This window comes from Halomonas sp. CSM-2 (assembly GCF_002119345.1).
GTDB classification, from domain to species: domain Bacteria; phylum Pseudomonadota; class Gammaproteobacteria; order Pseudomonadales; family Halomonadaceae; genus Vreelandella; species Vreelandella janggokensis.
Map to the genome: position 1 here is coordinate 113765 of NZ_NBYR01000013.1, position 56528 is coordinate 170292.

The following is a 56528-nucleotide window of genomic DNA, read 5'->3' on the forward strand; positions in this document are numbered from 1 at the left end:
GTGGCAAGGCTCGCATCGGCTCGCGTATGACGTTAACAAAAGCAGGCGGTTTTTCTTTATATCCGGCATAGTAGGCTATCGTGACAGTGGCCATCAAAGGAGTTATATGCGCAATTCATGGTGGGGGATCCTGCTATTAGTCCTGGTGTTCGGGCTGTTGTATTTACTGGATGCCGTATTAATGCCGTTTATTGCCGGTATCATCCTGGCGTATCTGGCGGACCCGCTGGCCAATCACTTCCAGCGTTGGGGAATGAACCGTGCGGTGGCGGTCAGCAGTGTTTTCTGTGTGCTGCTGCTGGTGATGGTTGTCAGCCTGCTGATCATCATCCCGCTCGTGATTCAGCAGTTGAAACAGTTAAGTGACGCCGTGCCGGGTATCTTTGCCTGGGGGGAAAACACCCTGGCGCCGAAGGTGTTCGAGTGGACCGGTTATGATCTGCGTTCTGAACTGGTCAATGTACGCGAGACGCTGGTCGAGAATTGGCGCGATGCCGGTGGCTACCTGGCCCAGGCACTCGGCCAGATAGGTCGCTCCGGGATGGCCTTCATATCCTGGGTCACTTACGTGGCGCTGATCCCTGTCGTGACGTTTTACCTGCTACTGGACTGGGATCGTCTTATCACCAATATTGCCAATCTGATTCCTCGTCAATGGGCGGATGATGTTAGCCGTCTGGTTGGCCGCTGTGATGAAGTATTGGCGTCGTTCTTGCGTGGACAGCTGCTGGTCATGCTTTGCCTGGGCATCATCTATGCGAGCGGGTTGACCCTGATCGGGCTGGACTTTGGCTTGTTGATCGGTGTGGTTTCCGGCCTGGTGAGCATCGTGCCGTTTCTTGGCTTTATCCTGGGGTTGTGTGTGGCGCTGATTGTCGCGCTATTCCAGTTTGGCACCTGGTGGGGGCTTTTGGGTGTTGTCGCCGTGTTTACGATTGGCCAGGTGGCGGAAAGCGTGGTGTTACAACCTAAGCTGTTAGGCGACAAGATAGGCCTTCACCCGGTCGCGGTTATTTTTGCAGTGCTGGCGGGAGGTAACTTATTCGGCCTGACGGGGGTGCTGCTGGCCTTGCCGGCGGCGGCGGTCATCATGGTGCTGCTACGCGAGGCCAGGGACCGTTACATAAACAGTGATCTGTATAACGATGACGATCAAAACGCCCAAGAGGTGCCCGCGATCGGCGATGAGAGGGAGTCTTCATGAGCCAGGTGCCGGCGCAGCTGCCCCTCGGGGTGGGTTTGCGCGACGACGCTACGTTTCATAACTATTACGCTGGCGAGGTCAATGCGGCATTGCTTGATCGCCTTCAGCAGCAGTGGGCGCAAGCCGGCGAGGATTTTATTTATCTCTGGGGCCTGCCGGGGTCAGGGCGCAGCCATTTATTGCAGGCTGCCTGCCATGCCGCTTCCGATCGAGACAAGCGGGCCCTTTACCTGCCGTTGGCCGAGTTAGGTCATTTTCCACCATTGATGCTGGAAGATATTGAGCGGCTCGACCTGGTCTGTATAGATGATCTGGAGCAGGTGATAGGCCGGAAGCGCTGGGAGGAAGCGCTTTTTCATGCCTTCAATCGCCTGCGCGATGCCGGCAAGCATCTCGTGATTGCCGCCAATGCGCCGCCCCGCCAGTTGCAGGTGGTGTTACCTGACCTGGCATCGCGGTTGACGTGGGGCACGGTGTTCCACCTGCATCCTTTGAATGACGATGACCGTCTGGCCGCGCTGAAGCTGAGGGCCCATGCCCGCGGGATGCAATTGCCCGACGACGTAGGCCGCTATATTCTTCATCGCGGGCCACGCGAACTTGGCGCGCTTTGTCGAGCGCTGGAAACGCTGGATCAAGCGTCGCTGTCCGCCCAGCGTAAATTGACCATCCCGTTTGTGAAGTCCGCACTGGGCTGGTAATGCTGGTCGGCTAATAAGGCCACGGCCATAAAAAAAGCCACCAGCGGTGGCTGGCGGCTCATCAATCATCGTCTACTTACTGCGCATGACATTCGGTCATGCGAGTGACCCGTTATTCCAATCAGGCCGTTTTACCCATCTTGCTGGCCGCTGTCTGTGCCTGCTTGATGTTGTCTTCAGTAATCTTCTGGCTTTTCTGAACGAAGTCCTGCTGTAGAGAAACCACGTTATCAGCATCGCTTTTGAGGCGCTCTGCCACTTCTTTGGCGACTTTCTGCTGGTTTTCCATGTAGCTGCGTAGTTCCTCGGCGTCTTTCACGCTCATCAGCTTGCGTGCCTGGGCAAGACTGGTATCTACGTAGGCTTTCTGCGCATCAAGTTGCGCATTGAAAAGCTTTTCTGTCATGTCGACACTCAGCGCAGCGTAAGCGCGTGCTGGGGCCATGAAGAAATTATCGAACTGCTGTGTCCATTCGTTGGTGTTGAAAGTACTCATAATCAAAAATCTCCTGTTTAGCGGTGCTAACGCGTTTCGATGAAATGGGTAGCAGCGCCAGACGAAGTGTCGTCCTGTGGTGCTTTCCCTGATGTTCTGCGTTGCAGCATAGCAGGCGTTTTTGTGCAGTGCAACATGGTTGGATAATAAAGCTGATGCCAGATCGCTTGAGTTTTATACTGCGGCCACTAGGCTAGAAATGACGCCGTTTCACGATTGCCCGTCGGTAAATTATCGTACCGACGTTTATCCGCCGATATCGACAAGGAGGACTACCATGAAAACGCGCATTGAACGCGACAGTATGGGGGAACTGGATGTTCCTGCCGAGGCGTTGTACGGCGCCCAGACGCAACGCGCAGTGAATAATTTTCCGGTCTCTCACACCCCGATGCCGGTTGCGTTTATTCATGCGATTGCACGCATCAAGCTTGCCGCCGCTCAGACTAACCAAGCGCTGGGTGAACTTGATGCTGATCGCGCCGACGCGATCATGCAGGCCGCCAGGGAAGTGATCAGTGGCGAGCACGACGAGCACTTTCCGGTGGATGTGTTTCAGACCGGGTCGGGCACTTCCAGCAACATGAACGTAAATGAAGTCATCGCCACCCTGGCCAGCCGTCGTGGTGTTGAGGTCCTGCCCAATGATCACGTCAATATGGGGCAGTCGAGTAACGATGTGATTCCGACAGCGATACATGTGTCGGCCGCATTGGCTGTACATGAGTCGCTTCGTCCGGCGCTGGTGCATCTTCGCAGTACGATTGATTCACGAGCTGCCGAGCTTTCGGATGTGGTCAAGACCGGCCGTACGCATCTTATGGATGCCATGCCGCTGCGCATGGATCAGGAACTGGGCGCCTGGTCGAGCCAACTGGGTCAGGCCATCGAGCGGCTGGACAGCTGCCTGACGCGGCTATGTCGGCTGGCGCAGGGCGGAACAGCTGTCGGGACAGGCATTAACGCACCCCAAGGGTTTGCCGACCAGGTGGCCTCCCAGCTAAGTGAGCAAACGGGACTGTCGTTTAAGCCCAACGATAGCTTTTTCGCCAGCATTGCCTCCCAGGACGCGGCCGTGGAGCTTTCCGGCCATCTCAAAGGCCTGGCGTGCATTGTCATGAAGATCGCCAATGACCTGCGCTGGATGAACTCAGGCCCGCTTGCCGGACTGGGTGAAATCGAGCTCGAGGCGCTGCAACCGGGCAGTTCGATCATGCCCGGTAAAGTGAATCCGGTGATTCCGGAGTCGGCTGCACAGGCCGCCGCGCAGGTTATTGGTCTGGATGCCGCGATAACGGTGGCCGGGCAGAGCGGGAATTTTCAGTTGAATGTCATGCTTCCCCTGGTGGCCTATAACTTGCTGACGGGCATCACACTGATGACCAGTACCACGCGGCTGTTAGCCGACCGTGCCATTGCGACCTTCACGGTACGGCGGGACAGCATTGAAACACCGCTCGCTCGTAATCCCATTCTGGTCACGGCGCTTAACAGCGCGATTGGTTACAATGCGGCAGCGGCCATCGCCAAGGAAGCTTATCAAACAGGGCGGCCGATCATTGATGTCGCTGAAGAGCACACCGACCTTGGGCGTGACCGCCTTGAGCGCTTGCTTGACCCAGAGGCGCTTACGCGAGGTGGCGTGCCTGATAACGACAAGGGCTAGGTCTGTTGCTCTTCGCGCTGACCCTGGCGGATGGTCTGACTTGCCTCGCTTTCCTCCTCCGCGCTTGCATCGGGTGTTTCATGCTCGTGCTTGCGGGTGGGGCGGTAGCAAAGCGTGGCAAGCATTGGAAAGTGATCCGAGCCAAAGTCTTTCAAGCGATGCATACGGCCAAGTGTGAAGTGCTCGCTGACGAAAATGTGGTCGAGAGGCCAGCGCAGAATCGGGTAGTGAGCGTGAAATGTACTGTACATCCCCCGCCCCCGACGAGGATCCAGCATGCCGGCAACGCGGCAGAAGCGCCGAGTAGTGCGTGACCAGGCAACATCGTTAAGATCGCCGGCGACCAGTGTCGGCTGCGGCGTCTTCTGGATCTTCTTACCCACCCATAACAGCTCGGCATCCCGCCAGAGCGACTTTTCGCTTTCACCCGGCGCTGGAGGGCGGGGATGCACCGCAAACAGTCGTATTGCCTCACCACCCGTCAGCCTGATGTGGGTATGGATAGAGGGAATGTCGTCCTGGATAAGCCACTCGACGGATGTGTTCTCAAGCGGCAGCCGTGAGTAAAGATGCATGCCGTAGAGGTTGTCGAGGGGAATCTTGACGCTATATGGCCACTGCGCGTCCAGCGCCGGGTCCAGTTGGTCCTGCCACCACTGATCAGATTCCAGTGTGAGAATGATGTCGGGCTGATGTGCGTGGATCTGATCGATAAGGTCAGAAGACCGGCGGTTAGGGGTCAGGACATTGGCGACGAGCAGCGTAATGTCCCGGGCTTCATTGCAAACGTTGGCTGAGCGGACCTGTTTGGGCCAGAGCCGCGTCCAGGGCAGGATATAGCACGCCTGGATGATAATGACGGCCAGGCAAATGACGAGCGTGATCATTTGCCATGTAGGTGATACAGGCATGAGCAGCGCTGCTATAAAGCAGGCAATGGCGAGGCTCGCAATCTGTAAGCGTGGAAATTCACAGCTACGAATCCACCACCAGCGCAGTCGTATGCGGGCAACCAGTGTTGTGAGTAATAAGACGATCGCGATGCTTCCCAGCAATAGGCCTGGCATGGCCGGTCTCCCGTGTTGTCTTGCGTTCGTCGATGGGCGCTGTTCCAGTGTAGCACCCGGTTTGTTCGGGCAGCGTGATAAGTTCCCGGCGGCGAAGTGACCGTCAGTGACTGCCGATGCTTTGCTAAGTCGATAAATAGCTTGCAATTCAGTGGCGGAAACGTAAAATACGCATCCGTTGCTCGGCAGGACCATAGCTCAGTTGGTTAGAGCGCCACGTTGACATCGTGGAGGTCGGCGGTTCAAATCCGCCTGGTCCTACCATCTTGGTTGTCGTTAAACGGCCAGGCAGCAATGACACTTTTTCAGGACCATAGCTCAGTTGGTTAGAGCGCCACGTTGACATCGTGGAGGTCGGCGGTTCAAATCCGCCTGGTCCTACCAGATTCTCGATTACGCCCCGTCATTCTCGTCATGACGGGGCGTTTTTGTTTTTGTGCGATTTGTCTGGCGTGAGGAAGTATCGCGTTGCTTTGTCAGTGGGGTCAGTCCGTCAGTGATCCCAGACAGGCAGGTCGGTTTGGCGTTTAAAAGTATTCAGTAATGCTTCAATGCCGGCTTGGTCCTCTTGGCTAAAGCGTGCTTCCTGCGGGCTGTCGATATCCAGCACCCCCCATAGCTGATCATTGCTGACAATCGGCACGACCAGCTCCGCCCGGGAGTCGATGTCGCAGGCAATATGGTCGGCAACGCTGTGAACATCATCAACGCGCTGGGTGGAACGCTTTCGCGCGGCAGCACCGCAAACCCCCTTGCTGAACGGAATGGGGTGGCAGGCAGGCTTGCCCTGAAAAGGCCCTAGCGCAAGCATCTCAGGTGAGCGTTGCAAATAAAAGCCGACCCAATTCAAGTGGGGTAGTGACTGCATGATGAAGGCGCAGGTTTGCGCACTATTGGTTAGCCAGTCGCGGGTATCCAGCAACGCGGCGAGCTGGCGATCGAGAAGGTCATAGTTGACGCTATCAAGTGACATGACGGCTCCCTGGTTATGCATATCCATAACGACACCGGGCCGACAGTTGTCGGCCCGGTGTGGTTGGTCTCTTGTCTGACAATGGTGAGGATTATTTCCAGCCGGGTACGGCGGCACCATCGAAGAGTTCTTCGGCTTTCTCGATCACTTCTTCGCTCTGGTAAGCGCTGACCAGCTGCTGGATCTCTTCACGGTCTTCATCACCGCCGCGGACGGCAATCAGGTTGACGTAGGGCGATTCGGGACCTTCTTTGATCAGCGCGTCGTCAAGGCTCAGGCCCGCGGGCTGCGCGAAGGTGTTGTTGATGAAGGCCATGTCGACATCCGGCAAAACGCGCGGTAGCTGGGCGGCTTCGATTTCGCGAAAACGGAAGTCTTTCGGGTTCTCGGCGATATCGATAGGTGTCGCTTCCAGGTTTTCGGGGTCATTCAGCGTGATGAGGCCTTCATTATGCATCAGGATCAGCGCGCGACCTTCATTGGACGGGTCATTGGGTAGCGCGATCTGGGCACCTTCAGGCAGTTCGTCAACGCTGTCGTACTTCTCTGAGTAAGCGCCGATGGGGTAGACAAATGTGTAGCCTGCAATGGCGAAATCATAGCCACGATCATTCACCATGGACCGCATGTAGGGCTCGTGCTGATAAGCGTTAGCGTCCAGGCTGCCGTCTGCCAGTGCTGCATTGGGCGTTACGTAATCAGTGAATTCGATAATTTCGACGTCAAGGTTGTATTCTTCCTTGGCAATTCGGGCAGCAACTTCCATGACTTCGGTTTCAGGGCCGGCAACGGTGCCCATCTTGATGCTGGCGGCTTGAGCACTGGCGCTAACGGCCAGTGCGAGTGCAGTAATGGTGCCGAGGGCTAATGTCTTCATGGCAACTCCTCTTGGATGTCAATTTTGGTGAATGGTGATAATGAGGGTAATTTTAATGCTTTTTCGTTATATGTCCACTGGAAAGCAATGCGGTTATTTGCGGTCGGTTTTGCGCACCAGGTAATCCCCCAGGCTCTGGAAGCCCTGTACCATGACAACGAGTACCACTACGGTGATCAGCATGATGGTTGGGTTGAATCGGTTGTAGCCATAGCGGATACCCAGATCACCGAGTCCGCCGCCGCCGACAGCGCCTGCCATGGCGGAGTAGCTGACCAGCGTTACCAGCGTAATGGTAAGGCCGGTGATAATACCGCCACGCGCTTCGGGGATTAGCACCTTGGTGATGATTTGCCATGGTGTAGCGCCCATGGCCTGGGCAGCCTCAATTAAACCCGGTGAGATTTCATTGAGGGCGCCTTCGATCAGCCGGGCGACGAAGGGAATCGCGGCAATGGTCAGCGGCACTGAAGCCGCATTGATGCCGATGGACGTGCCCACCAGCATCCGCGTAAACGGAATAATCGCCACCATCAAGATAATAAACGGAATGGAGCGGCCAACGTTGGTTACAATGCCCAGGGCGTGGTTCAGTAATGGCTTTGCCAGAATCTGCCTGGGTCGCGTTGCATAGAGCATCACGCCCAACGGTAGCCCGAGTAATGTCGAGATCAATCCCGATATGCCGACCATGTAGAGGGTATCGAGCGTTGCCTGAATAATAAGCTCAATCATTGCGCTGGACATAGCCTAATACCTCTACCTGTAATTGATGGTCTGCCAAGTAGTCCATAGCGGCTTGCGTCTGCTCAGACGTGCCCAGCAGTTCGGCAATCATCAAGCCAAGTGTTCTTTCCTGAATCGATTCCACCTTGGCCTGCAGAATGCTCACATCGACGCCGCAATCCCGTGCCAGGCGGGAAATAAGCGGTGTGGAGACCGCATCCCCCGAGAAAGTAAGCCGCACGACCGGGTGTGCGTTGGTGTCGGGGTTGTCGCTGAGGCGTTCGAGCAGCTCCTTGGGAGGAGACAGTTGCAGAAAATCGTTGAGAAAATCGCGCCCCAATTGGGTTCGAGGTGCGGTAAAGAAATCGCCTACTACGGCGTCCTCAACCAGCTCGCCATTGGATATCAGGCCGACACGATGGCAGATCGATTTAACCACTTCCATTTCATGGGTAATCAATAAAATGGTGATGCCGAGCTTATGGTTGATATCGCGCAGCAGTTCCAGGATTGAGCTGGTTGTCTGGGGGTCCAGTGCGGAGGTGGCCTCATCGCAGAGCAGGACGCGAGGGTTGCTGGCCAGCGCCCGGGCAATCGCAACGCGCTGTTTCTGCCCGCCGGATAGCTGCGCCGGAAATTGATCCGCCTTGTCGGACAGGCCGACCATTTCAAGCAGTGGGCTCACGCGATCACGAATATCTCGCCTGGGTTGGCCCATCAACTCCAGTGGCAGTGCTACGTTGTCAAACACGTTGCGTGTGGTGAGCAGATTAAAGTGCTGGAAGATCATGCCGATGCGGTGGCGTGCTTGGTTCAGCGCCGTGTTGCTCAATCGTGTGATCTCTTGTCCATCGACGGTCACCGTGCCCTGGGTGGGTCGCTCAAGCAGGTTGACGCAGCGAATGAGCGTCGACTTGCCCGCGCCGGACAGGCCGATAACACCGTGAATGGCCCCTTTGGGGATCGCCAGATTCACGCCCTTGAGGGCGTGAACGGCGTCGCGGCCGGTACCGTAGGTTTTGCTGACATTATTCAGTTCGATCATGGCGTCTGCCTTTTCTATAGGCCGAAGACGAAGGTGAGCGCGCAAGCGTAGGGGAGGGAACAAAAAAAGGCCACCCTTTCGGGTGGCCATCAACGCTGGACACACCCTTTTAGCTGCACTTCACCAAGCATTCACTCGGCGGACGCCCGCAATCTGGGTACAAATCGGCGCCTTTACATTTGCGGCGGGAGTCTAGAGAGCTAGCCAGGCGATGTCAAACCAAAAGAATAACATCTTATATTGCTGTTCAATTTAATAATTTTTTTAACTGATTTTTGTTTCTTTAAAAGTGTTAATTTCTCTTTTCTGGAGGCCTGGGTTTTCTGCAGGCATGAATACTGAGTTACGTTGATTGATCGCGCATGCCTTTGGGGTGCACAAATAGGTTTGTGCAGTAGTAAGCTTGCGCACGGATCAAATTAGAGCGAGGGCGCTATGTTTACTGGCATCGTGCAAGGCAAGGTAGAAGTCGTAGAAGTGCATGAGCTTGATAAGTTTCGTACGCATGTTGTGCAAATGCCCGATGCATTGCGCGAGGGATTGGCGACCGGCGCTTCGGTGGCGCACAACGGTGTGTGTTTGACGGTCACGGACATTTCAGGTGATCGGGTGAGCTTCGATTTGATGCGTGAAACGCTCCGGCTGACCAATCTTGGTGCAGTCGAGGTCGGGCAGTGCGTCAATATCGAGCGAGCGGCACGCTTTGGCGATGAAATTGGCGGGCATTCGATGTCGGGCCATGTGATTTGCATGGCGGAGGTGATCGCCATTGATGAGGCGCCCAATAACCGTCGGCTGTGGTTTGCGTTACCGGCTTCAGTGGGGCGGTTTGTATTTGAGAAAGGCTATATTGGTGTCGATGGTATCAGTCTGACGATTGGCGATGTGCGACCTTCGGCCGAGGGCGAAGGGGTCGAGTTCAGCGTTAATCTGATCCCTGAGACGCTGGACCGCACCATCCTGGGTGAGCGGATGCCAGGTGACCAGGTCAACATTGAAATCGATCCCCAGACCCAGGTGATTGTTGAAACGGTTGAGCGCGTTCTGGCCAGCCAAATGCGCTGATGGTCGGTATTGCCCAGGGGGTGCGTTTCTGACCGATTGGTTAGAAAGTGGCCTGAAGTTTGCTTATGTGAAGTTTGATTATATTAAGCGATGGGAAGTAACAGGCGGGCATCAGCCCGCGTTCGACAGCTGCACAAGGTGTTCGCATCAGGCGTGACCTTTCGGTAATATGTGCGGCTTTTCGCGCTGCCAGGGTGCATTCAGCGTTTACGCGAAGGATAAAAATACCTATGAAGTTTCTGGATAAGCAGTTCGGGCTCACTGAGCACAAAACCAACGTTAAAACAGAAGTCATCGCCGGGATAACCACTTTCCTGACAATGGCCTACATCATTTTTGTCAATCCCAGTATCCTTTCCGAGGCCGGGATGGACTATGGTGCGGTGTTTGTTGCTACCTGCGTTGCTGCCGCCATCGGCTGTCTGATCATGGGGTTGTGGGCGAACTATCCCATCGCTCAGGCCCCCGGTATGGGGCTCAACGCCTTCTTCACTTACGGTGTCGTGCTCGGGATGGGGTATACCTGGGAAGCAGCGTTAGGCGCTGTCTTCTTCTCCGGGTTGTGTTTTTTCCTGCTGAGTGTTTTCAAGATCCGTGAATGGATTATCAACTCTATTCCGCTTTCACTGCGACTGGGCATTGCCGCGGGTATTGGCCTGTTCCTGGCCATGATCGCGCTCAAAAATGCCGGTATCGTGGTCGCCAATGACGCTACCTTTGTTGCGCTGGGAGATCTCTCCGAGCCTGCTGCCCTGTATGCGCTCCTGGGCTTTTTCGTGATAACCGCGATGTCCTATTTAAGGATCACCGGTGCCGTCATGATCGGTATTCTTGGCATTACCATTGCGTCGACGCTGCTTGGTCACAATGAATATGGCGGTCTCATGTCCATGCCGCCCTCTATTGCACCGACCTTCATGGCAATGGATCTGATGGGGGCGTTGGATGTCGCCATGCTCAGCGTTATCTTTGCTTTCCTGTTTGTCGACCTGTTCGATACATCAGGTACGCTGGTGGGGGTTGCGCATCGCGGCAAGCTGCTGGACAAAGACGGCAAACTGCCGCGTCTTGGTCGTGCCATGATGGCCGACAGTACGGCATCAATGGCCGGCGCTGCCCTGGGTACCTCCACCACGACCAGCTATATTGAGTCGACGGCAGGCATTGCCTCGGGTGGACGGACTGGTTTGACGGCGGTCGTCGTGGCCGTACTCTTCCTGGTCAGCCTGTTCTTTGCGCCGTTGGCAGGCTCCATTCCTGCTTTCGCCACCGCCGGCGCGCTGCTCTACGTGGCTGTGCTGATGGCTGGCAGCCTGGCCCATGCCAACTGGGAAGATCCCACTGACGCCGCGCCGGTATTGATTGCCGCTCTGGCAATGCCGCTGACCTTTTCGATTGCCGAGGGCATCGCTCTCGGGTTTATCAGCTATGCAGCGATCAAAACCCTGTCGGGCCGTTTCAAAGACCTCAATCCAGCAGTGATTATTCTGGCGCTGCTGTTTGCGGTGAAATTTCTGTTTCTAGACTAACGTGGTTTTATTAATCCAATGAGAGACGCGATGAGCATCTACGGCGATTACATCAAGTCCGTGATTCGCACAGTGCCTGACTGGCCTGAGCAGGGGGTCAACTTTCGTGACATTACCCCGCTGCTGCAAAACAGCGCGGCATTTCGCAAGCTGATCGACAGCTTTGTACACCGCTACCAGGAAATGAACCTAGATGCCATCGCGTCGATTGATGCGCGGGGGTTTATCATCGGGGCACCTCTAGCCTATGAGTTGGGCTGCAGCTTTGTCCCGGTCCGCAAAAAAGGCAAGCTTCCGTTCAAGACCATCAGCGAAACCTACACGCTCGAGTACGGTCATTCGGAGGTCGAGCTTCATTCGGATGCGTTTCAAAAAGGTGACCGCATTTTGCTGATGGATGACCTGATTGCCACCGGCGGGACCATGTTGGCGGCGGCCAATCTTATACAGCGCAGCGGCGGGCATGTGGTCGAAACAGCGACCATTATTGATCTACCCGAACTGGGTGGTTCGCAAAAAATTCGCGATGCGGGCTATAGCGTCTTCGCGGTTTGTTCTTTTACAGAAGACGAGTAACGACCCTATGAGCAGTGAACGCTATCATCAGCACTTTACCGTCTCCTGGGATCAGCTCCACCGTGATGTTCGCCAGTTGTGCCATCAGTTGGTCGAGCGTGATTTTAAAGGGATTGTTGCGATTACCCGGGGAGGACTCATTCCTGCCGCCTTGATCGCGCGCGAACTTAACGTTCGGTTGATCGATACCGTGTGCATCAAAAGCTATGACCACATGGACCAGGGCGGGCTGGATATCCTGAAAGGCGTTGATCATGACGGCGAGGGTTGGCTGTTGGTCGATGACCTGGTGGATACCGGCAAGACGGCGCGGGCGGTAAGCGAGATGTTGCCCAAGGCGCATTTTGTCACTATCTACGCCAAGCCGGAAGGGCGCCCGCTGGTTGACCAGTACCTAACCGAAGTGGCTCAGCACTGCTGGATCCAGTTTCCCTGGGATATGGGCGTTGCCTACGTTGAACCTCTGGTGGACCAAGTGAAGAAATAATCATGTCGACCCCGCTTCCTGAAGACTGGAATCAGTGGCTTGGCGATGAGTTTCAGGCCGACTACATGCAGTCACTGAAACGTTTTCTGGCCGAGGAAAAAGCGGCCAAGAAGATCATTTATCCCCACTCGTCGCAGTGGTTTCGCGCCTTCGAGCTGACGCCGCTCAATGACGTCAAGGTGGTGATCCTGGGGCAGGACCCTTATCACGGACCCAATCAAGCGCACGGGCTATGTTTTTCCGTTCAGGCAGGGGTCCCGGTTCCGCCGTCGCTGGTCAATATCTACAAGGAGCTGGCTAGCGATGTAGGCGCTGAACCCGTCAAGCACGGGCATCTGGAAGCCTGGGCGAAGCAAGGCGTCTTGCTGCTCAATACCTCGCTGACGGTCGAGAAGGGCAACGCTGCCTCGCACCGGGGTAAAGGTTGGGAGTCTTTCACGGATAGCGCGATCAAGACGGTAAGCGCGCATGCGCTGCCCAGCGTCTTTCTGCTCTGGGGTAGCCACGCCCGGCAGAAAAAAGCCCTGATAGATACCCAGCGTCACTTAGTCCTGGAAGCGCCGCACCCCTCGCCGCTGTCTGCCCACCGAGGCTTTTTTGGCACCCGCCATTTTTCCCGGGCGAATCAATTCCTTGTTGAGCAGGGGCGCGAACCTGTTGAATGGCAATTACCCGCCACCCCTTAACCTGGTGACGGCTTAGGGGTAGAATACCGCCCGATTTTGCATGTTTGTGATCACCCGCGTTGCCCATAACCACCTGCTGTGAGGAAGTCCCATGAGTGTCCATGCCATTAACCATCCGCTTGTTCAGCATAAGTTGGGACTGATGCGCGAAATGGATTTAAGTACCAAGAGCTTTCGCGAGTTGGCGGGGGAAGTGGCCAAGCTGTTGACGTATGAAGCAACAAAGGGACTTGAACTCGAAGATCATACGATTGAAGGATGGAATGGGGAGCCGATCGGGACACGTCGCCTGAAAGGCAAGAAAGTAACGGTGGTGCCGATTCTGCGTGCCGGGCTTGGCATGCTCGAGGGCGTTACTGACCTGATCCCCAGCGCACGCGTCAGCGTTGTCGGGTTGTACCGTGATGAAGAGACGCTGCAGCCGGTCCCTTACTTTGCCAAATTCGCCAACGATATCGAAGAGCGTATGGCCATCGTCATTGACCCGATGCTGGCCACCGGCGGCTCAATGGTCGCGACATTGGACATGCTTCGTGAACGTGGCTGCGAGCATATGAAGGTGATCGTATTGGTGGCAGCACCCGAAGGGATCAAGCGAGTCCAGGAAGCCTATCCGGATATCGAGATTTATACGGCGTCGGTGGATGATCGGTTGGACGATAACGGCTATATCGTTCCTGGTCTGGGCGATGCGGGTGACAAGATTTTCGGCACCCGATAAGCATTGATGATTCAGCAGCCCCTGGCGTTTTACGTTAGGGGCATTTTTTTGCCCATCATTACCCCAAAGACCTGTGAGGAGTTTGCATAATGAATGATACGCCTAGCCAGCCTGAATCCTGGCCTCGCGTGTTGCTAACCGGAGCACAAATGCTGTTTGTGGCGTTTGGTGCTTTGGTCCTGGTGCCGCTATTGACCGGGCTTGATCCAAGCGTTGCGTTATTTACCGCTGGGATAGGCACGCTGCTGTTTCATACCGTAACCCGCCTGACGGTCCCCGTCTTTCTGGCCTCATCATTTGCTTTTATTGCGCCGATCCAGGGGTCGATCGCCAACTTTGGCGTGTCGGCCACGCTGGGCGGACTGATGGTGGCCGGTTTGGTGTACGTCGCGATTTCCATGGCGGTACGCGTCAAAGGCACCGGCTGGCTTCATCGCCTGTTGCCACCGGTGGTGGTGGGGCCGGTTATCATGGTAATCGGGCTGGCCCTGGCCCCGGTGGCGGTAGAGATGGCGACCGGTGAAACCAGCGATAACATCGGTTATGGCGCGGCGCTGTTCCTGTCCATGGCGAGCTTGCTGGTGACCCTGATCCTGGCTGTATTTGGTCGCGGGCTGCTGCGCTTGATTCCGATCATGGGCGGTATTGTTGTGGGTTATTGCCTGGCGTTGCTGATGGGGCTGGTCGACTTCACGCCTGTCCAGGACGCTGGCTGGCTGTCCATTCCGGCGTTTACCGCGCCGAGTTTTCACTGGGCGGCGATTCTGTTTATGATTCCTGTCGCCATCGCGCCGGCGGTGGAGCATATTGGTGACATGGTGGCCATCGGATCGGTGACCCGGCGTAATTACCTTGAAAAGCCGGGGCTGCACCGAACCTTGCTGGGGGATGGCCTGGCGACGACAGCGGCCGCTTTATTCGGCGGCCCGCCTAATACCACCTATTCAGAGGTGACCGGGGCCGTCACTCTGACCCGGGCTTTCAACCCGCGCTATATGGTGGTGGCCGCAGTGCTGGCCATATCGCTGGCGTTTATTGCCAAGCTGGGTGCGCTGCTGCAAACCATCCCAGGCCCTGTCATGGGGGGAATCATGACCCTGCTGTTTGGCTCTATTGCGGTGGTGGGTATGAATACGCTGGTCAGGGCAGGACATTCATTGACCGCGCCGCGTAATCTGGTCGTTGTGTCATTGATTCTTGTCTTTGGCATTGGTGGCATGCAGGTTGGCGGTGGTCAGTTTACGCTGCAAGGCGTTAGCCTGGCGGCGTTGGTTGGGATTGTGTTGAACTGGTTGCTGCCTGACGAGCCACAAGATGAACCTGATCATGCCCATTAACCTTTCTTCATTGGGAGCCGAGCGTTTATGCCGTTAGATTCATCGCTACCCTTTCCCGTGCTGGGAATTGCTGCCTGGAGTGGGACTGGGAAGACGACGCTGCTTGAGCAGTTGTTACCGCGGCTGCGGGCAGAGGGTATCCAGGTAGCGGTGATCAAGCACGCTCATCATCGGTTTGATGTCGATCAGCCGGGAAAAGATAGCTATAAGCTACGTAGTGCAGGCGCTACGCCCATGCTGATTGCCTCGAGCCAACGCCTGGCACTGATGCAGGAAACGCCAGACGGCGAAGAGCCGGATTTAAATCAGTTGTTGGCAATGGTGGCCGTGCATCAACCTGACCTGGTGCTGGTAGAAGGCTTTAAAGCTTGGCCACTGCCCAAGCTGGTGCTTTATCGTGAGGGGATAGGTGATGCGCAAATCCTGCAGAGTCAGGGTGTCGAAGCCGTCGCCCTTCAGGGGGCTTCTCCCATCTCTCTGTCGGCCACGACGACGCAACTGGCACTCGATGATAGCGACGGGATTGCACGCTGGATAATCGATTGGATGGCGGGCCAACGGCTCAATGATGTTTCACGCACTGATAGGTGACCCCATGCAGTTAACGCATCTCAATAGCCGCGGCGAAGCCCGCATGGTGGATGTTGCAGACAAACAGGAAACGCGCCGGGAAGCGGTGGCTTCCGGTCGTATTGTGATGCAACCCGCTACCCTGAAACAGCTCAGCGAGGGTGCTTTACCCAAGGGTGATGTGTTGGCCACCGCCCGTATTGCGGGAATCCAGGCAGCAAAGCGCACCCATGAATTGATCCCGCTGTGCCACTCGCTGGCACTTTCCAAAGTGGCCATAGAGTTTGATGTCGACCCCGATGAAAGCTGTGTTCATGTGACCGCGAACTGCCGGTTGAATGGCCGCACAGGTGTCGAGATGGAAGCGTTGACGGCCGTCTCCGTGGCCTGTTTAACGCTTTACGATATGTGCAAGGCGGTCGACAAAACCATGCGCATCGACGCGGTGCAACTGGATAGCAAAAGCGGTGGTCAGCGGGGAGATTATCAGCGCGAAGAAGCGCCTGAAACGGCGACGCCGATTGTAACGGGTCAGGGAACAGCCGGCGAAGTGAGCCTGGGCGGGCGCTGTCATTCGCCCTGCGTGCTGGTCAAGTTTCTTGCCGAACTACGCGAGCAGTTGGGTGAAAATGAGCGGGTAGTGACTTTCGATCAACTCGAAAGCCGCGATATAGCGGGCCTCAAAGTAGCGCTGGCGACTCAGGATGAACGTTTTCAGCTGTTGCAGGACCAGCGCACGCTATGTGCCATCAATCAGGTCATGGCCAATGATGATGCGCGAATTACCGACGATGACGAGGTTGCTTTCTTTCCGCCGGTCACCGGGGGCTGAAAATGGACATTACCATCCGCGTTCAAGAGGCGCCTTTTGACATGGCGTATGGCTATGAAGCCAGCATTGGGGGCCGCACGGATATTGGCGGCGTCGTCAGCTTTACCGGCCTGGTGCGTGATTTTAACGAAACACCCGATGTCACGGGATTGACCCTGGAGCATTATCCAGGCATGACCGAGTCAACCTTACAGCGTATTGCGGAAGAGGCGGGAGAACGCTGGGCACTAAGCGCCGTTACGATTATTCACCGTGTCGGCCACATGCGCCCCGGCGATGCGATCGTCAGAGTGCTGGTAGCGAGTGCCCATCGTCGCGAAGCCTTCGAAGCCTGCGATTTCATCATGGACTGGCTAAAGACTCAGGCACCGTTCTGGAAGAAAGAACATGGTCGCCACGGGGACTACTGGGTCAAGGAACGCCACTCGGATATCGAGGATGCTGCCCGCTGGTAGTCTCCGGGGAGCCAGCTTTGGGGTCGGCTAATCGTCCGCCACTGTCGCTGGCAGCTCGCTGGCCATAATCTGCAGGTGTACTTCAGGTAAATGCTGCAGCCGTTCTGCCAGCCAGGCAATCAAGCGGGGCTGAAGGCCCAGGCGCAGATCCGCCAACGTGTCGGCGTGGAGTTCGGCAAGCTGATCATCCAGCCATTCGCTGAAACTGTCCTCGTCGAATGAATTGGCACTTGTATTGTCCAGCATCAGGCGCCCGACGCGCGCCCACCCGGTTTGAGTGGCGGTCACCGGTAACGCAAGATAGAGGCTGCCGCGTCGTGGGAGGGTGCTGTTTTCGCTCTCCAGTCCAGGGTGGGGTACTACGCTGTTCTGGCTGACGATGCATGGCGGTTGCGGGTAGTGCTGCTCGTGATGCAGTCCCTGCTGATCGAAGCGGATCAAGTCGCCATTGACCGGCGCCAAGGGGGCTTGAATACCCAGGGACGCGGCCAGCTGCTGGTGGGCCTGTTGATGAAGGCTTTCACCATGAACCGGCAACAGGTGGCTTGGCGTCAGCCATTGATAAAAGCGGGTGATTTCGTCCTGTGCCGGATGTCCGGTCGCGTGAAGTTGCGGATGACTGAACTCATCGAATAGCTCGACGCCCAACTGCTGCAGGCGCTTTTTCAACTGCCCGATGGGTCTCTCGTTACCCGGAATGGCCTTGGCGGAAAAAATCACGTTGTCACCAGGCTGTAAATCCACGTGAGGATGACGCCCCTGGGCAAGTCGCTGCAGGGCGGCGCGTGGCTCACCTTGGCTACCGGTGGCAATGACCACGACTTCATCGGGCGGCAAATAACCCAGGTCATGGGCGGGCACGATGGCAGGAAAATCGTCCAGATAGCCGAGGCCGCGTGCGACACCCACCATGCGCTCCATCGAGCGCCCCATCAGGCTGACGCGCCGCCCGCACTGGTAGGCGGCACGGCCAATCGCCAACACCCGGGCGAGATTACTGGCAAAGCAGGAGACAATGATCCGGCCTTCGCAGTTGGCGAGCGTCTCGACCAGCGCTTTGGCGACATCGCCTTCGCTGCCTGAGTGGCCGGGTAGAGGGGCATTCGTGGAATCCCCCACTACCAAATCAACCGGCGCTAAGGCCTTGAATTGCGTCTGATCGATCGGCGCGCCGATAATTGGATCAGGGTCGAGCTTCCAATCGCCACTGTGCAATACACGATAGCGACCTGCCATGACCATCAGCGAGCAGCTCTCGGGTATCGAGTGTGGAACCGCCAGGAAGCGCAGGGTGAAAGGCCCGCTTTCCAATGCCTCACCTGGCTCGACCACATGAATGGCGGCGCTTGAGAGCTGATGTTCGGCAAACTTCAGGCGCAACAAGCCTGCCGCCAGCGGCGTTGCATAAATGGGGCATTGCCAGTGGGGCCAGAGCCAGGCGACCGCCCCAATGTGGTCTTCATGGCCGTGGGTGATGTAGAGCGCTTGCGGGGCAATGCCCAGGGCTTTGGGGGTTTCCAGGTTGGGCACCTGGAGTGGCGCATTGGGTAGATCCTGGCGAATCATCATGCCGCAATCCACGACGATCCAGTGATCTTCGTACCCATACAGCGTCAGGTTCATGCCAATTTCCCCGCAGCCGCCTAACGGCAAGAGGCGTAAGGGAGGGCGACGACGGGGACGAATATGAACGCGCGGTGGATGCATCAGATTAATAAAGCCTAGAAAGTAATTGGTTAACTATACGGGATGGGGCGGGCGGCTAACAATCACTGCCATTAAGGGCGGTGATTGCGAGCGCTTCATTCGGTACACTAGACGTTTGTTTAATGCCAGCGGACGGCCCGATCATCGTCGCCCGGCAAACCGTGAAGAGTAATGACTATGTCGCATTTTTATCGTTTGGTGGTGTCCTGCCCGGACCAGGTGGGGATCGTCGCGAAGGTATCGAGTTTTATCGCGGACCAGGGAGGGTCGATTACCGAGGCCAGCCAGCATTCCGATCTGGAAACCGGGCGTTTTTTCATGCGCTACGAAATATTGGCGGATTCGCTGGGTATGTCGGCAGAGGCATTACGTTCAGCCTTCGAGCCGGTGGCGGAGCGGTTTGACATGGACTGGGCGCTGGTCGATACCCGGAAACGGCAGCGGGTTGTCCTGATGGTTTCGCGAGAATCCCATTGCCTTGTCGATTTGCTTTACCGCTGGCAGGTGGGTGAGCTGGACTGCGATATCGTGGGTGTGATTTCCAACCATGACGACATGCGTTCGTTAACGGAATGGTACGGAATACCATATCACCATGTGCCGGTGGATCCGGCAGACAAGACAGCGGCCTTTGAGCAGGTGCAGGCGCATATTGATGATGCCCGGGCCGACAGTATCGTGCTGGCTCGCTACATGCAGATATTACCGCCAGCGTTGTGTGAACGATATGCGGGGCAGGTCATTAATATCCACCACAGTTTTCTGCCGTCTTTTGCTGGCGCCAAACCCTATCACCAAGCCTACCAGCGTGGCGTCAAGTTGATAGGGGCTACCTGCCATTACGTGACTCAGGAGTTGGATGCAGGGCCCATCATCGAGCAGGACATTCACCGGGTCAGCCACTGTCATACGCCGACCGATCTGGTACGTTTTGGCCGCGATGTTGAAAAAGCCGTCCTCGCGCGCGGTCTTCGCTGGCATCTGGAAGACCGCGTGCTGGTGCATGGCAACAAGACCATCGTGTTCAGCTAGCCGAGCGCCTGGCCATTGCCACCGCGAATAACGCCGACCCCAACCCCTTCGATATCAAGTGGTTGGGTGCGTAGGTCGATATGGATAGGGTCGAAGTCGGGGTTTTCAGCGATCAGGGTGACGTGATTCCCGTCGCGTTTGAAACGCTTGACGGTGACTTCGTCTTCCAGCCGGGCGACGACAATCTGGCCATCCCGAACGCGCTGGGTGCGGTGGACGGCGAGAAGGTCGCCTTCGAGGATGCCGACGTTCTGCATCGACAGCCCGCGAACGCGCAACAGATAATCTGCTCTGGGCGTGAAGTAGTCGGCGGGCAGGGGGCAGTAGCGATCAATATGCTCAGCGGCCAGGATAGGGCTACCCGCCGCGACTTCGCCAATGATGGGCAGGCCGTTGGCAGGGTCTGCGCCTGAGGCTGGCAGCACGTCTGGCGTTTCCTGGTGCTCCTGGTTGGGCAGGCGTATGCCGCGCGACGTATTGCGAATGATGCGAATGACGCCTTTACGCTCAAGTGCGCGTAAGTGTTCTTCTGCCGCATTGGGCGAACGGAACCCCAGTGCCTTGGCTATTTCAGCCCGGGTGGGCGGATAGCCGAGCTCAGCCATGGTCTTGACAATAAAGTCGAACACGTTTTGTTGACGAACAGTTAATGGCCGCGACATACCAGCCTCCAGATTGAATAAGTGAGCAAGACTGCGTTCCTGTTTACCTATCAGTATGTAGTCAACAGTCAGTATGTAGTTAACAGTATGTGGTTAAGTATACAGCATGTTCTCCTGTCCAGTATATAATGGGGGTAAGGCAGCTAACAAATTGATGTATATGAAGATGCAAAGCGGCGTTGGATAAGGGTTGGGTGTTCAGGTATACGTTGAGAGGTAACAAACGATAACGTAGTATCCTGGTTTGTTTAAAACATCCGTTTTTTATGGCCCGCTTTTTGGCCCGTCTTATGGAGAGCAGCATGGCTCAATCGGATACGGTGACCCGCATTCTGGATACTGCTGAAGTGCTTTTTGCAGAGCGCGGCTTTGCCGAAACCTCTTTACGCAACATCACCAGCAAGGCTCGGGTCAATCTTGCTGCGGTGAACTATCACTTCGGATCCAAGAAGGCGCTCATCCAGGCGGTGTTTGCTCGCTACCTGGATCCGTTTTCCCAACGTTTTCATGGCGCTCTGGACGAACTCGAAGCGCGCTACGAGGGTCGTGACATCCCCCTTGAAGTGCTCCTCGAAACCATGGCCACAACCGTGCTGACGGTGCCTGCCGAACGCAATAGCCTCAAAGTCTTCATGCGTTTGCTGGGGCTTGCGTACAGCCAGGCTCAGGGGCATTTACGACGCTACATCCAGCAGCAATACGGTGATGTGTTCAGCCGTTTCACCGAACTGGTTCGCCGTGCGACACCGGATCTGCCCGACGCTGAGCGCTTCTGGCGGCTACACTTTATGCTGGGTACCGTCATCTTTACGCTTTCGGGACTGGATGCGCTGCGCGATATTGCCGAAAAGGATTACCACCAGCATGTCTCGGTCCGCGACCTGGTTCGCCGACTGCGGCCGGTAGTGGTGGCGGCGATGAACGCGCCATTACCTGATGAGAAGGACATTGAGCACCATGCAGACACCGTCGCTCATTGAAATGCCGCCCCGCGAGGGGCTATGGCTGGAAATCGCCGCCCAGTCGCAGAGCTTGCGCGTCTGGCAAGGCGATATGTGTCGCCATGAGTGTGAAATTTCTACCGGGCGCCAGGGCATGGGTAATCGGCAGGGCAGTGGTCAAACGCCGCTTGGCTGGCACTATATTCGTGCCGCCATTGGTACTGATGCCCCGGAAAACGCGGTCTTTAAAGGCCGCCGCTGGACGGGCGAAGTATTTGACGCCGAGCTGGCGGCGGCGTTTCCCGAGCGAGACTGGATTCTGACGCGCATTCTATGGCTGTGTGGCCTGGAACCGGGGATAAACCGCGGTGGTCAGGTCGACTCCCAGCGACGCTATATTTATCTGCACGGTACGCCGCCGAATGAGCCCATGGGTCAACCAGCCTCTCATGGATGCGTGCGGCTGCGTAATGCAGATCTTCTTTGGCTTTTCGAGCATGCTGGACCTGGAACGCCTGTCTGGTTACACGACAGCCGCTGATCGTTGGACTCCTCGCTAATCATCGTCTAGAGTTAGCGCCTTTTTTGGACACCCCGCTATGACACATCCTTTGGGCTCGGTCATGTTGGACCTTGAAGGGACAACGTTGACCACCGCAGAAAGGCAGTTGTTGAAATCGCCCTCGGTGGGTGGCGTCATCTTGTTTTCGCGCAATGTGGAAGATGCCCACCAGGTCAGAGACCTGTGCAGCGAGGTGCGTAAGCTACGCCCCAACGTGTTGCTGGCAGTGGATCAGGAAGGCGGTCGCGTTCAGCGTATCAAGCAAGGACTGACGCGCCTGCCACCAATGGCTCGGCTGGGTGAGTATTACCAGAAGGATCGTGCGGCGGCTCTGGGGCTTACCCAGGACACCGGTTGGCTCCTGGGCATGGAAATGGCCGCCTGCGGGTTGGATATCAGCTTTGCTCCGGTACTGGATATCGATAGCGGTCTCTCCAGCGTCATCGGCGACCGCAGTTTTGGCTCGGAGGCCACGCAAGTCAGTGAACTGGGTGGCGCGCTGGTAGCCGGGCTGCATGAAGCCGGTATGGCAGCGATCGGCAAGCATTTTCCCGGTCATGGCGGCGTAGCGGCAGACTCGCATCTCGCCTTGCCCGTCGATGACCGGCCTTTTGAGACGCTCAAGCAACACGACCTGGTGCCTTTCAGCACCCTGGCCAAGAAGCTTGATGGTGTCATGCCAGCCCACATTGTGTACTCGGCATTTGACAAGCGACCCGCCGGCTTTTCGCCCAGTTGGCTGGGGATGCTGCGTCAGTCGCTGGGGTTTAAAGGCTGTATCTTTTCCGACGATTTGAGCATGGCCGGCGCCCATAAGGTAGGAGGGCCGCGCGAACGCGCAGCGGCTGCTCTCGCTGCCGGCTGCGACATGTTGCTGGTATGCAATGACCGCGAGGCGGCGCTTGAGGTCGTTGCCGCCGTTCCAACTTCAGCGTCTGTCAGGCCCGGCAAGCTTCGCTACAAACGCGCACGTCCCGATTTGGACGCGCTATCCGCGCTTAGCCGCTGGCGGCGCACGCATGCCCAGTTAGAGGCCATGGCCGCTGATTCACGCAGCAGTTAACGATCGTTTTTACCAAGTAGACTGGAACTTCAATGGCAAAGCTAGACAAAGAAGCGCTCGCATCCCTCGACACCATGCGCGAGCTCATGGACAACGCGGACTGCTTGATTTCCCAGCAGCAGGTGGAGCAGGCGCTGGACCGTATGGCCGAGCAGATCAGTGCGGATCTGGGCGATAAACTACCGGTCTTCTATTGCGTCATGAATGGCGGCTTGATCACCACGGGCCATCTGTTGACCCGGTTGGGCTTTCCGCTTGAGGTCGACTACCTGCATGCCACACGCTACCGCAACGAGACCCGCGGTGGAGAGCTTTTCTGGCGGGTATCGCCGGAGATTCCCATGGCCGGTCGGCATGTCGTTATCGTCGACGACATTCTGGATGAAGGCACAACGCTATCTGCGATTCTGAACTATTGCCAGGAAGCGCAAGCCGCCAGCATTACCACGGCGGTGCTGGTCGATAAACGGCACGATCGCAAGGCAGTACCCGGATTGAAAGCCGACTACTGCAGCCTGGAAGTCGCCGATCGTTATGTCTTTGGCTTTGGTATGGATTACAAAGGCTATTGGCGCAATGCCCCGGGAATCTTTGCCCCCAAGGGCATGTGATCTGAGGCGGTTTAGCGGGGTGAAAAGCGCCGCGCCAACCCGGTTTCAGCAATCATGCGGGTGGATATCTCTTCCACGGAAAAGCGCGTGGCGTCGATAAAAGGAATGTGCAGGCGACGGTATAACGCTTCTGCCTGCTCGATCTCCTGCATGCATTGATCCATCGAACTGTAGCGGCTATTGGGCCTGCGTTCGTTGCGGATGGCGGCCAGACGCCTGGCGTCGATTGTCAGGCCAAACAGCTTGTGCCGGTGTTGAGCGAGCACCGGCGGCAGTTTCAGCATGCCGTCTTCGTCCAGGTCGTCTTCCGTTAGCGGATAGTTGGCGGCGCGAATGCCAAACTGCAAGGCCAGATAGAGCGACGTGGGGGTTTTGCCGCAGCGCGATACCCCGACCAGAATAATATCGGCTTTATCGTACTGATGAGTGCGTGCTCCGTCGTCATTATCCAGTGCGAAGTGCACCGAGTGGATGCGGTCCATATAGACATCGTCGCTGCCAATCGAATGCGTTCGTCCAACGCTGTAGGAAGAGTGCGTGGCGAGCTCCTGTTCGAGTGGCTCCAGAAAGGTGGAGAATATATCCACCTTGAAGCCTGCGGCCTTGCGAATCACATCGCGAATCTTCTGGTCGACGATGGTGTCGATAATGATCGGTCGTTGCCCGTCACGGACCGCCGTTGCGTCAATAATTTCGGCCAGGGCCTCGGCTTTATCCAGGGTGTCGATATAGGGCTTGGTTTGCATGTTGATATCGACATCGCTGAACTGCGCCAGCAGGCTCCTCCCCAGACTCTCTGCGGTAATGCCTGTCCCATCCGAAATAAAAAAAGCCGTGCGCTGCATGGTGTTTGCTCTCCTGAACGTTGCGCATATTGTGTGCCGGGATGACGCTTGGCACAACGGTGCTTGAGTCGCGACTACAACAATTGTTCAAAAATGCCGCCTGTTGTAAAAATCCTCCATGCCCTTCGCTATTAGACCAATGGCGAATACACCGGGGCGGTGCTAGGGTGACCGCATTCATCACTGGCGGTTGTCATGATCGCTGGCCTATTGAGCGAGGGGGTTGCGTGAACAATTACATTCTATGGTTCGATCAACTGGGTATGGCTGACGTCGAACGCGTGGGTGGTAAAAACGCTTCGCTTGGCGAAATGATCTCTAATTTATCCGGAGCGGGGGTCACGGTTCCCGGCGGCTTTGCCACGACGGCCCATGCCTACCGAGAATTTCTTGCCCACGAAGGCCTCAACGAGCGTATCAACCAGACGCTGGCGCGGCTGGATGTTGATGATGTCAAAGCATTGGCCGAAGCCGGTAAAATGATACGCCAGTGGGTGATCGACACGCCGCTACCCCCGACGTTCGAAAGCGAATTACGTAGTGCCTATGAAAGCCTGCAGCAGCGTCACCCAGCGTTGAAGGTCGCGGTGCGTAGCTCGGCCACCGCGGAAGACTTGCCCGATGCTTCCTTTGCCGGCCAGCAGGAAACCTTTCTGAATATCGAAGGGTTCGACAATATCAAACGTGCGGTCCATGAAGTCTTCGCTTCGCTGTTCAATGACCGGGCCATCTCTTACCGAGTTCATCGCGGCTATGCGCATGAAAATGTCGCGCTATCTGCGGGTGTGCAGAAAATGGTGCGCTCGGAAACGGGCGCGTCGGGTGTCATGTTCACGCTGGATACCGAGTCGGGCTTCCGCGATGCGGTCTTTGTGACGGCTTCCTGGGGGCTGGGTGAAACCGTCGTCCAGGGGGCGGTGAATCCTGATGAGTTCTATGTTCATAAGCCGACCCTGGCTGCGGGCCGACCTGCGGTGCTGCGCCGCAACCTGGGGTCCAAGCTGATCAAGATGGTCTATACCCAAGATGCCAGCGCCGGCAAGTCGGTCGAGACCATTGATGTGCCCCTGCAGGACCGTGGTCGTTTCTGCCTCAACGACAAGCAGGTCATGGCGCTGGCGAGTCAAGCGGTGACCATAGAACAGCATTACCAGCGGCCCATGGATATCGAATGGGCACTGGATGGCGACGATGGTGAGCTCTATATTGTGCAGGCGCGGCCGGAAACCGTTGTATCGCAGCAGGAAGGCGGCAAGCTGGAGCGTTTCCAGCTACGCGAGAAAGGCCGCACCCTGGTCACCGGTCGCGCTATCGGCCAACGCATCGGCCGCGGTACCGCCAAGGTGGTCATGACGCCCGATGACATGGACAAGATCCATGACGGCGATGTGCTGGTAACCGACATGACCGATCCCGACTGGGAGCCGATCATGAAGCGTGCTTCAGCCATCGTTACCAATCGCGGTGGCAGAACCTGCCACGCGGCGATCATTGCCCGTGAACTGGGCATCCCGGCTGTCGTTGGCTGTGGCGATGCCACCACACGATTGAATGAAGGCAGTGATGTTACTGTTTCCTGCGCTGAAGGTGATACCGGGCATGTGTATGAAGGCCTGCTGGATTTTGACTGCAAGGTCTCCAACGTTGACACCATGCCCGAGATTCCTTTCAAGATCATGATGAACGTGGGCAACCCGGATCGTGCCTTTGGGTTTGCCAGCCTTCCCCATGCCGGGGTAGGGCTCGCGCGGCTTGAGTTCATTATCAACCGCATGATTGGCGTTCATCCCAAGGCATTGCTGGAGTACGACACCCTGCCGTCCGACCTTCAGCAGGTGATCGACATGCGTACGGCCGGTTATACCGACCCGGTCAGCTTCTACGTCGATAAACTCGTTGAAGGCATTTCGACACTGGCCGCTGCTTATTATCCTCAGCGCGTTATCGTGCGGCTTTCGGATTTCAAATCAAACGAGTACGAGAACCTGATTGGCGGCAAGCTCTACGAGCCCGGCGAAGAGAATCCCATGCTGGGCTTCCGGGGGGCCTCGCGTTATGTCTCGGAGGCGTTCCGTCCGTGTTTCGAGCTGGAATGCCGGGCGCTCAAGCGTGTCCGCGAAGATATGGGACTCGACAACGTCGAGATCATGGTGCCCTTCGTGCGCACCACGGAAGAAGCCCGGGAAGTGGTCGAGCTGCTGGCGACCAACGGGCTGAAGCGCGGCGACCACGGCCTCAAGGTCATCATGATGTGTGAGCTGCCTGCCAATGCGTTGCTGGCTGACGAGTTTCTCGAGCATTTCGATGGTTTCTCGATTGGCTCCAACGACCTGACACAGCTCACCCTTGGGCTTGATCGCGACTCGGGTATCGTGGCGCATCTGTTTGACGAGCGTAACGAAGCCGTCAAAAAACTTCTTTCCATGGCGATTCAGGCCTGTAGAGCTAAGGGTAAGTATGTCGGCATCTGCGGTCAGGGGCCGTCCGACCATCCTGACTTTGCCAAGTGGTTGATGGAGCAGGGGATTGATTCGATATCGCTGAACCCGGACGCGGTGCTCGAGACCTGGTTCATGTTGGCAGGTGAAACCATCGCAGACTGATCGTTAGTGAGGTAGTTAGCAGGCTAGATGAAACACGCCCAGCCATTGTGCTGGGCGCTTGGGTTTAATAGGCTACGCTTTTATTTCGGTCTGTATACATTGGCGGAGTCGGTCGTGATGCCCTCTAAAAGAATGCGGTGGTTACTACCCAGTCTCTTGATAGTGCCTTTATATGGTTGGGGCTTTGACTATGCAATGCCCTCCATCTCGCCGGAAAGTGAGTCTGGTTACGAAGAAAAACCTGGCTGGTCTGCCGATTCCTTCGCGGTGGCGGCTGCCAATCCGCTGGCCACCGATGCGGGCTACCAGATATTGAAGGCCGGCGGAAACGCGGTCGACGCGGTCATTGCCGTCCAGATGGTGCTGGGACTGGTGGAGCCACAATCGAGTGGCCTTGGCGGCGGGGCGTTCTTGCTTTATTACGATGGTGATGACGTACGCGCCTACGATGGGCGTGAGACCGCACCCGCCGCTGTGGATGGTGGGCTCTTCATGCAGGATGGCGAGCCGTTGGCGTTCATGGATGCCGTGGCAAGCGGCCGATCGGTCGGTGTGCCGGGAACGCTGCGGCTAATGGAAAAAGTCCATGCGGCTCACGGCAGTCTGCCCTGGGAAGACCTTTTTGTGCCTGCGATGACGCTGGCAGAAGAAGGCTTTGCCGTCAGTGAGCGGCTTCATTTGAGCCTTGCCAATGACGATGCCTTGCGCAATAACGAACGGGCGCGGGATTTCTATTATGACGCTGAAGGCGAGCCCATTGCAGTAGGTGAAACCCTCAAAAACCCGGCCCTTGCGGCGATACTAAAGCGTATCGCCGAGGAAGGCAGCGCCGCGTTTTACCAGGGTGACGTTGCTCAGGATATTGTCGATCAGGTGGTTCAGCATCCGGCCCGGCCCGGCGCTATGACGCTGGATGACCTGGAAAGTTATGACGCCATTATCCGCGACCCTATCTGCACACCCTGGCAGCAATGGGACGTATGCGGTTTCCCGCCTCCCTCATCCGGCCACATCACTATCATGCAGATCCTTGGCATGCTCGATCAGCAGCCACTGCTTGAAGCCCCTTTGGATGACGGTGTCACCAGCAGCGGCTGGTTGCACCAGTTTTTGGAAGCCTCCCGGTTAGCGTTCGCCGATCGTAATTACTATATAGCCGATCCGGATTTCGTTGAGGCCCCCGGTGGTGATTGGTCGACAATGCTGGCGCCGGACTATCTCGCCAAGCGCAGCGCGCTGATCGGTCAAGAGAGCATGGGGGATAACGCCGAACACGGTCGGCCCGGCGATATTGAAACAAGTTGGGCGGCGCAGCCGACCCAGCCTGAATATGGCACCAGCCATATCAGCATCGTGGATGCTGAAGGCCGATCGGTTGCCATGACCACGACCATTGAGCAGGCATTTGGCTCACGCATCATGAGTGATGGGGGGACCGACTTGCCGGGCGGCTTTCTGCTCAACAATGAGCTGACCGATTTTGCCTTCGAGCCAGAGCAGAACGGTGAACCGGTGGCCAATCGAGTTGAACCCGGCAAGCGCCCGCGTTCCAGTATGAGCCCCACGCTTATCTTCGATCATGACAGCGGCGAGCTGGTCGGTAGCCTTGGGTCGCCCGGTGGTGCAGCGATCATTCATTACACCGCGCGTACGCTGATGGCACTGCGTGACTGGGGGATGAACGCGCAAACCGCGTTGAACCTGCCCCACGCCGTCACCCTGGGCGACGATGTATGGGTTGAGAAAGGGCGTTTTCCTGATGCCACTATCGATGCTTTGAGAGAGCGAGGTCATGACATCAGCGAGCGCGAGCTGACCAGCGGCCTTCAGGCCATCATGCGCCTGGAAGATGGCACGCTGTTTGGCGGCGCTGATCCCCGCCGAGAAGGTGTGGTGATGGGCGATTAAGTTTAACGTCGCAGCCAATTGCGCAGTTTCACCAACATCAATGCCCCGTCGCTCAGTGAGCGACGGTCGTTCCGCAGAGCGACCAGTCGTTTTGGGTAGTCGGTAATGATCGCGTCCACGCCCAGGTCGATGAGCGTGGACATTCGGTCCCGGCTGTTGACCGTCCAGGCATGCACTTCATAACCATAGAACCTCGCCAGCTTTATTTCCTGTGTGCTAATACGATTATGGCGAAGGCCCAGGGCATCAAAGGCTCCGCGATCCAGCGTGCCCGGCAAAATTAGCTGAGCGATGAGCGTGACCTTGAGTTCTGGCGCTTGCTGTTTGATGAATGGCAGCAAGCCGGGGGACATGGTGGCCATACGCATGCTGTGCATGGCATTCGGGTAGCCGCACTGGACGTAGGCCGCGATTGGGCTATCAGCCGATGCCCAGCATTGATAGCGGGCATCGGTCTCTTTTTGCAGCTCTCTCAAGACGGCACCGCTAAGCGCCTGACCCTGGCCGGGCAGGGGCTTTATTTCGATCATCAAGTCGGCTCGCCCACGTACCAGCGCAAGCGCGTCGTCGAGTCCTGGAATGGGCTCCCCCTCATACACATCGCCAAACCAGCTGCCAACGTCATAGCGCTCGAGTTCCTCGCGCGTCAAGTCCCCGAATTCCTGCTGGTCGCCTGTCAGGCGAGCCATATTGCGATCATGATAAAGCATGACCTCCTGGTCGGCTGTCAGGCGGACGTCGATTTCGATGGCGTCGGCGCCGTCCACGATCGCCTGATCCAATGCCGCCAGGGTATTTTCCGGCGCTGCCATTGAGCTGCCGCGATGGGCAATGATCGCCACATCATCGCGAATTTCGAAACTTGTCAGTATCCACCAGGCCTGAAGGCCTGCAAAGGCCAATACGCTGAGCTCCACGGCCCAGGCAAAGCGCCCCGGGTGGGCATCGTTAGGCGGCGCCGGGCGCGCTTCTCGATGGGCCAACTGAAGGTACAGGCAGGCCGACAAAAGAGCATTCACGGCAATGCCCAGAAAGGTAATCGCCAGCGTGATCAGCACATAGCCGGTCAAATAGCCCAGCATGGCCGGCACCAGGACAGCCGTATGCTCGGGTAACCACCACAATAGCGGCGTAAATAAATGATCAAACAAAAGGGTGGTCGCAATCGGCAGCGCGATAATCAGTACCAGAACCAATATGACGGCAATGCCAATCGAGCGATGCCAGCCTCGCGTGAGAACGACGCTGCGGCGAAGCGCCTGCCACGGCGAGTATTCATCCAGGGCGACCAGGGGGAGCGCCAGTAACCAGCGTAAATAAAGCCTGGCGGCCAGGACCGTCCATAAAAGTAACAATGGGGTTGCGCTGGCAAGGAAGTACCACAAGACGGGGGGCTTGATGCGCTGAAGATAATAGGGATCGATACCGCTCAGCCATATGTCATACAGCCAGGTCAGGGCGAGCATGAAAGGGGCGAGCAATATCAAGTGGCTACCTACCTGCAAGACGACCAAGCCCGTCAGCGCAGGTAACCGCCGACTGCTTAGCCAGAGCGCTTCAAACGCAAGTCGATAGTGATTGTCACGCGGCCTTGAAGCTACCTGAAGCATGCCGGCCTGCTGCCAATAAATCACTACAAAGAACAGCCCGATACCGACCAGCATGCCCAATAGCCCCAGAGGGCTGAATACGAGCGAGACCAGGTCGTTATTGGTCACTACGCTACGCCGCAACTGGGCGAGCAGGGCACGCATGACCCAGGCGATGGCGGGTAATAGAAGGGCTGACGCGAGCAGGGTGAAAAATAAGTGAAACGCAATCAGCGGACGTAGATGATCGCGTAACGTGCGGGCAAGGGCATAGCCAAGCTGATTCAAAGGCTGCATGGACACAAAAAGGTAATGAAAAGAGGCTTCAGGGTGGCAGTAAGCGCCACCCCAGGCAAGTCACACTTGATCAAGCGGAAGTTCGCGATCGGCGATAAGGATGCCGTTATTGTCAGCGTACAGCCAATTGCCCGACGTGATGGTGGCGCTTGCGAAGCTTATGGTGACATCGCGCTGTCCTTCTCCACGTTTTTCGCTTTTACGCGGATGGCACCCAAGTGCCTGTACGCCCAGAGGCAGCGTAGCGAGGATGTCCACGTCGCGAACACAACCGTAAATCACGACGCCAGCCCACCCATTCTCGACCGCTTGTTCGGCCAGCAGGTCGCCGAGCATGGCACATCGTGGAGAGCCTCCGGCATCGACGACAAGGATGGCCCCGTCGCCTGGTTCAGCGACGGCTTGCTTGACGAGAGAGTTATCTTCAAAGCATTTGATGGTCCGGACGGGGCCGTAAAAGGCATCAACGCCGCCAAAGTTGGCAAAGGTGGGTTCCAGTACCTGAACGTCTGGAAAGGCATCGCATATATCGGGGGTAATGATTGTCGGCATGGCGAATCCTGTCATTGGTCTCTGGTAATCGTAAGAAAAAACGCCCCGCCCTGTAGAACAGTGGCGGGGCGTTCGTTCATCGGCTCAAAAGAGCGCAGTGCTCTTTTGCGATGTTGCGAGCATCGGCGATGGAGCGGTAGCGTTGAAGCTTACGCTTCTTGAGCCACCGGAATCACGTTTGAGGCAATCTTCTGATACTCCTCAATTTCGTGAAAGTTCATGTAACGATAGATCTCGCTTGCCATGGCGTCAAACTCTCCCATGTAACGGCGATACTCGTCGACCGTGGGCAGGCGACCCTCAACGGCGGCCACTGCCGCCAGCTCTGCTGACGCAAGATAGACGTTCGCGCCATCGCCAAGACGGTTGGGGAAGTTCCGCGTGGAGGTCGATACGACGGTACTTTTCGCAGCGACGCGCGCCTGATTACCCATGCACAGCGAGCAGCCGGGCATTTCCATGCGCGCACCGGCGCGACCATAGATGCCGTAGTAGCCTTCTTCGGTAAGCTGGTGCTGATCCATCTTGGTCGGAGGCGCTAACCACAGGCGGGTCTTAAGGCTGCCTGCGGGCTGTTTCTCGAGCAGCTTGCCGGCAGCGCGGAAATGACCGATGTTGGTCATGCACGAACCGATAAACACCTCGTCGATTTTCGTGCCGGCAACGTCAGAAAGTAGACGGGCATCGTCGGGGTCATTCGGTGCACAAAGTACCGGCTCTTTGATATCGTCGAGGTCGATTTCGATAACTTCGGCGTATTCGGCATCCTTGTCGGCACGCATCAATTTCGGATCGGCAAGCCAGGCTTCCATTCCTTCGATACGACGGCTGATGGTGCGCTCATCGCCGTAGCCATTGGCGATCATCCACTTGAGCAAGGTGATGTTCGACTTGAGGTACTCGGTCACGCTCTCGTCGGAAAGCGTGATGGTACAGCCGGCTGCCGAACGCTCGGCAGAGGCGTCGGAAAGCTCGAAAGCTTGCTCGACGGTCAGGTCTTCAAGACCTTCGATTTCCAGGACACGGCCCGAGAAAGCGTTCTTCTTGCCGGATTTTTCCACCGTCAGTAGCCCCTGCTTGATGGCATACAGCGGAATAGCGTGAACCAGATCGCGCAAGGTGACGCCAGGCTGGCGCTTGCCTTTAAAGCGCACGAGCACCGATTCCGGCATGTCCAGCGGCATGACGCCCGTGGCGGCGGCAAACGCGACCAGCCCTGAGCCTGCCGGGAAGGAAATGCCCAGCGGGAAACGGGTATGCGAATCACCGCCTGTGCCGACCGTGTCCGGCAGCAGCATGCGGTTGAGCCAGCTGTGAATAATGCCGTCGCCGGGGCGCAGCGAAACGCCGCCGCGGTTCATGATGAAGTCGGGCAGGGTATGGTGGGTATCCACGTCGACCGGCTTCGGATAAGCGGCGGTATGGCAGAACGACTGCATGACCAGATCGGCCTGAAAGCCCAGGCACGCCAGGTCTTTTAGTTCATCGCGGGTCATGGGGCCGGTCGTGTCCTGAGACCCCACCGTGGTCATCTTGGGCTCGCAGTACATGCCAGGGCGAACGCCGTCCATGCCGCAGGCCTTGCCGACCATTTTCTGGGCCAGGGTAAAGCCTTTACCTGTGTCGTTGGGTTGCTCGGGCAGGCGGAATACATCTGAAGGTGCAAGACCCAGGGATTCCCGGGCTTTGCCGGTCAAACCCCGACCGATGATCAGCGGGATACGCCCACCCGCACGGACTTCGTCGAGAATCAACTGTGTCTTGAGCTCGAAGGTTGTCAGTACGTCGTCAGTCCCATGCTTGCAGACCTTGCCTTCATAGGGGTAGACATCGATGACGTCACCCATGGATAGCTTTTCAACATCCATTTCTACCGGCAGGGCGCCAGAATCTTCCATGGTGTTGAAGAAGATGGGAGCAATTTTGCTGCCAAAACAGAACCCGCCTGCGCGCTTGTTGGGCACATGAGGGATGTCATCGCCGAAGAACCACAGTACTGAGTTGGTGGCTGATTTGCGCGAAGACCCGGTGCCGACGACATCACCCACGTAAGCGACAGGGAAGCCTTTGGCTTTTACATCTTCGATCTGCTTTAGGGGACCGGTCTTGCCCGGCTCCACGGGATCGATGCCATCACGCTCGTTCTTGAGCATGGCATTGGCATGCAAGGGAATATCCGGACGCGACCAGGCATCCGGTGCCGGCGACAGGTCGTCGGTGTTGGTCTCGCCAGGTACCTTGAAGACGCTCAGTGTGATCTTTTCTTCAAGCGCCGGCTTGGAGAGGAACCACTCGGCGTCGGCCCATGACTGGATAACGTCCTTGGCGACACTATTACCTGCCTTGGCACGTTGCTCAACGTCATGGAAGGCATCGAACATCAGTAAGGTATGCTTAAGCTGTTCGCCGACTTCACGGGCTAGCTCTTCGTTGTCGAGCAGCTCGACCAGCGACACGATGTTATAGCCGCCCTGCATGGTGCCTAGCAGTTTGACGGCATGTACTTTATCGATGAGGGGCGATGTAGCTTCGCCTTTGGCGATGGCCGTTAAGAAACCGGCTTTTACGTAAGCCGCTTCGTCAACACCCGGGGGAACGCGGTTGGTAATCAGGTCGAGAATAAATTCTTCTTCGCCAGCCGGGGGCGTTTTCAGCAGCTCGATTAGAGCGGCGGTTTGCTCGGCATTCAGGGGCTTGGCGGGGATGCCCTCTGCAGCGCGTTCCTCGACATGTTGGCGGTAAGCTTCAAGCACGTTTGGGGCCCTCTCATCTGCTTTAATGGTGGCGACGGCACGTGGGCTATGCGCTTCACGATGCCATCGGACACCGACATACGCTTGACAAACAGCGTTGGTTGGATGCCAGTAATTCTACGTGAAACTGTCGACAATGTTAAGGTGAGTCCGCTGCCATGGCGTTGTACTTTGTGATGATGAGCCTGTTCAAAAAGTGTGAAACACGCTGGGACCAAACGTTCTGACATGCTTTACTAGCAAAAAAGCACTCGCTATCGACAGAGGTTTCATAAAGTGTGAATCTCGTAACGCCGCGTTACCTCGCCTGGGCTGATAGCCTGCCTCAGGCTGAGCAGTTGGCCGTGATGGCATATTCGAATTACCCAAGGCGTTATGATTGTTGTACAATTATGTGATAACTATTTAGTGATGGTGTTATGTCGATACAAGTAATTCCTGACAAAGCGGGTCATTCGATCGATGCGAACGACTTGTTGCCTGACAGCTTGAATGACTTTCTGGGATGTACAACACCAGATGCCTGGCTGACCTGGGCCCTGGAGAATCCCGAAATTCTTCTGATTGACCACGCTCAGTGTGAGAAGAAGGCTGCCTCCACGGCGATGAGCCTGTTGTATCGCTATGTGGATCAACCGCTGCTACTGAGCAAGATGTCGCAACTTGCCCGTGAAGAACTGCTGCATTTTGAGCAGGTCGTGACCCTTATGGAAAGCCGGGGGGTAACGTATCGGCACTTGACCGCTTCACGCTATGCGGAAGGGTTGCGCCGACATGTCCGTCCTCAGGACCCTGAGCGGTTGATAGATGTGCTGATTATTGGCGCCCTCATCGAGGCCAGAAGCTGCGAACGCTTTGCTTGCTTGATTCCTTACCTTGATGAAGAACTGGCGAAATTCTACCGCACCCTTGTCAAGTCTGAAGGCCGACATTTCGAAGATTATCTTTTGCTTGCCCGGCAGCAAACCGACCACTTGATCGACGAGCGGATCGCGTTCTTTGTTGCTCTTGAAGCAGAGCTGATCAGTTCGCCGGATACAGCTTTTCGTTTTCATAGCGGCGTGCCAGCGTAAGATGCCGTTCGTCCAGACAGGATGTTTACCATGCGCGATGCTCAAAAGTATGACCAACTGACCCTGTTCGGTCATTTTGCCCTGTCTCAGGGTGATGATGTGCTGACGCACTTTAGCTACGATAAAGTGAAAGCGTTGCTTGTCTACTTGCTGCTGCATCGACAACCTGTCAACCGCGCTGCGCTGGCAGAGCTGCTTTGGCCAGATCAGGGCCTTTCATCAGGCCGCACCAACCTTCGACACGCGCTGCATTGCCTACGTCAATCATTGGGCGAAGATGCAGAACAAGTGCTCAATGTGTCGCGCCAGACCATTGCCTTTCAGCTGCCGCCCAATTGGCAGGTCGATCTGCATGAGCTGCAAACGCTACTTGAAGGGCCGCGGGATCTTGCCACCCTGGACGAGGTGCTGTCTTGCTACCAGGGCGATTTGATCGAGGAATTGCAGCTCGCCAACTGTAGTGAGTTCCAACGCTGGCTGGTGCAGGCGCGCAACGAATGGCGTCAGCGGGTTATCCGTTTTGCTGAACAGGTGCTCGATAATCATCAGGAAGTACCTGACGGCCTTCTGGAAACGCTGGTCAGCCGGTTTTCCGGTTACGGTCCTTTTCATGAACGGTTGGTTAAACAGCTTGCCGAACAAAAGCAGATGGCGGCAGCTCACGAGCAATACAACAGCTATTTGCAGCTGCTTGCCCTGTCAGGCCAGCAGCCCGAGCCTAGCTTTTTACAGCTGGCGAGCTATTGGTCCGATGGTCACCATGACGCCCGCGTCATGTCTCCCCAAGGCGCCTTTTCGCGAGCGCTTGCTACCGACAGCCAGCCTTTGCGCGAAGATGAAATTGAGCTTCGTCAACTCTCGGTAATGGCCATTCGATTGCGCCTCCAGGGGGACTGGCAGGATCGCGCCGCGACGCGTAACTGCCTTGCACTTCAACTGGAGTTGCTGCGGTGGCTTGAGCAGCAATGCCATCATTTGGGTGGTTTCTGGTTGCCTGGCGCTACTGGCGGCCTGGGGCTTGCCTGTTTTGGTACCCATGGCCCTGCCCATCAGTTGGCTGAACTGGTCGCGCTTTATGAGCATTGCCGTCAGACGCTCCCTCAAGAGTCGGCCAGGCACTGGACGGGTGAAGGTGAGCCGCCACAGTTTGAGTTGGCAGCAGGGCTGCACAGCGGGCGTGTCGTTTATTTGCCTGAACGCCAACTGGCTGACCCGTTGGGCCAGGTGACGCAAATATCCCTCGAGTTGATGAGCGCGGCAGAAGGCAGCGAACTGGTCATCTCGCAGGAGTCGAGCCAGCACATGCCACCGGCGCTCGACCTTCAGCCCCGGCTGGTCTCGCGAGTAATGTCGAGCGATGGTCGTGTGCGCCAACGCGCGTTGGTGCTGGGCCAGAATGAAGGTGGTCCTGATGCACTGCCGCCGAGCCTGGTAGGGCGCGAAACCTCGTTAAGAACGCTGAGGGATGCCCTTGCCCGAGCCGGTATCGGGCTTCGCCAAAGTGTGCTGGTACGTGGTGCGTCGGGCATGGGTAAATCGGCCTTGATGGTAGGTTTTCGTCAGCTTGAGATCAGTCGCGACGCTGCTATTTGCTGGCAGCCCACCACGCGACTTTCGGTGCTGGAGCCCTATGGCGTCGCCCGCACGCTTCTATCATGGTACCTGGGAGGGGCGCCGGATCAGGATGCACTGTGCGCTCTGCAAGCCGACCTGGCTTTCAATGCGTTAAGCGATGAGCAGCAATGTCTGCTCGAAGAAGCCCTCGGCGTGCGTAGCGTGCAGGAAGTGTCACAGCTGACGCAAAACGGTGAAGCGGTTGAACTGGTGGTAATGCTGTTACACCGCTTGATCGAACGTCAGTCGGCGACCCATACGCTCGTTCTGATGGTGGATGACCTGCAGTGGCTCGACGAACCATCGTTCAAGGTACTGTCAGGCCTTCAGGCGCGGTTGCCCATCAATACGGCCTTTATGCTGGTGGCCAGTCACCATGGTCGTGAACCTCTGCCCGTCAAGCTGCACTGGGATCAGCAAATCACGCTGGGCCGGCTGGATGGACTGGAGTCCTCGCGACTGTTATCGCAACTTTCGCGTCGTTATCGTATTCACCTAAGCCCGCGATTGCGTAATCAGATTATCGAGCGCTGTGACGGTGTTCCACTGTATTTGCAGGAAATTTGCCGGCGCCTGGATATGGATCGCCGAGAAGGGCGAAGCGTTCAGTTTGACGAGTTGCCCAAGGGGTTGCTTGGGCTGTTGGCCAGCCGAATCGACCAGTTGGAAGCGGATCGTGAAATTGCCCATATTGCCGCGGTGCTGGGAAAACGGTTCCGGCTTGACTTCCTCAGCGAGTGCAGTGGCTATGACACAGCGCGTCTGCAGCAGGCGCTGGATCATATGCGCCAGCTCGAAATCATTGAGCCGGTGGACAACGGCTCAAGCGAACATGAATTCCAGTTCAGCCACCAGCTGCTTCAGGAAGCGGCCTACCTTTCCTGCCCCCGCGATGTCCGCGTCACGCTTCACCAGCAGGTGGTTAGCCTTATAGAAGAGCGCTTCCCGATGTGGATCAGCCGACACCCTGGTGACTTTGCCACCCACCTCCGGCGAAGCGGGCACTACGCACGCGGCGCACGTTATTTTGAGCTTGCTGCCCGGGAGGCACTAAAAGTAAGTGCCAATCGTACCGCCTTACGCATGGCGGATTTTGGCCTGGCTAGCCTGCGCCACGTAGAGCATGAGATAGAGCGCGAGGTGAGTCTTTTAACGGTGCGGGGGCAGGCTGCTTTTGCGCTTGAAGGCCATGGCTCTCCCACCGCCCACGAAAGTTTCGTTCGTGCCCGTGAATTATTGCGCCACTCAGGTGCGGATGCGCTGGAAGATCCTGAAGACCTGGAACAAATCTTTCTGGTCAAATGGGGGCTCTGGGTAGGGCGCAGCCAGCGCTACGCCCACGCCGATGCCTTCGCGTTGGCATCTACCCTGGCTGATATAGCTGCTCGGCTCGAGGACCCTCGTTACCAGCGGCTGGCTGACTATGCGCGTGCGCACTGTGAATACTGGGCGGGGCGTGTGCAGCAGGCCAACGACCATCTGAATGAAATCGACCCGCTCAACTCACCGATGATGATCGAATGGCTGCCGTTCTCTGACCATCCACAGGTGACTGCGGCGTGCTTCCAGGGTTGGGCGCTATGCCTTTGTGGTGATTACCAGCGTGCTGAAAGACAGGTTTCCGCGGCGATACGGCTGGCGGAGAAGCTGGGTCACCCCGGTACGCTTGCCATGGCGCTATTGTTTGCCGCCTCACTCTATCGCCAGCTTGGCCATGTGCATTTAGCAGCGCGTCATGCGGAAAAAGCAGCGGCAATGACCGCTACGCCGGATTTACAGTTATGGCAAATTACTGCCCAGGGAATTCTCGGCTGGCAGCGCGCGCTGGCTGGCGATCACGGAGGGCTGACTCAACTGCGCGATAGCCTGGATCAAATGGCAGAGCTTAATGGGCGTGATCGCTTCAAACGTCCTGTGCTTTGGTACTCGGATGCCTGTATCGCCCTGGGAGAACTGAGTGCCGCAGAAGATTACCTGGATCAGTGCCTGGTGATTGCCAAGGAGAGGTCCACGCTGTTTCTACCTGAGCTTGCCACCCAACTTGCCCGGGTTCGTATCATGCTCGATCACCCTGCCAATGAAGTGCGCGCCTTGGCCGAGATGGCGATTTCACAGGCGCGGGAGCACGGTAATCGCCATCAGGAGTTGGCAGCATTGGAGTTATGGTTGACGCGGATCGCCCCCGACGACGAAGCGGCGCGGGATGCCTTCCATCGTCTGTTAAGCGACGTTAGCCATAGTGATGCGCCGGTTCTGGTCCGTTGGGTAAGCCTGGTGGATCATCGTCTGGCATACCCCGAGCGACTGGAGAGTTAGCAGCCTGCCGGACTTAACACTGATCTACTGCGAATCCGTGCTTCTCGCGACGATCGGCCAAGCCCGACAGGCTGCTAGGTGTTATCTTCCAGCCATGTCAGGGTGATCAGTGCTTCTTCCCGCTGCCGTCCGCAGACGGCAGTGTCAAATTGAAACTGCTCGCATACGGCAGGTCGGCGGGGATCCCCGAACAGGCGGCATAAATTGTGCTCGTCCAGCTGGGCGCAGCGCACGCCTGCCGGTTTGCCTTCAGGCATGCCTGGAATGGCTGAACTGATCGACGGCGCAATACAGCATGCCCCACAGCCTGCCCGGCACCCATCACTCATGGGGTTGCCTTTGCCATCGCGCCTTTATTAACTCCCTCAAACGCATGTACCGTTGTGGTTTCAAGGGTTTGGGCGGCGAGCTGTTCGGCTAACCAACGAGCGATGTTTTCCACCGTGGTGGGAGTTGCCAGGACGGCGCAGCGTTCACCGGGCAGTGTGAGGCTGAAGGTTCCCTGATCTGCTTGATAGCGGCACGTCAGTGTCTGCTTATCGAGCGCGATAATGTCATTTTCTTCTACCAGATAGCGATTATCGAGCCAGGCCGCCCACTGTTGTTCAAGTTCATGCTGACGGGTTCCCCGTTGCCAGATATGCAGGCGTGAGCGATGGCCATGGGCGATTCGCTGGCAGTTGCCATTATGCAGCTTCAGGCCATGACTGTACCCATAGGCCGCACCTTCAATGGCTTCATCGCTGAGGCTTAGCTGAATCCGTGTGACGTTTTCCGGTCGCTGATCAGTGAGTGTCTGGCTTAAATTGGCGGCGACTGTGTCGCGCTCAATGGTGGCAACGGGAAGCAGGGTAAAAGCTTGTTTCGGCCCTTTTACTTCCATGGCATAAGGCGTTGTGGTGCGCACACACAAGCCTTCCTCGCAGGGGCTGACCGTGATCCCGGAAGCTTCGATAGGAACCAGAAGCGTATGGTCCAGGCCGCTATCGAGGTGATGCTTGATCCATGGCTTGACCTCGCCAAAATCGAGCAGCATGCCGTCTTTGCCAAGCTCGCCTTCAAGCACCGCGTCTACTTGCCAACTGACGCCCTTGAGGCCCTCTTCAGGGCACCACAGCGACGCATCGATATGGGTGAGTTGATTAACAAATAAAGACATCAGTCAAAGCCTGCGATTTTGTGCGTCTGAAGCGATAAACGCCATTGCGGGTTGGCCAAACAATAGGCGGTGGTGCGCGCGACAGTGTCGTCGTTGGCGTCTAAGGGGGAAAGGTCCATCGGCTGAAGAAAAAAGTGTCGGAAGTCGAGCTGTGCAAATGCCTCGGGCGGTGCTTCGGTCTGGGGATAGACCAACTTGAGTTCGTCGCCCTGATCAATGACCAGCGGGTTCTTGCCCTTGGGACTCACGCACAGCCAGTCAATGCCGGCGGGAGGCGTGAGAGTACCATTGGTTTCAACCGCTACTTCAAAACCCACGCTGTGTAGATTGGCGATCAGTGCCGGGTCAAGCTGCAGCAGCGGCTCGCCACCCGTAAACACCACGTAAGGGACGGCAGTACCTGCGTCACTGGGCCACAGTGCGCTGATGTGCTCGGCCAGGGCGGCAGGCGTTGCAAAGCGGCCTCCGCCCTGGCCATCGGTGCCGACAAAATCGGTATCGCAGAAGGTACACCGGGCTGTGGCTCGGTCCCGTTCGCGACCGCTCCATAGGTTGCAGCCGCTGAAACGACAAAAAACGCTGGCCCGGCCGGCCTGAGCCCCTTCGCCTTGCAGCGTGTAGAAGGCTTCTTTCACCTGATACATCAGCGTACCTCCGGGTGTGGGGCATAGGGGTGTGGGGCATAGGGGAGTGGGTCGGTCACGCCATTTGCTGCAAACGCGGCCAATCGTTCGCGACAGCTTCCGCAGCGCCCACAGGCCAGCTCGCCTCCTTCATAGCAGGTCCAGGTGTATCGGTAGTCGAGCCCCATGGCCAGGCCTTGCTGAAGAATGTCGGCTTTGCTGGCATGCAGGTAGGGAGCATGGACCTTTACAGGGGAGAAATTGGCAATTCGTGCGACCTGATCCATGGCCTCCACAAAAGCCGGACGACAGTCGGGATAAAGGACGTGGTCACCGCCATGGGCACCGTAGTCAACCCGTTCTGCGCCGATGTTGACGGCGTTCGCAATGGCCAAGGATAACAATATCATGTTGCGGTTAGGGACGACGGTCGCCGCCATGTTGTCGGCGTCGTAATCACCTTGCGGCATTACCTGGTCGGTGTTGGTCAATGCTGAGTTATCAATCAGCGAATGAATCGCCCGGATATCCACGACCTGATGGGGAATACTCAGGTGTTGGCATACCTGGCGGGCAGCATCGAGTTCACGGGCGTGGCGCTGGCCGTAATGAAATGACAGCGCATGAACGTGATAACCTTCATTTAGCGCCCGGTGGAGAAGGGTGAACGAATCCATGCCGCCGGAATAAATTACCACGGCGGTGGCCCCATGCGGGGTTTGGGAAGTTGACATGATAAGCACTCTTATGCCGGAGAATTTATTGATCGTAGCGTGAAAAAAGCCGCTACTGCGTTCCGGGGTCCGGTCCGGAAGGTCGCAAGTGTACGCAATTGAGGTGTTTCTGGCTAGCGCAAGCATGCTCACAACATGGGCTGAAAGTGCTACGCTAGGGGCTTCATTCAAGGGGTTTTATATGGCCACTATCGAACACAGCGCCATCGTCAGGGCAGCGCCCGAACGGGTATTCGCGCTGTTAAGGCGCGTTGAGGACTTTGCCGATTATTCGGACCTGATCAGCGATATCGAACCGCTTGGCGACGAACGCTATCGGTGGCATGTTCGCGCACTCAGCATGGACTGGACATTTGACGTAGTGATTACCGAGGTTAAATCGCCGGATGTGCTCGCCTGGGAGTCGGTCAATGGGGTCAAAAACCAGGGACGCTATCATTTGCGTGAGGTGCCGGAAGGCACAGAAGTGGCGCTGACGTTGAGCTATGAAATAGGTAACCGCTTCATGGCAAAAGCCGTGAACAAGGCGGCAACGCCACTGGTGGGCAAAGTGAGTCGGCAAATTCTCGAGCGGGTAGAAGCGCGTTTGCAGGCATGAGTGTCATAGGGATTGAGTAGCGCCATTTGCCGGTGCTATGCAGGACGCTCAGGGATGCCCTGCATTGACAGGCTGATTTACGCTGGTTTATGCATGGAGGCATCGAGATGGTCGACGACTTCCGCCCAATCGGCATCTTCCTCGACGGCTTCCTTGAGGAACTCTGCCTGCCCTTCATTCCAGCAGGGCGCGTCGGCTAGCGGCATTGTATCGGGAAGGGGCGCGTGGCGTTGAATAAATCGCTCAATCGAGGCCGCATCCGATGCAAGGCCCAGCTGTTCGAACAGCTCGCTAAAATAATGAACCGGCTTTTCCATAAACGTTATTCCTGTTAATCGCTGGGTGTGGTTTCACTTTCACTCTAGCGTTAAACGCAGTGATTGCCAGGCGCATATTTAACGCTCTCTGGTTAACGTTCGCCAACCAGAGAGCTCAGGAAGCGATGACGCCGATCCTCTTCCGGTATCGGCTGGGCTAGCAAATGCACAAGCTTGCCAAAAACGGCTTCAGGCGTCATGTCGTCGCCGGATAACACGCCAGCGTCGAGAAGCCCTTTGCCGGCAGCGTACGCTCCCAGCTGCACACTGCCTTGAGGGCACTGACTGATGGCGACGAGCATTTTGCCTTCGCCGGTAGCCTTGGCAAGGGTGGCTAGAAGCGATGGGTCATCGGGCAGATTGCCTGCACCCCAGAGCTGAAGGATGCCTCCTTTAACGCGCGGATCGCCCAACCAGGACGCGAGCTGCCAGGCGGTGATGCCCGGCCAGAGTACTAATCGAACAATGGCACCATTGCTTACCGAGGTGTAATCGGGCAGCTCGAACCGCGGGGCGCCACGTTGCTGATCAGCCAAACCACGGCCGGGGTAATGGACAACATGGTCTCCTATACGCTCGCCGAGTAGCGGATAGTTGGGGCTGGTAAACGCATCCACGGCTTCACTGTGTTGCTTGGTGGCGCGAACTCCGCGAAGTAGCTTTCCGTGGAAGTAAATCGCCACTTCTTTCACGTGAGGTTGTTCAGCACAGCGTAGCGCCCAATATAAGTTTTCTAGGGCATCGCTGCCGGGCGCTTCAAGCGGTTGCATGGAGCCGGTGAGAATGACCGGTCGGTCGATCCCTTGCAATTGATAGGCGAGACTGGCTGCAGTCCAACTTAGTGTATCGGTGCCGTGAATGACCACAAATCCCTGATAATCTCTCTGACGCTCGGCGATATCATGGGCAAGCTGTGACCAGTTTTTAGGCGTGGCGGAGCTCGAGTCGATCAACTGCGGATAACTTAACACCTCAAAACTTGGCAAGGCCTGCTGCTGAAGAAGGGGCAGTTGGCGAAACGCTGTTGCCAGCCGTGCTTCAATATTGCCCGACGGGGTTAACCCTTGGTCGCCTGAGCACATGCCGAGAGTGCCGCCAGTATAAATAATCAGCAGGCAAGGGTGGGCCATCAGGGTGTCTCCTTATGTAAGCGACCTTTGTGTACGACAAGCTGCCCGGAGCTATCGTCGAGGCAGCGTTGGCGCCCGGCAAGCATCGCAAAGCCGCTGCACACTAGTAGCAGAGCAATCAGCAACCAGGCGATTTGGGCAACGCTGGCACCGTGTTGCAGCAATAAGCCCACCCCGAATGGGCCAAGTGCGGCGATGGTATAGCCGCCGCCTTGTACCAGCCCGGACAGCTGGCCGGAGAGTTGGGCATTTGCCGTGCGCAATACCAGCAGGCTGAGTGCCAGGCTGAAGCTTCCTCCCTGGCCCAAACCGAGAAGCACGGCGCCGGGCCATTGCCACGATAATGGGGCAATCAGCAACATCGATAGTCCGGAGGCGGTGCACAGCAAGACGCTGAGCAATGCCGGGCGCTGATCACGTCCCAGGCGTGCAAGCCAAGGGGCACTGAGTGCTGAGGCAAGCTGGCAAAGAATGGAAATGGCCATGGTCCACCCGGCGGAGGCTTCATCATATCCTCGATATACTAACAGTGTAGGCAGCCATCCAAAGACGATGTAGGCCATCGATGACTGAATGCCCATGAAGAGCATGACGAACCAGGTGAGCGGTTGACCGAGAAGCTTGAGTGCACCGGCTTGCGGGAGTGAGGCAAGTGAGGAGGTGGTTGGCGTTCTGGGCATGTAAATGACCCATAAAACCAGCGCTGCCAGGGCAAGTAGCGCCCAGCTCATCAAACTGGCTTGCCAACTGCCAAGATAGTGGGTTAGAGGCACGCTTAACCCTGCGCCGAGTGCACCGCCCAGGCACAGCGCCATGGTATAGAGGCCGGTGAGGAGATCAGCACTTTGGGGCAACTGGCGTTTGACCAATGCGGGAAGCAGGGTGCCCGCCAGCCCTATGGCCGCACCGGCAAGCGCTGATCCCAGAAAAAGAACACCGGGGAAGGGCAAACCACGTATTATCAGGCCCGTCATAAGGAGGCCCAGGGCAGTACTCAAGGCTCGCTCGCTTCCGATACGCTGGGCAAGTATCGGGGCGAGCGGTGCGGCAAGCCCCAGAAAAAGTACAGGCAGCGTGGTCAGTACGCCCGCCGAGGCAGCCGATAGTCCAGCGACCTCCTGCAGCCGGTTGAGTAATGGCGCGACCGATGACATCGCAGGGCGAAGGTTAAGCCCTACGATGACCATGAGTGCAATAAATACGGAGTGGCGTGCCCTCATAAATACGTCTTATTTCAGATAGGGGCGTAAGTCTCCGCGGACGGCATCCAGTAGCGTGATGAAGTGGTAATCCTCGGGCTTATCCAGGCAATCGACTCTTACACTGGTACGCATGCCTTTATCTACCTGCACCTGTTCGAAAATTTCCAGGGTCAACTTGCGGGCTGGTTTATCGCCGGGTGCCAGGGTGCCATCTTCAAGCGTAAAGGTTTCGACAAGCGTGACTCTTACCCGCGTGCTGTTGCCTTCGCTGAGCACCCGGCGAACGAACAGCCAGCCTTCGCAGGGCAGTGCATGTTGATCATTCCGCTTGCGTAAAAACAGGGTGCGGTAGCAGGCGCCTTCCTTTGAGGCTTTTTCCGCCATGCTGCGATACGCTTCGACGACTTGTGTCGACGACGCTCTGGCATCTTCCAGGCGTTGCACTACGCCTAAATGCTCTCGGCTTAATTGGTCTTGCCGCTGAAATGTTTGCCACTGACGGTATTGTTCAATGAGTTGGGACGACGCCATGATCACTCCGTGAAAACAGGTGCTTGATGAATAGCCTGATAGTAACGCTACCATCACATGTTCAGATAAGCCTGACTAGCGGCGAGCACGCCGCTTGGGCGCTGCATCGCGGTCACTATGTTGGCTGGGTTTGCGTTGACTGCGCGCATTGCGCGGTTGCCGACGGCCATTTTCGATAGGCTGTGGGGTGGCATTCGGGTCCGGTTCATAGCCGGGCTCGATGTGTTTGGTCAGGGTCTGTTTTATCAGCCGTTCAATACCGCGTAACAGCGCATGCTCATCGACGCAGACCAGTGAAATCGCCTCGCCATCACTGCCAGCCCGGCCAGTGCGCCCGATACGGTGCACATAATCTTCCGCCACATTGGGTAGTTCAAAGTTGACTACATGGGGAAGCTCGTTGATATCCAGACCGCGTGCGGCAATATCAGTGGCAACCAATACCTGCAGGTCACCGCTTTTGAACGCCCCGAGTGCACGTGTTCGAGCCCCCTGGCTCTTGTTGCCATGAATGGCCATGGCGGGGATATCCTGCTTGGATAACTGTTCTGCCAGGCGGTTGGCGCCGTGCTTGGTGCGCGTGAAAACCAGCACTTGATACCATTGGTGTTGCTTGATGAGGTGCGCCAGCAGCTCGCGTTTTTTCTCACGATCCACCTGGTATACCGACTGGGCGATTTTGTCTGCCGTGGTATTGCGCGGGGCGACATCGATAAACGCAGGGTCGTTCAAAAACTGTTGCGCCAGGGTTTGAATTTCGTTCGAAAAAGTGGCGGAAAACAGTAGATTCTGACGCTTGCTCGGGACCAGTTTCAAAAGGCGTTTAATGTCGTGGATAAACCCCATGTCGAGCATGCGGTCGGCTTCATCCAGAACGACAATTTCAACGCTGGAAAGGTCAACATGTCCCTGCTGTTGCAAGTCGAGCAAACGCCCCGGCGTCGCCACCAGGATATCCAGGCCGCGTTTCAATGCGTCGACCTGGGGCTGCTGGCCGACACCGCCAAAAATAATATGCGAACGCAGAGAGAGATGTTGTCCGTACGTGGTAACACTCTCACCTACCTGGGCGGCCAGTTCGCGGGTTGGGGTTAACACCAGCGCACGCACCTGGCGTTTGGTGGCGGGTTTGCCTGCCGATAAACGCTGCAGCATGGGGAGTGTAAAACCGGCGGTTTTACCTGTTCCCGTTTGAGCACTGGCGAGCAAATCGCGGCCTTGTAACACGACGGGAATCGCTTGACGTTGAATGGGGGTCGGCTCGCGATATCCCTGGTCGGTGACAGCGCGCAGCAGGTCGGCGTCGAGGCCGAGATCAGAAAAGTTCATGCGTTCTCCCAGCGGCTGTTTACGCATGCGCATGGCATCGTTGAACAACGCACTGTTGAATGATTGGAAATGAATAACCGTAATGAATTGAAGATAACAAGGGCCGGTCACTTATGAATTGACGATTGGCGTCTTTTAGCGACATACCAGGAAGCGCATTCATGGCCGGTGACAAGATTCACTCATAACGAACGATCAATTAAGTGATCACTATATCATGCCAGAAACATTCAGTCTGGTATCTTGGCTTGATACGCATTGTGCAGCGATGTGACACGAGCAAGTGATGCAGGTGGCAGGTCAAGCGTTTCAAGAGTATGAAAAGGGAGGGCGAATAGCTGTTCGGGAGTGAATATGCCACGCGCAAACAGCTGGTTGGTCGTCGCAGGGCCAATACCGTCCAACGCCATCAAGCGGTTACCAAATAACGCCGCCCGCTCCGCGAGCTTGAGTGATGTGTCGGCGTCGGTGGGTAGCTGACGATAATACGCATCAGCTGAGGCGGCAATAAATTGTTCTGTTCGAGCCAGAGCGGCCAGGGTAGCACCAGAGGGGGTGGCAGCGGTCAGTGTTTGCCGTACGCTTGTATAAAGTGTCATGGCGCTAATCAGCAATGCCTCACTGGCAGGCTCGTGGAGGAGCTTTTCGGCTGTATGATTGAGTCTGTGAACGGCCTCGAGGGCACTTTCTGCGTACTGGGCTGTGTCCGTCATTGCCGTGTAACTCCGTTTAATCACTGGGTCGTACATCCAACGTTGCCTGGGCAATCTGCTCGCTGACTTTGTCCCAGCTTTTACCCAAGGCACGTACAAGAGCGGGGTAGCCGTCTTCTTCGAGCGGGGTGTCGGCATCGAAGGTTTCCATTGCCAGCACATCGCCCTGCTGATTGAGCAGTTGCCACTGACCACTGGCGATGGCGCGACCATCCTGGCGCCCCTGGAACTGGTCTACTTCCAATCGTAGCGTGATTGCCTGGTCGTCGCTAGCGGCGTCGCGCACTACCCGCCATGTGGGCAGCGCCTTTGAGAGACGGGCTCGCATTCCGTGTTCCAGTTGACGGCCAATGGCTTCTGCCCACTGATGGGTGTTTGCTTCCCGCAGGGTAATATCATCGGTTTGCATGACAATACCCTCGACATCCAGATAGTGCGGGAGACGAGGCGATGTCACCTGAAGCGTGCCGTCGGGGGAGGCTGGCGGGCTCGCTAGTTGCCCGCCCGGCAATATGTAGCGGGTGGAGGGCGTTGATTGGCTGGCGCAGGCACTCAGCAGCAACGGGACCAATAACATCACCACCAGTTTTCCGAATGAATGTCGCATTGTGTATCCTTACTCGCGGGGTGCGCGAGGTATCGGGTCTTCGGTTTCGACACTCTCGAACAGCAGTGCGCGTGGGTTCTCGCTTAGTGTACGAGTCAGCGGCTGGACATCGCGAATGACGCGGTCGAGCCGTTCGACCGTTGACATCAGCTCCTGGTAGGCGGCCGATTCCGGAGACAAGCCTTCCAGCGTGTTCTGCAGCTCTTCGAGCGTACGGTTTACGTTAGTGCCGATAGACTGGGTGTCAGGGTCGTTAAGTAGCTGATTCAAGGATGCGCTAACGCCGCGAACTTCCTCAAGTACAGATTCAGATGCTTGTAGATTTTGATCAAGCCCCGTTAATAACGGCTCGATTTCCAAGCCATTCAGCTTTTCCAGTAAGTCGGTCACCTGCGCCTGAATTTGCGCAAAGCCACCTGAGGTCGTGGGGAATACTGTGTGCCCTGAGAAAGATTCCGGCACATAGTGAGCGGCCAGTTCCTCGCGGAAGTTCAAATCGACAAACATTGCCCCTGTCAGCAGGTTTCCACTTTTGAGGGAGGCGCGTAAGCCTAGGGTGAACATTCGCTTGAAGCGAGCATCCCACTCATCAAGATCCACGTCGGCATTCTCGATGCCGAGTCGCTGGGGCTCGATGCGAATCAGCAACGGGATGGCAAACTGTTCCCGTGAATCCGGCTGAGGAGCTGTGAAATTCCAGGGTACGGCGGCAACGGTGCCAAGCCGAACGCCCCGAAACTCCACAGGTGCCCCCTTGGAAAGTCCGCGAACAGTATCGTCGACAAGGAGTACGTATTCCAGATAACGGTTAAAGGTACCCTGGCGAGCACTATCTTCATCGGTGTAAAGCTCGAAGCGGGTATTGTTGTCTACGGGCTGTCCCATCGGCAGGTCTTCAGGGACGCCAAAGGTGACGCCCCCGCCCAGCAATGTTTCGATGGAGTCAACGTTGACACGAACGCCGTCGGCATCGAGTCGAAAATCAATGCCGCTGGCACTCCAGAAGCGCGTACTTTCTGTAACGAGCTGATCATACGGCTCTTCAATAAATACCTGATGATGCATGGTACGTGACTCAGCATCAAAGCGGGTTTCCTCAATACGGCCGACAGTGAAGCCCTGATAGGATACCGGATCGCCCACGCGCAATGAATTACCCAGTTGGCTGATGAGGCTGACTTGCAAACCTGCGACGCCAGCAGGGGCGACAGGCGGCGTTTCCATGACTTCAAACTCGCGTTGGGGCTCAGTTGAAGAGCCTGGCTGAAGTTGAATGTAGGCACCCGACAGGACAGTACTCAACCCACTGATGCCTTCACGGCCGATACGCGGTTTCACGACCCAGAACCGGCTATCTTCGCGCAGCATGGCTTCTGCTTCAGGTTGGATGCGGGCGCGTAAAACGGCTCGGGAAAGATCGTCGGATAGCTGAACGCTTTGTACGCGGCCGATTTCAACGTTGCGACTGCGTATCAGCGTATTGCCGGCTTCGATCCCCTCCGCGTTTGGCATCGTCAAGGTGATCATGGTGCCCCGGGAGGAATAGTTGTCGTATACCAGCCATAAGCCAATGACCAGGGCGACAATCGGTACAATCCAGATGGGTGAAAGCCGTGTCTGGGGGCTGGGTTTGGCACGATGCATTGCCGCCTCGCCCTGTGGTTCGTTGGAGGGCATGTCGTTTTCGTTAGCCATTCATCATTTCCTTACGGGCGTCGCCTTGTCCTGTATATTTCGTTATGGGGGTATCCCATAGCAAACGTGGGTCAAAGGTCATGGCGGCCAGCATGGTCAGCACGACCACGGCTCCGAAGGCGAGCGCTGCCGGCCCTGGATTGATCGTCATTAACGAATCAGCGCGGATTAGCGCTACGAGAATGGCGACGACAAACACATCGACCATCGACCATCGACCGATAAACTCAGTGATCCGGTAAAGCGTTGTGCGCGTTTGCGCATTGAAAGCATCGCTACGGTTAGCCACGCTGCATAGCCAGGCCAGTGCGAACAGTTTGCCGACGGGAACAATAATGCTGGCCACAAAAATGACGCCTGCTATTGGCCAGGAGCCGCCCTGAATCAACTCGACAATGCCGCCCACGATCGTCGAAGGCGAGCTATTGCCCAGACTGGTCGTGGTCATGATGGGAAATACATTGGCAGGAATGTACATGATCGCAGCAGCCGCGAGTAATGCCCAAGTGCGTTGGACGCTATGCGGAAAGCGAGGGTGCAGCCGCTCATGACAGCGCACGCAATAATGCTTGCCGTTTGGCGCCAGCCGATTGATGAGCCCGCAGGTGGGGCAACTGGTAAGCTGCTGGGACGCGGCTGATGCCCCTGTTAGTGTGCCCTCCGGGGCGAGTGGCTCGCCTTCCAGAGCAAACCACATCCAGTCCGCATCAATCGATTGCACCGTCATCAGTAGAAGAAATGCAAAGACGCAAAACGCCCAAAACGACAGGCCCAGTTCAATATCAGCAAGCCCTGCAACCTTGATCAAGCTAACCAGGGCACCCACGATAAACACGTCGGCCATCATCCAGGGCGTTAAATGGCTCAATGAACGAGCCGTCGAGCGACTAAAGGGCAACGGGGCGTTGCGTAACAAGCCGTATTGCAGCCACAGGGTACCTATCAAATACACAGCAGGTAATACCACGATGGTCATGATAACGCCGATAGCCACCAGGGGTTGATGAAAGGCAATCAGGGTGGTTGCCGTTTCGGCAAGTTCGATACGGTTGCTCACCCCGCTGTAGCTGAAACTGACAAACGGGTAGGAGACGGCCAGTAAAAGCGCAATAAGCGAGGCCATCGCGAGCGCCATGCTGCGCTGGGCGGGGTACCGGTTACGCTTGACCAGGACATGCGAGCAACGTGGGCAGCAGGCTTTTTCACCGGATTTAAGGGGGGGTAACGCTGCTATCCAGTCACATTCGTGACAGGCGCGCAGGCGCCGCCTCTGGGTGCGGGTCTCCGGCGGTTGTTGGTCAACAAGCGGTGCATTGACCTTCAAATTGGGGTGTTTAGGTAGCCAGTTCTGGGACAAATGGTGATCTCGCTAGCGTGAGTAGGCAAAGCAATACGCTCTCGTTTATAAGTCTGTCAAATGTTGGGTAAAATTCATCGAATCGTGAATAGGTTGTCGTTGACCTTGAGCGATGAATGAATAATGATCGCCACGCTCATTTGCCGCTTATACGGTCATGTCTGGCCATTCAAGGCTCAGATCATCGACACTCCATGAAAACGCCATCCAAAGGAACCTTATGTTACTTGCTCTTATCGCCGTTGTCGTTGGCTTGATACTGCTTATCTGGAGCGCTGAAAAATTTATTGATGGCGCCGCGGCGACGTCCCGGTGGCTGGGGCTTTCCCCCCTGTTGATTGGCATGCTGGTCATCGGTTTTGGTACATCGGCTCCCGAGATGATGGTATCGGTACTGGCAGCAATGCAAGGTAATCCGGGGCTGGCGGTGGGTAATGCCTACGGTTCCAACATCGCAAATATTGGTCTGGTGCTGGGGTTTGTTGCTTTACTGGCCCCATTGGCCGTGCACTCGAGCGTCATTCGCAAAGAGATACCGTTGTTACTGGTAGTGATGCTGGTAACCGGGCTGATGCTATTGGATGGTTGGGTAGCCCGCTGGGAGGCGGTCTGTTTATTGCTGGCATTGGTGGTATTTATCGTTATCAGCGTTGTGCGTTCTAAAGGCCAGCAGGACGATGCACTTGTCTCGGAAGTGGCGGAAACGCTGGATAGCAAGCCCATGTCGCGCGGTAAAGCCATTATGTGGACCCTGGTTGGTCTGGTGCTGTTGATTGCCAGTTCACGTCTTTTGGTCTGGGGGGCTGTCGAGATCGCTGTCGCGTTTGGCGTCAGTGACCTGATCATTGGCTTGACCGTTGTGGCGATTGGTACCTCATTACCTGAGCTGGCCTCATCGATTACCGCACTGCGACGTAATGAACACGATATGGTGCTCGGCAATGTCGTGGGGTCGAACCTGTTCAACAGCCTCGCCGTGGTGGGGTTGGCTGGCGTCATTACACCGATTGAAACCGGCCAGGAGGTGCTTCAGCGTGACTGGATTGTCATGCTGGTGATGACGGTGCTGATGATGTTGTTCGCGTTCTCCTGGAAAGGGCGCCCACGGCGTATCAACCGTTTTGAGGGCGGTGGTTTATTGGCGCTTTTTATCGCCTATACAGGCTATCTGGTGAGTGTGGTGGTGTTGGCCTGAGTCGCTTGTCGCAACAGTCGCTATTGGTTGCGACTTAAAAATTGACCTGCGTCAACGCGACACGGTGAAAACCCAAAACGCATGCCGCATCCATACCTTCTAAGCTGTAAACTCAAGGGGTTGTTGATCAAATAAGCTTAGTGACTATAAAAAGAAGAGCGTGATCCAAAGGGGCTCACCTAAGCTTGTTTTAAACCTTTGAAACGAAGGTTCTATGGGGCCTTAGGAGGGAGTTATGGAACTTGATCCGCTATTGCTATCGAGACTCCAGTTCGCATTTGTTGTGTGTTTTCACGCTATCTTCCCTGTCTTCACGATTGGGCTGGCGTCCTACATTGCCGTGCTGCACGGGATATTCTATAAAACGGAAAACGATGCCTGGGATCGCCTGGCACAATTCTGGACCAAGATGTTTGCCGTTGTGTTTGGCATGGGGGTGGTGACAGGCATTGTGATGTCGTTTCAGTTCGGTACGAACTGGAGCAACTTTTCTTTTGCCACGTCAAATTTCCTTGGGCCTGTACTCAGTTACGAAGTGGTCACCGCTTTCTTCCTTGAGGCGGCGTTTCTGGGTGTATTGCTCTTCGGGCGTGGAAAAGTGCCAGAAGGGGTGCACCTTTTTGCCGCGATCATGGTGGCGGTGGGAACCTTTATTTCCTCGTTCTGGATCCTCTCTGCCAATAGCTGGATGCAAACACCTGCGGGCTATGAAATGGTGGATGGTCGCTTCCATATCACTTCCTGGATGGCGGCAATTTTCAACCCCTCCTTCTGGTATCGCTTTGTGCATATGGGCATGGCGTCGTTCCTGACCGGTGGTTTTGTGGTCGCAGGTGTCAGCGCCTGGTTCCTCCTGCGTCACCGTGATGTTGAAGCCAATAAAAAAGCCCTTTCAATGTGCCTGTGGCTGTTGCTTTTCCTGGCGCCGGCGCAGGCTGTTGTCGGTGATTTCCACGGCCTCAACACGTTAGAACATCAGCCAACCAAAGTGGCGGCAATGGAAGGTAATTGGGAAACCCAGTCCAACGTGCCACTTTTGCTGTTCGCCTTGCCCGATCAGGAAGCTCAGGAAAACCGCTTTGAAATCGGTGTTCCCAGCCTGGCCAGCCTCATTCTGACCCATAGTGCGGACGGCGTAGTCCCGGGTATCAACGAAATGGCGCCTGATGAACAGCCCCCTGTGGCGCTTGTCTTCTGGTCGTTTCGTGTGATGGTAGGGATTGGACTTTTGATGATAGCCGTCGCGACGGTTGGCTTGTTTTTACGCCGTGGAGGACGTTTCTTCCAGTCGCCGCTCTATCTTAAAACACTGGTAGGTATGATTATTTCCCCTTTCCTGGCAGTGCTGGCCGGCTGGGTGGTCACCGAGTCGGGGCGCGCGCCATGGCTGGTCTACGGTGTCATGACCCATGCTGAAGGGTTAACCCCTTCGCTGACAGGCGGTATGGCGCTGTTTACGCTGCTGGGCTACGTCGCTGTGTATGCCGTCGTGTTTTGGGTAGGTATTTACTATCTTACTCGTGTCGTGCGTAACGGCATGCTGGCGGATTCCATGGAAGTAACCGGCGAAGTCGAGCGAGCCAAACGTCCTTTCTCTGCGGCTCACACGCCTTTCGATAGTGATTATGAGGGAGCAGTCAAATGATCAGCCTTGACCTTGCAATAATCTGGGCCGGCATTATTGGCTTCGGCGTTATCATGTACGTCATTATGGACGGCTTCGATTTGGGACTGGGGATACTTTACCCCTTTGCACCGGATGAAGAGTCGCGTGATGTGATGATGAACTCAGTCGCGCCGGTGTGGGACGGCAACGAAACCTGGCTAGTATTAGGAGGGGCGGGGCTTTTAGGCGCTTTCCCGCTGGTTTACTCGGTGTTCCTGCCGGCACTTTATATTGGCGTGTTTTTGATGCTGGCGGGGTTGATCTTCCGGGGTATCTCATTTGAGTTTCGCTTCAAGTCGAAGAAAAATCGCCATTGGTGGAACCGCGCATTTTGTGGAGGATCCGCTGTCGCTGCTTTTGCTCAAGGTGCTGTCGTAGGCGCTTATATACAGGGCTTTGCGGTAGAGGATTTTGTATATGTGGGCGGTGCGCTCGATTGGCTGACACCGTTTAGCGTACTGACCGGCCTTGGCTTGATGGCAGGCTATGCGTTGCTGGGCTCGACCTGGCTGATTCTGAAGTCGGAAGGTTATGTTCAGCAGTGGGCCTACCGGATAACCCCGAAGCTGTTGCTGGCGGTGCTGGTGGTGTTTGGTATTGTCAGTCTATGGACGCCGTTGGTGAGCCCTGAGGTGCGCGACCGCTGGCTCAGCCAGATTCATTTGATCTGGGTGTTCCCCATCCTTGCGATGGTCTGTGCTTATGTGCTTTTCCGTGCCGTGAAGCGTCAGCAAGAAGGCTTGCCATTTGTCGCCTCGCTAGGCTTGTTTATCTTCACCTATCTGGGGTTGATTGCCAGCAAGTGGCCAGTCATTGTGCCACCCAACTACACGATCTGGGATGCATCTTCAGCCCCTGAATCACAGCTCTTCCTGTTGATCGGTGTTCTGTTTGTCATCCCCATCGTGCTGGCCTACACCGCCTGGACCTACTGGGTCTTCCGCGGCAAGGTGCGTGTCGGAGAGGGCTACCATTAAGTCCATGGCATCCGTTCACCGCCATAAGGAGCTTACGCCGCGCCACTGGTTAACCTTGCTTGCTGCATCAGAACGCAAGCGGCTAGCGGGCGCGGCGTTTTTTGGTGCCTTGGCAGGCTGCCACACCGTATTGATCGTGACCGGCCTGGCCTGGTTGATCGATCAACTGGTGGTTCAAAACCGGTCGCCAAGTGATTTGACGCCTGTTTTCGCGCTCCTGGCCGTCGCCGTATTATTGCGCGCGATGTGCCAGTGGGCCTCAGAGAGATTGAGTCTGGATGCCAGCCTTCGCATCAGGCGCAAGGCCCGTGCTCAGTTGCTTGATAAAATCACTGCCTTGGGCCCTGCTTGGCTGACATCACAGCAAAGTGGTGCCATTGCCGCTCAGGCGGTAGAGCATATCGACGCCTTGGACGGCTATTTTGCGCGCTATCATCCGCAACTGCGGATCACCGTGTGGGTACCGCTCGTCATTCTTGCCGTGGTGATGTGGCTGGATTATCTGGCCGCTGTGTTCCTGTTGCTGGCGGCGCCGCTGATTCCGCTGTTTATGGCCCTGGTGGGGATGGGGGCTGAGCGCATGAACCGTGATCAGTTCGCCGCCGTCGCCCGACTGTCAGCGCATTTCATAGATCGAGTGCGCGGTATCACAACGCTCCAGCTTTTTGGTCACACAGCAGCGGCACAACAGGCGGTCTGGGTGGCCTCAGACCAGTATCGACGCCTGAGCATGCGGACGTTGAAGCTGGCATTTTTATCCTCGGCGGTGCTTGAGTTCTTTTCGTCGGTGGCCATCGCGGTAGTCGCCATGTATGTCGGCTTTGGTCTGCTGGGTTATATCGAGTATGGCCCCGCTCCTTCATTGACGCTGTTCTCCGGCCTGGCGGTGTTGCTGCTGGCGCCGGAGTTCTTCCAGCCTTTGCGCACGTTATCCATGCATTATCATGATCGAGCGGCTGCATTGGGGGCGGCAGAGAGCATCGTCAATACCCTCAACGAGCCGCCAGTGATGAGCGATGCCTCTCCCTCAATTACCAGAGCCGACAATGTACTGGTGGAGCTTGAGAGGGTTCAGGTCAGCTATCCGGGGCGTGGTGTGGTGATGGGCCCCTTGGATCTCGCCCTAACGCAGGGTGATGTAATCGCTGTCAGCGGAGAGTCGGGCAGTGGCAAGTCGACATTGCTCGCGTTATTGGCAGGGTTCATTGGGCCCAGTCATGGCGAGTGTCGACATGCAGCGACGGACCAAGTCGCGTGGCTGGATCAGCAGCCCTGCCTGTTGCAGGGGAGTCTGGCCGACAATCTGCGCCTGTCGAACCCCTTGGCATCAGAAGATGCAATGCAAGCAGCGTTAAGGCGTGCCGGGTTGATTGATGTGGTCAATGGCCTTCCAGAGGGGCTGGATACCTTGCTTGGCGAGCGCGGTGTCGGTTTGTCGGGTGGCCAGGCTCAGCGTCTGGCGCTGGCGCGCGTTTACCTGAGTGGCGCACCACTGGTCCTGCTTGATGAACCGACAGCAAAGCTCGACGAGGCAACAGAGCAGGCCGTGGTGGC

52 protein-coding genes and 2 tRNA genes (1 of these 54 cut by a window edge) are annotated in these 56528 nt (G+C 56.6%); 29 read left to right on the forward strand and 25 right to left on the reverse strand.

The features are described from left to right. Positions 1-106: 106 nt before the first annotated feature. On the forward strand, positions 107-1204 hold the full coding sequence (locus B7L15_RS12720) for an AI-2E family transporter (RefSeq protein ID WP_085919332.1): 1098 nt from the start codon (positions 107-109) through the stop codon (positions 1202-1204). Continuing rightward, the gene (gene hda, locus B7L15_RS12725; protein ID WP_085919333.1) at positions 1201-1905 is read left to right on the forward strand and encodes a DnaA regulatory inactivator Hda; all 705 of its coding nucleotides are present in this window, start codon (positions 1201-1203) and stop codon (positions 1903-1905) included. The genes B7L15_RS12720 and hda overlap by 4 nt, the downstream gene beginning before the upstream one ends. A gap of 121 nt (positions 1906-2026) precedes the next feature. Here the strand turns inward: hda and B7L15_RS12730 are convergent, their stop codons facing one another. Next, positions 2027-2401: a phasin family protein gene (locus B7L15_RS12730; RefSeq protein ID WP_066315349.1), complete on the reverse strand. Its 375-nt coding sequence runs from the start codon at positions 2399-2401 to the stop codon at positions 2027-2029. A 277-nt stretch (positions 2402-2678) separates the two neighbouring features. Here B7L15_RS12730 and B7L15_RS12735 point away from each other — a divergent pair, with 277 nt between their 5' ends. Continuing rightward, positions 2679-4067: a class II fumarate hydratase gene (locus B7L15_RS12735; RefSeq protein WP_085919334.1), complete on the forward strand. Its 1389-nt coding sequence runs from the start codon at positions 2679-2681 to the stop codon at positions 4065-4067. Here B7L15_RS12735 and B7L15_RS12740 read toward each other — a convergent pair. Then, positions 4064-5134, reverse strand: coding sequence for an endonuclease/exonuclease/phosphatase family protein (locus B7L15_RS12740; RefSeq protein WP_085919335.1), 1071 nt, complete (start codon positions 5132-5134; stop codon positions 4064-4066). The two genes, B7L15_RS12735 and B7L15_RS12740, sit on opposite strands and share 4 nt — an antisense overlap. A gap of 187 nt (positions 5135-5321) precedes the next feature. Here B7L15_RS12740 and B7L15_RS12745 point away from each other — a divergent pair. Further along, positions 5322-5398 (forward strand) — tRNA-Val (locus tag B7L15_RS12745). Positions 5399-5441: 43 nt separating this feature from the next. Beyond that, positions 5442-5518, forward strand: a tRNA-Val gene (locus B7L15_RS12750). A gap of 109 nt (positions 5519-5627) precedes the next feature. Here B7L15_RS12750 and B7L15_RS12755 read toward each other — a convergent pair. The 4 genes from B7L15_RS12755 to B7L15_RS12770 all read right to left on the reverse strand — a co-directional run bounded on the left by B7L15_RS12755 (position 5628) and on the right by B7L15_RS12770 (position 8755). Further along, a complete protein-coding gene (locus B7L15_RS12755; protein ID WP_085919336.1) occupies positions 5628-6107 on the reverse strand; it encodes a GAF domain-containing protein in 480 nt (159 codons plus the stop codon). 91 nt (positions 6108-6198) lie between these two features. After that, the gene (locus tag B7L15_RS12760) at positions 6199-6984 is read right to left on the reverse strand and encodes a MetQ/NlpA family ABC transporter substrate-binding protein (RefSeq protein ID WP_085919337.1); all 786 of its coding nucleotides are present in this window, start codon (positions 6982-6984) and stop codon (positions 6199-6201) included. 93 nt (positions 6985-7077) lie between these two features. Beyond that, the gene (locus B7L15_RS12765) at positions 7078-7731 is read right to left on the reverse strand and encodes a methionine ABC transporter permease (protein ID WP_085919338.1); all 654 of its coding nucleotides are present in this window, start codon (positions 7729-7731) and stop codon (positions 7078-7080) included. Continuing rightward, positions 7712-8755: a methionine ABC transporter ATP-binding protein gene (locus B7L15_RS12770; RefSeq protein ID WP_085919339.1), complete on the reverse strand. Its 1044-nt coding sequence runs from the start codon at positions 8753-8755 to the stop codon at positions 7712-7714. Before B7L15_RS12770 ends, B7L15_RS12765 begins: the two co-directional genes overlap by 20 nt. Positions 8756-9190: 435 nt before the next feature. On the opposite strand from B7L15_RS12770, the gene B7L15_RS12775 reads away from it, so the two are divergent. The 10 genes from B7L15_RS12775 to moaE all read left to right on the forward strand — a co-directional run bounded on the left by B7L15_RS12775 (position 9191) and on the right by moaE (position 17013). Then, on the forward strand, positions 9191-9820 hold the full coding sequence (locus B7L15_RS12775) for a riboflavin synthase subunit alpha (protein WP_085919340.1): 630 nt from the start codon (positions 9191-9193) through the stop codon (positions 9818-9820). Between the two features lie 230 nt (positions 9821-10050). Further along, positions 10051-11349 carry an NCS2 family permease gene (locus B7L15_RS12780; protein WP_085919341.1) on the forward strand — a complete coding sequence of 433 codons (1299 nt, stop codon included), beginning with the start codon at positions 10051-10053 and terminating at the stop codon, positions 11347-11349. Positions 11350-11379: 30 nt separating this feature from the next. After that, positions 11380-11925, forward strand: a complete 546-nt coding sequence (locus tag B7L15_RS12785) for an adenine phosphoribosyltransferase (protein ID WP_066315382.1) — start codon at positions 11380-11382, stop codon at positions 11923-11925. Positions 11926-11932: 7 nt separating this feature from the next. Further along, complete coding sequence (gene gpt / locus B7L15_RS12790; protein ID WP_085919342.1) at positions 11933-12412, forward strand: xanthine phosphoribosyltransferase; 480 nt, start codon at positions 11933-11935, stop codon at positions 12410-12412. 2 nt (positions 12413-12414) lie between these two features. Further along, a complete protein-coding gene (gene ung, locus B7L15_RS12795) occupies positions 12415-13098 on the forward strand; it encodes a uracil-DNA glycosylase (protein ID WP_176243687.1) in 684 nt (227 codons plus the stop codon). A gap of 91 nt (positions 13099-13189) precedes the next feature. Next, on the forward strand, positions 13190-13819 hold the full coding sequence (gene upp / locus B7L15_RS12800) for a uracil phosphoribosyltransferase (protein ID WP_085919344.1): 630 nt from the start codon (positions 13190-13192) through the stop codon (positions 13817-13819). Between the two features lie 89 nt (positions 13820-13908). Then, the gene (locus tag B7L15_RS12805; protein ID WP_085919345.1) at positions 13909-15156 is read left to right on the forward strand and encodes a uracil-xanthine permease family protein; all 1248 of its coding nucleotides are present in this window, start codon (positions 13909-13911) and stop codon (positions 15154-15156) included. 27 nt (positions 15157-15183) lie between these two features. Further along, a complete protein-coding gene (gene mobB, locus B7L15_RS12810; RefSeq protein ID WP_085919346.1) occupies positions 15184-15747 on the forward strand; it encodes a molybdopterin-guanine dinucleotide biosynthesis protein B in 564 nt (187 codons plus the stop codon). A gap of 4 nt (positions 15748-15751) precedes the next feature. Next, positions 15752-16558: a cyclic pyranopterin monophosphate synthase MoaC gene (gene moaC / locus B7L15_RS12815; RefSeq protein WP_085919347.1), complete on the forward strand. Its 807-nt coding sequence runs from the start codon at positions 15752-15754 to the stop codon at positions 16556-16558. 2 nt (positions 16559-16560) lie between these two features. Then, on the forward strand, positions 16561-17013 hold the full coding sequence (gene moaE / locus B7L15_RS12820) for a molybdopterin synthase catalytic subunit MoaE (RefSeq protein ID WP_085919348.1): 453 nt from the start codon (positions 16561-16563) through the stop codon (positions 17011-17013). Between the two features lie 27 nt (positions 17014-17040). Here moaE and B7L15_RS12825 read toward each other — a convergent pair whose 3' ends face one another. Then, positions 17041-18636 carry a ribonuclease J gene (locus tag B7L15_RS12825; protein ID WP_085919349.1) on the reverse strand — a complete coding sequence of 532 codons (1596 nt, stop codon included), beginning with the start codon at positions 18634-18636 and terminating at the stop codon, positions 17041-17043. A gap of 261 nt (positions 18637-18897) precedes the next feature. Here B7L15_RS12825 and purU point away from each other — a divergent pair, with 261 nt between their 5' ends. Continuing rightward, a complete protein-coding gene (gene purU / locus B7L15_RS12830; RefSeq protein WP_085919350.1) occupies positions 18898-19752 on the forward strand; it encodes a formyltetrahydrofolate deformylase in 855 nt (284 codons plus the stop codon). Here the strand turns inward: purU and lexA are convergent. Beyond that, complete coding sequence (gene lexA / locus B7L15_RS12835) at positions 19749-20414, reverse strand: transcriptional repressor LexA (protein ID WP_085919351.1); 666 nt, start codon at positions 20412-20414, stop codon at positions 19749-19751. The genes purU and lexA overlap by 4 nt on opposite strands. Before the next feature lie 302 nt (positions 20415-20716). Between lexA and B7L15_RS12840 the strand changes: the two genes are divergently transcribed. The 4 genes from B7L15_RS12840 to B7L15_RS12855 are packed head-to-tail and all read left to right on the forward strand — an operon-like array spanning position 20717 to position 23591. Continuing rightward, positions 20717-21394, forward strand: a complete 678-nt coding sequence (locus B7L15_RS12840; RefSeq protein ID WP_085919352.1) for a TetR/AcrR family transcriptional regulator — start codon at positions 20717-20719, stop codon at positions 21392-21394. Further along, positions 21372-21896: a L,D-transpeptidase gene (locus tag B7L15_RS12845; protein ID WP_085919353.1), complete on the forward strand. Its 525-nt coding sequence runs from the start codon at positions 21372-21374 to the stop codon at positions 21894-21896. The genes B7L15_RS12840 and B7L15_RS12845 overlap by 23 nt, the downstream gene beginning before the upstream one ends. Before the next feature lie 58 nt (positions 21897-21954). After that, positions 21955-22980 (forward strand): beta-N-acetylhexosaminidase, encoded by a 1026-nt coding sequence (gene nagZ / locus B7L15_RS12850; RefSeq protein ID WP_085919354.1) that lies wholly within the window; start codon positions 21955-21957, stop codon positions 22978-22980. 32 nt (positions 22981-23012) lie between these two features. Further along, the gene (locus B7L15_RS12855) at positions 23013-23591 is read left to right on the forward strand and encodes a hypoxanthine-guanine phosphoribosyltransferase (RefSeq protein ID WP_085919355.1); all 579 of its coding nucleotides are present in this window, start codon (positions 23013-23015) and stop codon (positions 23589-23591) included. Positions 23592-23602: 11 nt separating this feature from the next. On the opposite strand, the gene ppsR is transcribed toward B7L15_RS12855, so the two are convergent. Further along, positions 23603-24436 carry a posphoenolpyruvate synthetase regulatory kinase/phosphorylase PpsR gene (gene ppsR / locus B7L15_RS12860; RefSeq protein ID WP_085919356.1) on the reverse strand — a complete coding sequence of 278 codons (834 nt, stop codon included), beginning with the start codon at positions 24434-24436 and terminating at the stop codon, positions 23603-23605. A gap of 227 nt (positions 24437-24663) precedes the next feature. Between ppsR and ppsA the strand changes: the two genes are divergently transcribed. Next, a complete protein-coding gene (ppsA, locus tag B7L15_RS12865; RefSeq protein WP_085919357.1) occupies positions 24664-27039 on the forward strand; it encodes a phosphoenolpyruvate synthase in 2376 nt (791 codons plus the stop codon). Positions 27040-27234: 195 nt separating this feature from the next. Further along, positions 27235-28947, forward strand: a complete 1713-nt coding sequence (gene ggt / locus B7L15_RS12870; protein WP_422823625.1) for a gamma-glutamyltransferase — start codon at positions 27235-27237, stop codon at positions 28945-28947. A gap of 2 nt (positions 28948-28949) precedes the next feature. Here ggt and B7L15_RS12875 read toward each other — a convergent pair whose 3' ends face one another. From B7L15_RS12875 to acnB, 3 genes are all read right to left on the reverse strand, one after another. Continuing rightward, a complete protein-coding gene (locus tag B7L15_RS12875) occupies positions 28950-30833 on the reverse strand; it encodes a glycerophosphodiester phosphodiesterase family protein (RefSeq protein ID WP_085919358.1) in 1884 nt (627 codons plus the stop codon). A gap of 60 nt (positions 30834-30893) precedes the next feature. Beyond that, entirely contained in the window at positions 30894-31385 is a 492-nt protein-coding gene (gene rraA / locus B7L15_RS12880; RefSeq protein WP_085919359.1) for a ribonuclease E activity regulator RraA, read from the reverse strand. A gap of 149 nt (positions 31386-31534) precedes the next feature. Continuing rightward, positions 31535-34138, reverse strand: coding sequence for a bifunctional aconitate hydratase 2/2-methylisocitrate dehydratase (gene acnB, locus B7L15_RS12885; RefSeq protein ID WP_085919360.1), 2604 nt, complete (start codon positions 34136-34138; stop codon positions 31535-31537). A 419-nt stretch (positions 34139-34557) separates the two neighbouring features. Here acnB and B7L15_RS12890 point away from each other — a divergent pair, with 419 nt between their 5' ends. Both B7L15_RS12890 and B7L15_RS12895 read left to right on the forward strand, forming a co-directional pair. Next, positions 34558-35211, forward strand: a complete 654-nt coding sequence (locus B7L15_RS12890; RefSeq protein ID WP_085919361.1) for a tRNA-(ms[2]io[6]A)-hydroxylase — start codon at positions 34558-34560, stop codon at positions 35209-35211. Positions 35212-35241: 30 nt separating this feature from the next. Next, positions 35242-39141 carry an AAA family ATPase gene (locus B7L15_RS12895; protein ID WP_085919362.1) on the forward strand — a complete coding sequence of 1300 codons (3900 nt, stop codon included), beginning with the start codon at positions 35242-35244 and terminating at the stop codon, positions 39139-39141. A 74-nt stretch (positions 39142-39215) separates the two neighbouring features. Here B7L15_RS12895 and B7L15_RS12900 read toward each other — a convergent pair whose 3' ends face one another. The 4 genes from B7L15_RS12900 to queC are packed head-to-tail and all read right to left on the reverse strand — an operon-like array spanning position 39216 to position 41657. After that, the gene (locus tag B7L15_RS12900) at positions 39216-39470 is read right to left on the reverse strand and encodes a YkgJ family cysteine cluster protein (protein WP_085919363.1); all 255 of its coding nucleotides are present in this window, start codon (positions 39468-39470) and stop codon (positions 39216-39218) included. After that, on the reverse strand, positions 39467-40300 hold the full coding sequence (locus tag B7L15_RS12905; protein ID WP_085919364.1) for a 6-carboxytetrahydropterin synthase: 834 nt from the start codon (positions 40298-40300) through the stop codon (positions 39467-39469). Before B7L15_RS12905 ends, B7L15_RS12900 begins: the two co-directional genes overlap by 4 nt. Next, entirely contained in the window at positions 40300-40944 is a 645-nt protein-coding gene (queE, locus tag B7L15_RS12910; RefSeq protein WP_085919365.1) for a 7-carboxy-7-deazaguanine synthase, read from the reverse strand. Before queE ends, B7L15_RS12905 begins: the two co-directional genes overlap by 1 nt. Continuing rightward, positions 40944-41657 carry a 7-cyano-7-deazaguanine synthase QueC gene (gene queC, locus B7L15_RS12915; protein WP_085919366.1) on the reverse strand — a complete coding sequence of 238 codons (714 nt, stop codon included), beginning with the start codon at positions 41655-41657 and terminating at the stop codon, positions 40944-40946. Before queC ends, queE begins: the two co-directional genes overlap by 1 nt. 181 nt (positions 41658-41838) lie before the next feature. Here queC and B7L15_RS12920 point away from each other — a divergent pair, with 181 nt between their 5' ends. After that, a complete protein-coding gene (locus tag B7L15_RS12920) occupies positions 41839-42255 on the forward strand; it encodes an SRPBCC family protein (RefSeq protein ID WP_085919367.1) in 417 nt (138 codons plus the stop codon). A gap of 77 nt (positions 42256-42332) precedes the next feature. On the opposite strand, the gene B7L15_RS12925 is transcribed toward B7L15_RS12920, so the two are convergent. The 9 genes from B7L15_RS12925 to B7L15_RS12965 form a co-directional block, all read right to left on the reverse strand. Continuing rightward, complete coding sequence (locus tag B7L15_RS12925) at positions 42333-42572, reverse strand: DUF2789 domain-containing protein (RefSeq protein WP_085919368.1); 240 nt, start codon at positions 42570-42572, stop codon at positions 42333-42335. A gap of 92 nt (positions 42573-42664) precedes the next feature. After that, entirely contained in the window at positions 42665-43702 is a 1038-nt protein-coding gene (locus tag B7L15_RS12930; protein ID WP_085919369.1) for an asparaginase, read from the reverse strand. Continuing rightward, positions 43702-44922, reverse strand: a complete 1221-nt coding sequence (locus B7L15_RS12935) for an MFS transporter (RefSeq protein WP_085919370.1) — start codon at positions 44920-44922, stop codon at positions 43702-43704. The genes B7L15_RS12930 and B7L15_RS12935 overlap by 1 nt, the downstream gene beginning before the upstream one ends. Positions 44923-44931: 9 nt before the next feature. Further along, entirely contained in the window at positions 44932-45435 is a 504-nt protein-coding gene (locus B7L15_RS12940) for a hypothetical protein (RefSeq protein WP_085919371.1), read from the reverse strand. A gap of 75 nt (positions 45436-45510) precedes the next feature. Continuing rightward, positions 45511-46764: a DEAD/DEAH box helicase gene (locus B7L15_RS12945; protein WP_085919388.1), complete on the reverse strand. Its 1254-nt coding sequence runs from the start codon at positions 46762-46764 to the stop codon at positions 45511-45513. A gap of 230 nt (positions 46765-46994) precedes the next feature. Then, positions 46995-47477, reverse strand: a complete 483-nt coding sequence (locus B7L15_RS12950) for a hypothetical protein (RefSeq protein ID WP_085919372.1) — start codon at positions 47475-47477, stop codon at positions 46995-46997. Positions 47478-47493: 16 nt separating this feature from the next. Beyond that, positions 47494-48084 (reverse strand): PqiC family protein, encoded by a 591-nt coding sequence (locus tag B7L15_RS12955; RefSeq protein ID WP_085919373.1) that lies wholly within the window; start codon positions 48082-48084, stop codon positions 47494-47496. A 9-nt stretch (positions 48085-48093) separates the two neighbouring features. Next, positions 48094-49779 (reverse strand): intermembrane transport protein PqiB, encoded by a 1686-nt coding sequence (pqiB, locus tag B7L15_RS12960; protein WP_085919374.1) that lies wholly within the window; start codon positions 49777-49779, stop codon positions 48094-48096. Next, positions 49772-51136 carry a paraquat-inducible protein A gene (locus B7L15_RS12965; protein ID WP_085919375.1) on the reverse strand — a complete coding sequence of 455 codons (1365 nt, stop codon included), beginning with the start codon at positions 51134-51136 and terminating at the stop codon, positions 49772-49774. The genes pqiB and B7L15_RS12965 overlap by 8 nt, the downstream gene beginning before the upstream one ends. A 220-nt stretch (positions 51137-51356) precedes the next feature. Between B7L15_RS12965 and B7L15_RS12970 the strand changes: the two genes are divergently transcribed. The 4 genes from B7L15_RS12970 to cydD all read left to right on the forward strand — a co-directional run. Continuing rightward, positions 51357-52331, forward strand: a complete 975-nt coding sequence (locus B7L15_RS12970) for a calcium/sodium antiporter (protein ID WP_085919376.1) — start codon at positions 51357-51359, stop codon at positions 52329-52331. Positions 52332-52566: 235 nt separating this feature from the next. Next, the gene (locus B7L15_RS12975) at positions 52567-53976 is read left to right on the forward strand and encodes a cytochrome ubiquinol oxidase subunit I (protein ID WP_085919377.1); all 1410 of its coding nucleotides are present in this window, start codon (positions 52567-52569) and stop codon (positions 53974-53976) included. Next, the gene (gene cydB / locus B7L15_RS12980; protein WP_085919378.1) at positions 53973-54974 is read left to right on the forward strand and encodes a cytochrome d ubiquinol oxidase subunit II; all 1002 of its coding nucleotides are present in this window, start codon (positions 53973-53975) and stop codon (positions 54972-54974) included. The genes B7L15_RS12975 and cydB overlap by 4 nt, the downstream gene beginning before the upstream one ends. Positions 54975-54978: 4 nt before the next feature. Further along, on the forward strand, positions 54979-56528 hold the 5' portion of the coding sequence (cydD, locus tag B7L15_RS12985; RefSeq protein WP_085919379.1) for a thiol reductant ABC exporter subunit CydD. 127 nt of this gene lie beyond the right edge of the window; 1550 of the gene's 1677 nt are visible here — the first part of the coding sequence; the start codon lies at positions 54979-54981; its stop codon lies beyond the right edge, outside the window.

What these genes read in the sequence shown, in the direction of transcription:
- B7L15_RS12720 (WP_085919332.1), top strand. Translation starts at nt 107, where the DNA reads ATGCGCAATTCATGGTGGGGGATCCTGCTATTAGTCCTGGTGTTCGGG.
- hda (WP_085919333.1), top strand. Translation starts at nt 1,201, where the DNA reads ATGAGCCAGGTGCCGGCGCAGCTGCCCCTCGGGGTGGGTTTGCGCGAC.
- B7L15_RS12730 (WP_066315349.1), bottom strand. Translation starts at nt 2,401, where the DNA reads ATGAGTACTTTCAACACCAACGAATGGACACAGCAGTTCGATAATTTC.
- B7L15_RS12735 (WP_085919334.1), top strand. Translation starts at nt 2,679, where the DNA reads ATGAAAACGCGCATTGAACGCGACAGTATGGGGGAACTGGATGTTCCT.
- B7L15_RS12740 (WP_085919335.1), bottom strand. Translation starts at nt 5,134, where the DNA reads ATGCCAGGCCTATTGCTGGGAAGCATCGCGATCGTCTTATTACTCACA.
- B7L15_RS12755 (WP_085919336.1), bottom strand. Translation starts at nt 6,107, where the DNA reads ATGTCACTTGATAGCGTCAACTATGACCTTCTCGATCGCCAGCTCGCC.
- B7L15_RS12760 (WP_085919337.1), bottom strand. Translation starts at nt 6,984, where the DNA reads ATGAAGACATTAGCCCTCGGCACCATTACTGCACTCGCACTGGCCGTT.
- B7L15_RS12765 (WP_085919338.1), bottom strand. Translation starts at nt 7,731, where the DNA reads ATGTCCAGCGCAATGATTGAGCTTATTATTCAGGCAACGCTCGATACC.
- B7L15_RS12770 (WP_085919339.1), bottom strand. Translation starts at nt 8,755, where the DNA reads ATGATCGAACTGAATAATGTCAGCAAAACCTACGGTACCGGCCGCGAC.
- B7L15_RS12775 (WP_085919340.1), top strand. Translation starts at nt 9,191, where the DNA reads ATGTTTACTGGCATCGTGCAAGGCAAGGTAGAAGTCGTAGAAGTGCAT.
- B7L15_RS12780 (WP_085919341.1), top strand. Translation starts at nt 10,051, where the DNA reads ATGAAGTTTCTGGATAAGCAGTTCGGGCTCACTGAGCACAAAACCAAC.
- B7L15_RS12785 (WP_066315382.1), top strand. Translation starts at nt 11,380, where the DNA reads ATGAGCATCTACGGCGATTACATCAAGTCCGTGATTCGCACAGTGCCT.
- gpt (WP_085919342.1), top strand. Translation starts at nt 11,933, where the DNA reads ATGAGCAGTGAACGCTATCATCAGCACTTTACCGTCTCCTGGGATCAG.
- ung (WP_176243687.1), top strand. Translation starts at nt 12,415, where the DNA reads ATGTCGACCCCGCTTCCTGAAGACTGGAATCAGTGGCTTGGCGATGAG.
- upp (WP_085919344.1), top strand. Translation starts at nt 13,190, where the DNA reads ATGAGTGTCCATGCCATTAACCATCCGCTTGTTCAGCATAAGTTGGGA.
- B7L15_RS12805 (WP_085919345.1), top strand. Translation starts at nt 13,909, where the DNA reads ATGAATGATACGCCTAGCCAGCCTGAATCCTGGCCTCGCGTGTTGCTA.
- mobB (WP_085919346.1), top strand. Translation starts at nt 15,184, where the DNA reads ATGCCGTTAGATTCATCGCTACCCTTTCCCGTGCTGGGAATTGCTGCC.
- moaC (WP_085919347.1), top strand. Translation starts at nt 15,752, where the DNA reads ATGCAGTTAACGCATCTCAATAGCCGCGGCGAAGCCCGCATGGTGGAT.
- moaE (WP_085919348.1), top strand. Translation starts at nt 16,561, where the DNA reads ATGGACATTACCATCCGCGTTCAAGAGGCGCCTTTTGACATGGCGTAT.
- B7L15_RS12825 (WP_085919349.1), bottom strand. Translation starts at nt 18,636, where the DNA reads ATGAACCTGACGCTGTATGGGTACGAAGATCACTGGATCGTCGTGGAT.
- purU (WP_085919350.1), top strand. Translation starts at nt 18,898, where the DNA reads ATGTCGCATTTTTATCGTTTGGTGGTGTCCTGCCCGGACCAGGTGGGG.
- lexA (WP_085919351.1), bottom strand. Translation starts at nt 20,414, where the DNA reads ATGTCGCGGCCATTAACTGTTCGTCAACAAAACGTGTTCGACTTTATT.
- B7L15_RS12840 (WP_085919352.1), top strand. Translation starts at nt 20,717, where the DNA reads ATGGCTCAATCGGATACGGTGACCCGCATTCTGGATACTGCTGAAGTG.
- B7L15_RS12845 (WP_085919353.1), top strand. Translation starts at nt 21,372, where the DNA reads ATGCAGACACCGTCGCTCATTGAAATGCCGCCCCGCGAGGGGCTATGG.
- nagZ (WP_085919354.1), top strand. Translation starts at nt 21,955, where the DNA reads ATGACACATCCTTTGGGCTCGGTCATGTTGGACCTTGAAGGGACAACG.
- B7L15_RS12855 (WP_085919355.1), top strand. Translation starts at nt 23,013, where the DNA reads ATGGCAAAGCTAGACAAAGAAGCGCTCGCATCCCTCGACACCATGCGC.
- ppsR (WP_085919356.1), bottom strand. Translation starts at nt 24,436, where the DNA reads ATGCAGCGCACGGCTTTTTTTATTTCGGATGGGACAGGCATTACCGCA.
- ggt (WP_422823625.1), top strand. Translation starts at nt 27,235, where the DNA reads ATGCCCTCCATCTCGCCGGAAAGTGAGTCTGGTTACGAAGAAAAACCT.
- B7L15_RS12875 (WP_085919358.1), bottom strand. Translation starts at nt 30,833, where the DNA reads ATGCAGCCTTTGAATCAGCTTGGCTATGCCCTTGCCCGCACGTTACGC.
- rraA (WP_085919359.1), bottom strand. Translation starts at nt 31,385, where the DNA reads ATGCCGACAATCATTACCCCCGATATATGCGATGCCTTTCCAGACGTT.
- B7L15_RS12890 (WP_085919361.1), top strand. Translation starts at nt 34,558, where the DNA reads ATGTCGATACAAGTAATTCCTGACAAAGCGGGTCATTCGATCGATGCG.
- B7L15_RS12895 (WP_085919362.1), top strand. Translation starts at nt 35,242, where the DNA reads ATGCGCGATGCTCAAAAGTATGACCAACTGACCCTGTTCGGTCATTTT.
- B7L15_RS12900 (WP_085919363.1), bottom strand. Translation starts at nt 39,470, where the DNA reads ATGAGTGATGGGTGCCGGGCAGGCTGTGGGGCATGCTGTATTGCGCCG.
- B7L15_RS12905 (WP_085919364.1), bottom strand. Translation starts at nt 40,300, where the DNA reads ATGTCTTTATTTGTTAATCAACTCACCCATATCGATGCGTCGCTGTGG.
- queE (WP_085919365.1), bottom strand. Translation starts at nt 40,944, where the DNA reads ATGTATCAGGTGAAAGAAGCCTTCTACACGCTGCAAGGCGAAGGGGCT.
- queC (WP_085919366.1), bottom strand. Translation starts at nt 41,657, where the DNA reads ATGTCAACTTCCCAAACCCCGCATGGGGCCACCGCCGTGGTAATTTAT.
- B7L15_RS12920 (WP_085919367.1), top strand. Translation starts at nt 41,839, where the DNA reads ATGGCCACTATCGAACACAGCGCCATCGTCAGGGCAGCGCCCGAACGG.
- B7L15_RS12925 (WP_085919368.1), bottom strand. Translation starts at nt 42,572, where the DNA reads ATGGAAAAGCCGGTTCATTATTTTAGCGAGCTGTTCGAACAGCTGGGC.
- B7L15_RS12930 (WP_085919369.1), bottom strand. Translation starts at nt 43,702, where the DNA reads ATGGCCCACCCTTGCCTGCTGATTATTTATACTGGCGGCACTCTCGGC.
- B7L15_RS12935 (WP_085919370.1), bottom strand. Translation starts at nt 44,922, where the DNA reads ATGAGGGCACGCCACTCCGTATTTATTGCACTCATGGTCATCGTAGGG.
- B7L15_RS12940 (WP_085919371.1), bottom strand. Translation starts at nt 45,435, where the DNA reads ATGGCGTCGTCCCAACTCATTGAACAATACCGTCAGTGGCAAACATTT.
- B7L15_RS12945 (WP_085919388.1), bottom strand. Translation starts at nt 46,764, where the DNA reads ATGAACTTTTCTGATCTCGGCCTCGACGCCGACCTGCTGCGCGCTGTC.
- B7L15_RS12950 (WP_085919372.1), bottom strand. Translation starts at nt 47,477, where the DNA reads ATGACGGACACAGCCCAGTACGCAGAAAGTGCCCTCGAGGCCGTTCAC.
- B7L15_RS12955 (WP_085919373.1), bottom strand. Translation starts at nt 48,084, where the DNA reads ATGCGACATTCATTCGGAAAACTGGTGGTGATGTTATTGGTCCCGTTG.
- pqiB (WP_085919374.1), bottom strand. Translation starts at nt 49,779, where the DNA reads ATGGCTAACGAAAACGACATGCCCTCCAACGAACCACAGGGCGAGGCG.
- B7L15_RS12970 (WP_085919376.1), top strand. Translation starts at nt 51,357, where the DNA reads ATGTTACTTGCTCTTATCGCCGTTGTCGTTGGCTTGATACTGCTTATC.
- B7L15_RS12975 (WP_085919377.1), top strand. Translation starts at nt 52,567, where the DNA reads ATGGAACTTGATCCGCTATTGCTATCGAGACTCCAGTTCGCATTTGTT.
- cydB (WP_085919378.1), top strand. Translation starts at nt 53,973, where the DNA reads ATGATCAGCCTTGACCTTGCAATAATCTGGGCCGGCATTATTGGCTTC.